This window comes from Antrihabitans stalactiti, from assembly GCF_012932915.1.
Lineage (GTDB): Bacteria > Actinomycetota > Actinomycetes > Mycobacteriales > Mycobacteriaceae > Antrihabitans > Antrihabitans stalactiti.
The window spans coordinates 171,691-229,361 of the sequence record NZ_VCQU01000004.1; the positions used below are offsets into that span (position 1 = coordinate 171,691).

The following is a 57,671-nucleotide window of genomic DNA, read 5'->3' on the forward strand; positions in this document are numbered from 1 at the left end:
ACGGTCGCAACGCCGGCTGAGCTGCGCAAAGCCCCGGGCACCGCGGGTCGGTCGCCGATCACCTGCGAGGTCGTGCTGTTCGACGACGAGGGCAAGCGTGTGACCGAGAAGAACAAGGCCGGCCGAATCTTCGTCCGCAGCGGGTCACCGTTCGAGGGCTACACCGACGGCAGGCACAAGCAGATCATCGACGGCTTCATGTCCAGCGGCGACGTCGGCCATTTCGACGACGACGGATTGCTGTTCGTCGACGGGCGCGACGACGACATGATCGTGTCCGGGGGCGAGAACGTCTTCCCGCTCGAAATCGAGAACCTGCTCGCCGAACGCGAGGATGTCAACGACGTCGCCGTGGTCGGCGTCGACGACCCAGAATTCGGAAAACGCTTGCGCGCGTTCATCGTTGCCACACCGGACGCCAAGCGGGATGTCGACGAGATCAAGCTGTACGTGCGCGACAACCTCGCCCGCTACAAGGTCCCGCGCGACGTCGTCTTCCTCGACGAACTCCCCCGCAACGCCACCGGCAAACTCCTGCGCCGGGTACTGGTCGACATGGAGGTTTAGCGCGCCGTCGGCCGCTGCTAGTCTTCGGATATTCGTTAACCGATGACAATGAGGTCACCCGTGGCTATCTCTCTGCCGTCACCTACCGATGCTGCCCGCAAGGTCGCTGACCTTGCCATGAGCGTCGAGGTCATGCGCAAACGCAAGCTCTTCAACCCGCTACGCCTCGACGAAGCCATTCGCTCGTCGATCGACGTCATGCGCTACGGACCGTTTGCCGGAGTCGTCCTGCACGCGGCGCATCGCAATCCGTCGGCGCCCGCGATCATCGACGAAATCGGCACGCTGACCTTCAAAGATCTCGACGAGCAGTCCAGCGCACTTGCGCGAGGCCTGCAGGCCGAGGGCATCACCGAGGGAACGGTCATTGCGGCGCTGTGCCGTGATCACCGCGGCCTCGTGTTGACGATGGTCGCAGCGGGCAAGATCGGCGCCCGGCTGGTCATGATGAACACCGGGTTCGCGAAGCCGCAGTTCGCCGACGTCACCGCACGCGAAGGCGTCAAGGCCGTGCTGCACGACGGCGAGTTCGTCGGCCTCCTGGACGCAATCCCGCGCTCGATCCCCCGCTTCCTCACGTGGGTCGACGAGAGCGACGGCGCCGACCCCCGAACGCCGACGATCTACGACCTGATCGGCAAGCAGTCCCGCGAGAAGGTCAGCGCGCCGGGCAAGCCGGGCGGCATGGTGATCCTGACGAGCGGAACGACGGGAACGCCGAAAGGCGCACCACGCGATCGTGTTTCGCCGATGCAGTCCGCGCAGTTCCTCGACCGCATCCCGCTACCGTCGAACGAGACGATGTTCATGGCGGCTCCGATCTTCCACGGGACCGGCCTTTCTCAGTTCACCATCGGCATCGCGCTCGGCAACACCGTCATCCTCAGGCGCAAATTCAATCCGGAGGAGACACTGCGCGGGATCGCGGAGCACCGCGCATCCACTCTGGTCGTCGTCCCGACGATGTTGCAGCGCATGATCGACCTCGGCCCCGAGATCCTCGCGAAGTACGACACCTCATCGTTGAAGGTCATCTTCGCCGCTGGCTCGTCGTTGTCGCCCGACCTCTGCAAGCGGACCGCCGACATCTTCGGTGATGTGCTGTACAACCTCTATGGCTCGACCGAGGTCGCGGTCGCGACGGTCGCGACTCCGGCCGAACTGAAGAAGGCGCCCGGCACGGTCGGGAAGCCGCCGGTCGGGTGCCGCGTCGTACTGTTCGACGACGAGGGCAAGCGCGTGACGAAGGTCGGGGCAGTCGGCCGGATCTTCGTGTCGAGCGGCCTCAGCTTCGGTGGTTACACCGACGGTCGCAACAAGGAAGTCATCGACGGGTTGATGTCCAGCGGCGACATCGGGCACTTCGACGCAGACGGATTACTGTTCGTCGACGGTCGCGACGACGACATGATCGTCTCCGGCGGCGAGAACGTCTTCCCGCTCGAGGTCGAGAACCTGCTTGCCGATCGCTCCGACGTGCACGAAGCGGCAGTCATCGGCGTCGACGATCGCGACTTCGGAAAACGCTTGCGCGCCTTCGTCGTTCCAGGTCCGGACTCGCATCGCGACCCGGAAGAGATCAAGCAGTACGTCAAGGACAATCTCGCTCGCTACAAGGTTCCCCGCGAGGTCGTGTTTCTCGACGAGCTTCCTCGCAACGCCACCGGCAAGCTGCTGCGCAAGAACCTCGCGGAAATCGCGATCGACTAGCCGACGCGGCGGGCTCCCGACGACGGCGTGGCGACGAACGTTCGCGGTGTGCGGAAGCCCGCCACGGCAAACTCGCGAGTGATGGCGTCGGCGATCGTGTCGCAGTTGGCGGCATCCGCAAGGGCGATGACGCTGCCGCCGAAGCCGCCGCCGACCATTCGTGCGCCGTACGCACCGGTGGCCAACGCGGTCTCGACGGCTCGGTTCAGCTCTTTCGTCGAGACATCGAAATCGTCCCTAAGCGAGGCATGGCTCGCGGTGAGAACCGGGCCGATGTCTCGAAGGTCGCGCCCCGACCGCAAGACGTCTACGACCGCCATTACGCGGGCGTTCTCTGTCACGACGTGCCTGGCGCGGTGCCGGAGCAGTCGGTCGTCGAGCTGCTCGACAGACGACGCGTCGCGCAACGACTTGACGCCGAGAGCTGCCGCGGCAGAACGACATTGCGCCCGCCGGTCGGCATATTCACCATCGGCGTGCGTGTGCGGAGTGTTCGTGTCGACGACCAGGACCGCCAACTCGGATGCCTCGAGGTCGAACGGCACCTGCGACCGCGTCGCCGAAGCGAAGTCGATGAAGAGCGCATGCCCGACCGCGCAGAGCAATGACGCGGATTGGTCCAAGGTTCCGGTCGGCGCTCCGACATAGTCGTTCTCCGCGGCGCTCGTGATGCGGATCAGGTCGTCGTCGGTGAGGTCCGGGCAGGCCAGGTCGCGCGCGGCGACGGCGACTGCACAGGTCACGGCGGCCGACGACGACAACCCGGCGCCGACGGGCACGTTCGAGTCGATCCGTATGTCCAGTCCGGTCGCCAGGCGGTCGCGAAGCTGGTGCACCACGCCGAGCGGATAGCGCGACCAGCCGGGGATCGGGTTGCGTGCAAGGTCTCGAAGGCGAACGGAGACAACGTCGTCGGGGTACTGCCGTGATTCGACGCGGACGACGTCGTCGCTGCGGACCGCCGCCTCGCACGTTACGACGTGCGGCAACGCGATCGGCAGCGCGTAACCGTCGTTGTAGTCGGTGTGCTCGCCGATGATGTTCAACCGGCCTGGCGCCGCCCAGGTGCCCGTCACCGCGCCGCTCGCAATTGTGCTGCGACTGCCGCAGGGTCGGTGTCGTTGATGAACGCACCCATTGCGGATTCCGACCCAGCCAGGTACTTCAACTTTCCTGGAGCTCGCCGGATCGAGAACAGCTGCATGTGCAGCCACCACGCATCGCGGTGCGTGGCCGGTGCCTGATTCCACGCGGCGATGTAGGGCATCGACTCGTCGAAGAGCGCCGCGAACCGCTGCAACATATCCAGGTAAAGGTCGGCGAAACCGTCGCGCTGGCTGTCGTCGAGGTCGGGGATGTCGGCGACTCGGCGGCGCGGAAACAGCTGGACCTCGAAAGGCCAGCGGGCTGCCACGGGCACGAACGCCAGCCACTCGTCGTTGGTCGCCACGATCCGGTTCTCGTCGTCACGCTCACGAGCAAGCACGTCCTCGAACAGGTCGCGCCCCGTTTCGCGACGGTGCCGGTCCGCGCTCACGAGAATCTTCTCCGCACGCGGCGTGATGAACGGGTAGGCATAGATCTGGCCGTGCGGATGGCTGAGCGTGACGCCGATTTCCTCGCCGTGGTTCTCGAAGCAGAAAACTTGCGCAACGCCGTCACGCGCGGTGAGGTCTGCGGTGCGATCTGCCCACACGTCGACGACCATGCGCGCCCGAGCAAGTCCGAGGGCAGCAAATGTGGTGTCGTGGGCGCTGGTGAAGCACACGACGTCGCAATGACCTGGCCCACCGGCAAACGCGGAGAACCGATTATCGAACACGACGACCTCGTAGTCGGGTTCGGGAATCTCCGTCGCGCGCCCAGAAACCGATGGGCATAGAGGACACAGGTCCGTCGACGGTAGGAAAGTGCGCGTTTGGCGGTGAGTCGCGTGAGTGATCCACTCCCCCGTCAGAGCGTCGAGCGTTGTGTGTGAACGCGATTCGACCGGCGCCAGGTCGCGCGTGTCCGTTGCCGACCGCTCGCGCAGCTCTGAATCGTAGTAGCGGATCTCGCGTCCATCCGCCAGCGCCCGAACAGTCTTCGCCCACTGCGCTGCCATGATGCGACAGTACTGTTGGCCGCCGCAGGACCCTGACCTGCCCGAAAGTTGTAACAAGACGACTGGTTGACTTGATATCGGTGCTGAACGAGCATCGACATTCACCACGTCCGCGTTGCAGCAGAGGGCCAGCGTCATTGTGATCGAACGGAGAGCTCCACTTCCCGACTCCGCGCAGGGGTATCTCACTGCGCTGCCCGCACTCATCCTGCTCGATCGGCTACCAGTTGCGACGCTTGCGGTGCGCTACGACGGCACAATCGTCTACGCCAATCCAGCATTCGAGCAGATGCTCGGCTACGAATCGGGAATTCTGACCGATCAACCGATCGACGCCGTCCTGGACGATCGACCACCTCGTGCAGCAGGCGGCGGCCTCATCTGTGGCCATTCGGGACGTTTGATCTCGCTTCGACATAGCGACGCAACGATAGTTCGGACCGTCGCAAGCGAGTCGGTCATGATGCGCAAAGACGATCCGCTGGCCTTGGTCGTGTTTCACGACATCACCGAACAGCTCTGGACGGTCGGCGAACACTGAACTGCCCCAGCAACATTGGGCTCGTGAACAAATCTCTTGCATCGTCCTTGCTGTCCACAGCAAGGGCGGTTTCGCGCGCGTGCGATCGTGCGTTAGCTGACTCCGCTCTGCATTACAACCCCTGCCGAATAGACCGGCCGGTTTGTTACACCGATAGCGTATCGGTCAGGTCACGAATATGTCACACTATTGCGGTAGGTATGGCGTTTGCCATATCTGTACGCAGGAAGTGGTAGCGGCCGAACGAACCGCTTGTCACTTCGGCCCGATGTGGGTGCTCTAGAGCGGAATGGGGTTCGGCAATGGATTCACAAACAGTGTCGCTGGTCCGGACCACCTTCAAGGCGGTTGCGGCGGTCGACGACGGCCCCGAACGCTTGACCAGGTCCTTTTACTCGATACTCTTCACCGACTACCCCGAGGCTCGGGATTTCTTCCCAGCCGCGATGGAGACGCAGCGCGACCGACTGGTCCGCGCGCTCGCCTACGTCGTCGATCGACTCGAGGACGCCGACACGCTGCTGCCCTATCTGGCTCAACTGGGTCGCGATCACCGCAAGTACGGCACCCAGGACGCCCACTACACCGCCGTTGGTAACAGTCTGATCAAGGCTCTCCGAAATTTCGCCGGCGCGGAAATGTGGACAGACGACGTCGATCGTGCATGGAACGTTGCGCTGGGCGTCGTCGCCTCGGCAATGACCGGTGCGGCTAATGCCGACACTGCGCCGGCAGTGTGGGGCGGCACCGTGATCGAGACCAAGCAGGTGCTCCGCAACCTTGCAGTTATCAAGCTGAAACTCAACGAGCCCATGCCCTACACACCCGGTCAGTACATGAGCGTGCAGATCCCGTCCCGGCCGCGCATGTGGCGCTACATGTCGCCGGCGACCCCGGCCAGCGACGACCTCACCGTCGAATTCCACGTCCGCGGCGTCACTGGCGGCTGGGTCAGCCCCTCGATGGTCAGCCACACTCAGGTGGGCGAGGAATGGCTGCTCGGCGCGCCCCTCGGATCACTGGGCGTGCCAGCCAATCCCGCCCGGGACATGCTCCTGATCGGCTGCGGTACCGGAATCGCCCCGCTGCGCGCCCAGGTGCTTGCAATGGCCGAGTGGACGACGAGCCGCCGGGTCCATATGTTCGTCGGTGGCCACCATCCGTGCGATCTCTACGACCTCGGCATGCTGTGGGACCTCTCGATGCAGAACCCGTGGCTGACGGTCACCGCCGTTACCGAGAACACCCACAATCCCTGGTGGCACGTCGCGGAGGATTACGAAGCAGTCAGTCCAGGCATGGGCACGTTGATGACCGGCCAGATCGGCCGAGTCGTCGCAAGCCTCGGCGACTGGGCCGACCGAGATATCCAGATCGCAGGCGCACCATCGATGATTCAGACCACGAAGTTCCGGCTGATGGCCGGCGGCACGCCCGTCGAGAACATTCGCCACGACCCGCTGTACTGACCTAGTCGAAGGTCACCACGTTCTGGTCCATGATCAGCTGGTCCGTGTGCTTGGTCGTGGGCCGATTCGGTAAGAGCACCAACGGAATTCCTGTCCCCTCGGCGGCGTCGAAGTCCGCGGTACTCGCGACCTGCCCGGTGACCGAGAAGCTTGCGTTCAGATAGGGCAAGCCCTGGGCGGCCAACGGCGACGGACCGTTCATGACGTGGAAATGCAGATGCGGCGCAACGGAATTGCCGGTATTGCCGACGAGACCGAGTATGTCGCCCTTCTTCACCTTGTCGCCGAGCTTCGGCTTCACGCTGCCAGGCTGCATGTGGGCGTAGTTGATGAAGAAGCCGTCGCCGATATCGAGGACGACGAAGTTGCCGTCTGCCTCGTCGATCCCGATTCCCGCGGGGAAAGTACCCGGCGTCTGCTCGGGGAGATCGTTGCGAGTTCCAACCACAGTGCCATCGGCCGAGGCGAGAACATTCTTGCCGAAGATGAAGTAGCTCTTGGGGTCAGTGGGGTTTCCGACGTAGATCCGATTCTGTTCGTCGGCCTGCTCGTAATCGATTGCATACCGCTGAGCCACGAAGGTCTGCCCGTTCACCGGCAAGATCGCGCGCGTGTGCCTGCTCGCATCACAGCATCCGTCGGCCGCGATGTAGCGCTCGCCCGCTAGCGGGGCGGCGAGCACCGGCAGCGTCCGCTTGTCCACCGTGGTCGCGCCGAGCCGCTCGGTAACCGAGTTCTTGCCGGGAGGTGCTGCTTCGGCAGTCACGGCGACCTCATGGACCAGCTTCTCCGGCACCGTCGCCGACTTGTCCAGCGTCACGTGCAAGAAAATCGTGGCCGATTGACCGGCGTCGAGATGGTCCGTGCTGTCGCGTTCGCCTGCGGGCTGTACTCGCTGATGCAGTCGAGCGGCATCGAGGTCGTCGATTGTTTTCCCCGATGCGGCGTCGAGAACCTTCAGTCCGTCGATTGTCACCTTCCCGCTGGTGAAGTTGGTGACCGAGAGCTCGTAGACGAGGTGGTTCTTGCCGTCGGACCCTTCGAACGGCACCGGCGGGAACGTCACAGAGCCGATAAGCGGTGTCAGGGCATCTTTCCCGTCGACGGTTGCCGCCGAACTGCTTGTTGTCGAGGTACTCGCCTCGTCGTCGTCGCTACCCGAACATCCGGCGGCGACAAGACATCCCACCGCCGCGAGTGCTGCCAATATGGTCGGAAGTGGGCGCCTGCGATATGTATTCGACATGCCCAATTGTCACCCCTGCACGCCCGCGCCGGACCGAAACGTGCAACTTTCGACTACCGGACTCCAGGTCGAGAGTTGTTGCCCTACTACGGCTTCAACAGGTGGTTGCGATTCGACGGCGACCGGTATTCACTGATGGTTTACGAGACATTCCTACTCGATCGAGGTGGAAAATGGCGCGCACCGAGTACCCGGCCAAAACTCCGATAATCGGAATGTTCATGGTGTTCGCTGCAATGGGGATCGTCGCGGTCACCGCATATCAGCACGCGGGATGGCTGTCGATCATCGGCTACGGCATCGCCGCGGTGATTGCGATTTTCGGCTTCACCTTCACGTTCCGAGATCTCTCCTAAACTCTTCCACTCGCCCCCGCCGACTACTACGGTCGCGTCATGGCTGCTCCTGAGAAGACGGGATACGACAATTCAGCGCTCTCGCACGAGGACGAGGGTTACCACAAAGGTCTGAAACCGCGGCAATTGCAGATGATCGCGATCGGCGGCGCGATCGGTACCGGACTGTTCCTCGGTGCAGGCGGGCGTTTGGCCGACGCCGGTCCCGGACTGTTCCTCGTCTATGCGTTCTGCGGCATCTTCGTTTTCCTCATCCTGCGGGCGCTCGGCGAACTCGTCCTCCACCGACCGTCGTCGGGTTCGTTCGTTTCCTATGCGCGCGAATTCCTCGGCGAGAAGGCAGCATTCGTCGCCGGGTGGATGTACTTCCTGAACTGGGCGATGACGGCGATCGTCGACACGACGGCCATCGCAACGTACATGCATTTCTGGGGCGCGTTCCAACCCATTCCGCAATGGGTGATCGCGCTGATCGCGTTGGTCATCGTCCTCAGCATGAACTTGATTTCGGTAAAGCTGTTCGGCGAGTTGGAATTCTGGGCCGCACTGGTGAAAGTCGTTGCGCTGCTGACCTTTTTGGTTGCGGGCACTATCTTCCTCGGCGGCCGCTACAAGATCGAGGATCAATCGACCGGCTTCAGCGTTATCGGTAATGCAGGCGGCCTGTTTCCGACCGGGCTGTTTCCGCTGGTGATCGTCACATCTGGCGTCGTATTCGCCTATGCCGCAGTCGAACTGGTGGGCACAGCGGCGGGCGAGACGGCGAATCCGGAAAAGATCATGCCCCGCGCCATCAACTCGGTGATTGCGCGTATCGCAGTGTTCTACGTCGGATCGCTGGTGCTGCTCGCGTTGCTACTCCCCTACACCGCATACAAGGCCGGCGAGAGCCCGTTCGTCACGTTCTTCTCGAAGATCGGCGTCGACGGCGCAGGCTCGATCATGAATCTCGTCGTCGTCACGGCGGCGCTGTCCAGCCTCAACGCAGGCCTGTACTCGACGGGTCGCATCCTCCGGTCGATGGCGATGAACGGGAGCGCGCCCAAGTTCACCGGCAGGATGTCGAGCAACGGTGTCCCCTACGGCGGCATCCTGCTGACCGGGCTTATCACGCTGTTCGGCGTCGGGCTCAACGCATGGGTGCCAGGCGAAGCCTTCGAGATCGTGCTCAACATGGCCGCGTTGGGCATCATCGCGTCGTGGGGAACGATCGTGATCTGTCAGATCCAGCTTTATCGCTGGTCACAGAAGGGAATTCTGGACCGGCCGAAGTTCCGCTTGTGGGGGTCGCCCTACACCGGATACGCGACGCTGGCGTTTCTGTTCGCCGTCCTGGTACTGATGGCGTTCGACCATCCGATCGGCACCTGGACCGTTGCGACCTTGGTCGTCATCATCCCGGCGCTGATCGGCGGCTGGTTCCTGGTGCGCGCCAGAGTGCTGACGGTCGCGCAGGAGCGGATCGGCTACACCGGTGAATTCCCGCTCGTCGCGAACCGCCCGCCGCCCGACGATCAGTAGGACGAGTTGACGTTGTCCATCGAGCCGTACCGGTGGGCGGCGTAGTTGCAGGCCGCTGCGATGTTGGCGACCGGGTCGTAGATGTCGAACGACGTGCCCTCGACGTGGTAGGCAGCAAAAGTCGGGTCGATGACCTGCAGTAAACCCTTGGACGGGATGCCCGCCGCAGCGTTCGAGTCGTAGAGGTTGATGGCGCGCGGGTTGCCGGTCGACTCGCGCATGACGTTGCGCATGATGCCGTCGTAACTCGCCGGGATGTTGTGCGCATGGAGGATGTCCAGCGCCTGACGGATCCAGCCGTCCAGGTTGTCCGGGTACAGCGGCACAATCGGCGCAGGCAGGGGCGCGGGCTTGGCAATCGGCGCGGGCAGCGAATGCGCCACAAGCGCGATTTCAGGGCTCTGCACGGCAGGCGCAGCGTTCGATCCAGCGGCTCCGGTAGAGGCAATGGTGGCGAAGGCGGCAAGGACGAGCCCTGCAGTACCTGCGGTCCGGGCCACGGACGCAACCGGCGTTTCACGTTTGAACAAATGGGAAATAGAACGTTTGGACATGATTTTGTCGATTCCTAACCGGGTTTCGGCCGAAATCGGCCGTCAACAGGCAGCGGCGCACCCCACGGCGAGCGCATTAGGCACTCGGCGATGCGACCTGTTAGTTATTTGACAGTGAGCAACAGGGTCGTTCGCCCTGTCGGCATGACACAACTCGCGCAACCCACCGGTTCAGCGACCGGCTCGTAGTTCGTCTTCAGCGACTACGTCGCGTTGACTGCGCCGGCAACTCCGGCGAGCCCGAGCGATGTCGATGCGGGGTAAGTCCGCATGGATATCAACTCTCCTCGATACTTGCCCGACGTTTGCCTCGTCGAATCCGGTAACAGACTGATTGCGCAACATGAACATAGGGTGAACGAAAGGTGAATGAATAGGTTGTTTTCACATTCTGCGACCATCGAGGGCAGAGAGAAACCGTGCTTCACCTGCAATTTCTTCCACACAAACCGAGTGACCCATCCCACATAAAAAACTAAGCTGCATAGTTTCAAACTCGGTCATTTACGTGATTTCGGGTCTGTTTCGCGTCAGAACGAGCGGCCCGACCGCGGCCCGGAGTCCGGCACCCCTGCGTAGTCGGGCAGCTCGACGCCGTTGACCGCGCGGTCGATCAGGTCCATGTCCCATTCTTCGGGCGCTGCGCTCGGATCCGCCTCCGGATCAGGGGCGGCCAGGCTGTGCACGTGCAGCCTGCCGATCTCCTGGTTTGCCTCGACGAACGAGCGCATCCGCTTCTCGTAGCCCGCGAACCCCGCCTCAGGTTCCCAGCCGGCGGCGGCAAGCTCGCCGGCCAGCAGGTAGGCGCCGACCAAGGCCAGCCCGGTACCCCCACCCGACATCGGGGACGAGCTGAAAGCCGCGTCACCGAGCAGCCCCACCCGTCCGCTCGACCAGCGGTCCATCACCACCTGGGCGACCTGGTCGAGATAGAAGTCCGGGGTGTCGTCCACGTGCGCGAGGATCCGCGGAGTCAACCAGCCGAAGCCGTCCATGCGCTCCCGCAACAAACGCTTTTGGGCCGCCACGTCTCGGTAGTCGACCTCGAAGTCGGCTGCAGTGAACGACAGCATGGCCATCGCCCTACTGGAATCCGGCAGGGGCCGCAGGCCCGCAGAGCGCCCGGCGTCCTGATAGTCGATCAACCAGCGATCGATCCCGAACTCGTTGGGCACGCTGTAGAAGGCCAGGACGAGCCCGAGATGGCGGATGAACTGCTCGCGCGGCCCGAAGACCATCGTTCGCAGCGCCGAGTGCAGGCCGTCCGCCCCCACCACCAGGTCGAAGCGCCGACGGACGCCCCCAGCGAAGACCACGTCGACGCCGTCCGCGTCCTGGGTGACCTCGGCGATCCGGTCACCGAAGATGTACTCGACGTCGTCTTTGGTGTCGTCGTAGAGCACCCGGGACATGTCACCGCGCAGGATCTCGATCTCCGAGATGTACCCGTCGCCGCCGTGATCGTCTGCGCGAAAGGTCTCCAGCACTTTCCCGTCCACGTCGACGGTGTACGCGCCAGCGGTGTCGGTGCACGCCGCGCGTATCGGCGCGTCCAGCCCCATCCGCCGGATCGCCTCCTTGGCCACCCCTCGTGCATCCACCGCCTGTCCACCGGGCCGCAATTCTGGGGCTCGTTCCACGACGGTCACCTCGGCACCCCGCCTGGACAGCCAGTGAGCCAGCGCCGGCCCTGCGATGCTCGCCCCTGCGACCAACACCCTTGTTCCGGTCACGATGCCCCCTGTTCACCCGTCCAGTTCACAGCCTCGATCGTACGATGCGTGCTGCGGCCTCGGCCGACGTAAAACGGACATCATTGCTGCGGATTGCCCTGGTGGAATCCGTTCACAACGGACATGAAAACGGCTCCGGAGACTTGGTCTCCGGAGCCGTTATACCTAGTAGCGGGGACAGGATTTGAACCTGCGACCTCTGGGTTATGAGCCCAGCGAGCTACCGAGCTGCTCCACCCCGCGTCGGGTAAACACAACGTTACAGGTGCACCCCCGGCAGTGCAAATCGCCTCCCAAGCAGCAGCTTTCGAGGCTGCAAGAGCCCCATCGGGAGTGATCGGGGCCACAATATTGCCGTGATCCCCCACACATAACGGGCAGATCACGAACTAATCGAATACTGCATTCATATCAATTTGACCAGCGCCTTTCCCCGATATTCCGGGCTTCAAACACCGAATCGCGGATCGATATCATTACGTCATCTAATTAGTTATTGCGTTAGCGTCCTAGTCGGCCCGGAAAACCTGTTCGAAGGGCCCAGCCCGACCCGCCGCTAACCAGCACCTTGCCCCGCGGGTTCGGGATCCCCGGAAACTTCCAGGGGGCAAGGACGCGGCATTTGCCGAGGTCGGAGCGGTAGGCACACGTTGCCTCAACGCATACGGCCCGCCACGTAGGTAGGCGCGGAGAGGACTCAAACTTTTATGTCTGCAAACCGGAAGATCAGCACCCGTGCACTCCGATTCGCAACCATCGCCGGCGCAATTGCCGCGATTCCATTCAGCCTTTCGACCGGCACCGCGGCTGCAGCTACCCACAACTGGGATGGCGTCGCAGCGTGCGAAAGCGGTGGCAACTGGAACATCAACACCGGCAACGGCTACTACGGCGGCCTGCAGTTCTCGCAGAGCACCTGGGCAGCCAACGGCGGCTCCGGTTCGGCTTCCAACGCCAGCAAGGCCGAGCAGATCCGCGTTGCCGAGAACGTTCTCGCGACCCAGGGTGTCGGCGCGTGGCCGCACTGCGGCCAGTACCTGCAGAGTGGTGACTCGACCCTCGAGGACACCGCCCCCGCCGCCCCGGCTGCTCCGGAAGAGCCGGCCAAGCCTGCAACTCCGATCGAGACCGTGAAGGACACCGTCGGTGACGCTGCCCGCGCGAACGGCCTGTACCCGCAGTACGAGCAGCTCCTGAAGGACGCGCCCGTGCTCAACCAGGTCGCCGGTCGCTGATCTAGCTTTCGACGAAAGCCGCTGCCTCCCTTGGGAGGTGGCGGCTTCGTCGTGTCATGGGTAAGCGAGCGTCGCGGCGTTCCGGGCCACGAGCATCGTGGTCATCATGCCGATCTCGTTTCCTTGCGCTTGCACCATGTCGAGCGCGAACAGCCGGACCGGTTGCGTCGTCGATTCGTTGAACGCCTTTTGCGCCATATCGACGCCACCCCGGTGGTGGCGGACCATCAACTGCAGGAAATCGATCTCCGCTTCGGACCCATGCAGAGTTCCCAACCGCGTGATCTCCTCGACGCTCGCCATCCCCGGCATCGCCGGGCCGCCACCGTGATTCATCTGATGCGGCGGCGAAAAGGGCTCCCCTACAAGGTTGAGCCAGCCGCGCATCGTCGCAATCTCAGCCGTCTGTGCAGCGATGATCTGGTCGGCCATGGACCGGATGTAGGGATCGACATCGGATGCGAGCGTGTGCGCGAGTAATACCGCCTGCTCGTGATGAACCGACATGTCCTGGGCGAACTCGATCTCGGTCGCCGTCAGCCGGACCCCACCTTCGTCGGTGTGGCGATGGAATTGGATCCACATTCCCGCGCCCACACCGACCGCGACGAGCACAACGGCAATGCCGAACCGCCACAACCAGCTTCGCTCAGGACCCAATGTAGGAATCCTGATTCGCCGGCGGTGAATACACGCTGTTGTCGAGTTGCAAGACCATGAAGCCGTTGTCGGCGCACGTCGTCCACAGTTGGTCGCCGTGCCACTCGGGTGGTGAGAGGCACCAATCGGAGGAGATGTCGCCGCCGAAGATCATGCCGGTTCTAGGTCCGACTGCCTGGGCGGGATCGACCTTTCCCTCGATGATCGACCGAGCGAGCGGCACGAAGTCGAAGAGCGGTACACCGACGATTGACGCGACCGCGTGCACCGAGTTCGTCAATTCGAGATTCCTGCCGGTCTGTGCAGGCGGGTTGTAGTAGGCGATCTCGCGGATGTTGTGCATGTCCCGCACGTCGAAGACCCGGATCCCCGATGCCAACCACGAACACGCCAGGGCCGTGGGATCGACCGGCCGATCGGCAGCGCAGTAGTGCGCATCGTAGGAGAACAACGATCCGCCGGCGGACGACCGAATGTTCGAATCGATGTTGTCGGGCAGATTTATCTCGAGCTTGATCTTCTCCACGACGGTCGCGTGCGCGTCGTCGCTGATGTCGAAGAGCTTGATCCCACCCGAACCTGCTTCGTCGGTCGTGAAAATGTACGGCTTGCCGTCGTAGGTCACGGGCACCGTGTGCTGATTGAAGAAGCCGTCGGCCCACAAGTACGTAGCAACTTGCGGCACAACGGGATACGGGTCACGACGCTGGATCGCGCTGATGTCGAGGATATTCATGCCGGCCTGTACCGACAGATACATCCGATTGCCGTCCGGGCTGATGCCGAAACCGTGCTCGGTCAGGGCCTGCAAACCCTGCCAAATGATGCGCGGATTGGCGGTGTCGGAGATGTCGATGGCCGTCAACGCGCCGGGGAACGTACTCGACGCCCAGTAGGTGTTGCCGTCCGGCGAGAATCCGCCTTCATGGGAGAAGAACCACAACGGCATGGTGAGGTCCGTGCCGGGGCCTCGATTGAGCAACCGCGGATGGGCGCAATCGGAGATGTCGTAGATCGAGAAGTACGCCGTGCCGGTCGTCGCGGGAGTCGCTGTCGCAGCGAGCAGTTTGCGGGCCTTGTTGACCTTCAAGCTTTCCCACGTGCCGCCGAGCATCGCGGGCTCGTTCAGCGAGGCCGTGCGTACGGGGTTGGCCGGGTCGGACACGTCGAGCACCGACACTCCCGGGGCAGGTGAATTCAGCAGATTGCCCGGGAAGAACGTGCTCGTGTACGAGCAGTGCTCGTAGGTGACCGAGAGAATGCCGCCGCCGCGATCCTGGAACGCGCCGACCCTCGTCATGTTGCAGCGATAGCCCTGGGTACTGCGGCCGTTGTTGCGGTCCTCGGTTGGGACATCGCCCTGCAGACCGGTTTCAGGCAGCGACCCTGGTCCGCATGCTGCGCGTGGGACCGCCACATTCCCGATGTCGGGCAGCCAGAAGGTCTCGCCCACCGCCGTCGGTGAGACCCCGACAGCGAGCGAGACCGCAAGCGCAACTGCGACCAGAAGATTCCAACGAGACATCCGACCTCCACGACCTTGTGGAACGGCCTGAGCCAGACCCCGCTCAGACTAACAACAGCTCTGGCGGGGCCGGCGCGTTATCCGGTGGCCTTCTGGTACGCGTCGATGGCTTTCTGCAACCTGTCCAGCGCTTCGTTCAAGGTGCCGAGCTGCGCGCTACGCACGTTGGTGATCGCGTCGTTCAAGTCCTTGAGCGCCTGGTCGCGGTTCGGTTGATTGGGCTGCGGCGCGGGCGTCGGAGCGGTGTTGTTGTCGGGCGTCGTGTTGCCCGGCGGCGGCACCGTCGCATTCGGATCGAACCCCGGTGTCGTCGCAGCGTTGCCGATGCCTTCACCGAAGACTTGTTCCAGCGCGCCCTTGAGCGTGTCGGCAAACCCGACCTTCGGGTTCTGTTCGCCCCGAGCGCGATAACTGATCAACACCTTCGAAAGCTGAGGGAATGTCGGTGCTCCCCCGGTCTGCGCGTTTCGCTCCGTATAGAGCGGTTCGACGTACAGAATTCCGCCCTCACCAATGGGCAACGTGAGCAAGTTCGCCTTGATCACTCGGTTGGTCAAACCGATCTGCCCTAGTGGCCCTGACACTTTCGGATCGGATGTCATGGTGCTCAGCGCCTGACCAGGACCCTGAGTTTGGGTATCGGTCGGGAGTTTTCGCACCGTGAATTTCCCGTAGTCGTCCGGATCGCTCGTCACCGTGATGTACGCAGACAGGAAGTCGCGCTGGAAGCCTCGCATCGCACTACTCAGAGTGAACGTGGGTTTTCCGTCCGGCTCACCGAGCAGCACGTAGTACGGCGGCTGGTTCGCGTCGCCTGCACTGTCGCCGGTCGGATCCTTCGGCACATCCCAGAACGAGTTGTTGGTGAAGAACTCTCGTGGATTGTCGACGTGGTACTTCGCGAGCATCTCGCGTTGCACCTTGAAGAGATCCTCCGGATAGCGGAAGTGCGCCCGCAACTCCGGACTGATCGCCGATTGTGGCTGAACGGTCCCCGGGAACACGCCGCGCCAGGCCTTCAGCACGGGATCGGTCGAGTCGACCTCGTAAAGCTTCACCGTTCCGTCGTAGGCATCGACGGTCGCCTTCACCGAGTTACGAATGTAGGAGACCTGTTTGCGAGGGACCTGACGGCCCGTCGTCTGGTCGATGCTGTCTTCGACAAGGCCCTCCAGCGAACTGCTCTGCGCGTAGGGGTAGTTGTCGAGAGTCGTGTACGCGTCGACGATCCACAGGATGCGTCCGTTCACGACGGCCGGATAAGCGTCGCCGTCGGTCGTCAACCACGGCGCCACGTGCTGCACACGTTCTTTGGGGTCGCGGTTGAAGATGATCTTCGAGTTGGTCCCGATGGCACCCGAGAACAGGATGTTTCGCTCGGTGTACTTCGCGGCAAATGCCAGCCGGTTGAACCAGTTACCGATCGGCACACCGCCCGCGCCACCATAGGTGAAGCTCTCGTTGTCGCTGTCGTATTCACGCGGCTGCGAGCCATCGGCTGCGCCGACGATCGCATAGTCGGGTTCGCCTTCGGCGATCACTTCACCGAAGTAGACGCGTGGCTGATCGACCTTGATGACCTGGTTTCCAGCCTTTTGCGACGCGAGGTCGCTGACGGTGAACAGCGGGTAGCCACTTCCGGCCGTTGCACCGCCGTCTGCGTCGCTGACCGGCTGGACCGTGTTGGCCGGTGCGGCGACGAAACCGTTGCCGTGGGTGAACACGGTGTGTTGGTTGATCCAGTTGCGCTGGTTGTCCGTGAAGTTCTTCGGCGCAAGCTCACGCGCTGCGACGACGTAATCCTGAAGTTTGCCGTCGATGTTGTACCGGTCGATGTCGAGCGTCGACGGGAATCCGAACACGTTCTGGCGCGACTCGAAGTGGGTGAACGTCCGCGACAACACATTCGGATCGAGCAGGCGGGTGTTGGCGATCGTCGTGCGGTCGGCGGCGACGTCGTCCGGATTCTTCGTACTGTCACCCGGATAGTCGACGACTTCGACCTTGTCCTTCGTTATGCCGTACGCCTGCCTCGTCGCAGCGATGTTGCGTTCGATGTAGGTACTTTCCTTGTCCGCCGCGTTCGGCCGAACCGAGAACTGCTCGACGACGAGCGGCCAGACCGCACCCACGAGGATCGACGACAGGACCAGCAACGCGGTCGCCATCGCCGGAACTCGCAAGTCACGCAGGAAGATTCCCGCGAAGAACGCCAGCGCGCAGATCACCGCGATGGACAGCAGGATCAGCTTCGCGGGTAGCACCGCGTTGATGTCGGTGTAGCTGGCACCAGTGAACGTGGGTTCCTTGCGGCCGCTGGACAGCAACGAGTACCGATCGAACCAGTACGCAATCGCCTTGAGCAGCACGAAGGTTCCCGCAAGCACGGCCAGTTGGATCCGCGCCGACCGCGTCAATGCGCCTTCTCGGCCGGCCAAACGCAAGCCACCGAACACGTAATGCGTCAACAGATTCGCGAAGAATGCAATGACGATCGAGACGAACAGCCAGTTGAGCACCATTCGGTAGAACGGCAGATCGAAGGCGTAGAAACCGACGTCGAGGCCGAACTGCGGATCCTGGACGCCGAAGTCGCCACCGTTGAGGAAGAGTTGGACGGTCACCCAGTTCGATTGCGCGACAAGTCCGGACAGCACGCCGAGCACGAGCGGAATGCCGATTCCGAACAGTTTCAGTCGCGTCATCACTGTGGTGCGGTAGCGCGCAATCGGGTCGTTCGGCCCCGCGACCGGCACGAATACCGGGCGCGTTCGGTAACCGAACAGAAGAGCCGCGAACACCACCCCGCCGACAATGACCGCGATGATCACGAAGAGCAGGATTCGAGTGAGCAGCACCTTCACATACACACTGCGATAGCCGACTTCACCGAACCACAGCCAGTTGGTGTACGTATCGATCAGCCGAGGGCCGACCAACAGTAGACCTGCGAGGATCAACGCCACGATCAACAGAACTCGGCTGCGCCTCGACAAAGAAGGTAGGCCGGTCGGAGGCCGCATGCCCACGTGCCACTCCCAGTTTCGTGCTTGAAGCGATCACGGATTCGTGACCGTTTCGCCCCACTGTACGTAACGTCGGCGACCACGTGACCTGGCGGCAGCGAACGTTTCGCTCAGAGCGGATGCGAAGATGCTGTCGTGATCGAATTCGGCCCTAACGAGGATCTTTTGGCCCGCTGTGTCCGAGACGTCGCCGACCATGTCGACTCTCGTGGCTGGGGCCAACCTCCCACGCTGTTCGCCCTGGTACCGACTGCGGATCTCGCCGAGGCCGAACCAGCCTTGATCGACCACCTGGACGAAGGTGAATTGACGCCGATCGAGCAGGAGGCAATCCCGCACGACATCGGTGGTGGTTCCCGCGCGCTCGATGAATTTCTCGCGACGACGTCATGGCCGCCCGCGGTCGTGGGTTGCGCGCTGGTGCAGGAGATCGTCGTCCTGCCCCCCGAGGCCGAAACCGACCTCGACGACGCGCTCGCTCCCCTGCTCGCCGACCGCGACGCCGCCGACGAAGCCGCACGCGCAGCTGCCGTCGCTCACCCGGAGCGTCGCGAGGCGCGCCTGTTCGCCGCAGTCCTGCGCGACGGTGGTTCGCTCTGCCTGTTGCAGCTGCGCCCCGAAGACGACGACCCCTACTCCGAGATCGAGCTCCTCGCGTACGAGAACTTGGCCCCGAACCTGGTCGACGCGCTCTACGCCACCCTCGACGCCACCCCGGACTAACGAGCTGGGCGGTCGGGCCAGCGCGGCCTGGACTGAGCCAAAGGAGCGAGGAACGAGCGACGACGCGAGGGAAGGCCGCGCGTCAAGGCCCGACCGAGCCAGCGAGTCAACAACACGAGCTGGGCGGTCGGGCCAGCGCGATCTGGACTGAGGAGCGAGCCGCGAGCGTCAGCGAGCGGAGCGACGAGGGAAGATCGCGCGTCAAGGCCCGACCGAGCCAGCGAGTCAACAAGACGGCGCGTCGCCGCCGCTCCGGATCGATTCGAGGGACTTCACGGCGCTTTCCAGCGTGTCGACCTTCACCAAACGAAGTCCGTCGGGTGTGCGTTGCTTGGCTTCGTCGCAGTTGTCGGCGGGAACGAGGAAGGTCGAGGCTCCTGCGTCGCGCGCGGCGATCATCTTGTACGGGATGCCGCCGATCGGGCCGACCTCGCCGCACGAGTTGATGGTCCCGGTGCCGGCGATGAATTCACCGCCGCTGAGTTCTCCGGTGCTGAGTTTGTCGACCACGGCCAGGCTGAACATCAGGCCGGCTGACGGTCCGCCGATGTCGGCGAGGTTGAAATCAACGGTGAACGGGATCTGCGGTTTCTCGTCCGGTGTGATCCCCAGGTAGCCCTTGTCTTCGGCGTTCGGCCGCGCGCCGAGTTTGATCGCTGTCGACGTCTCGACTCCGTCGCGTTTGAAACGCACAGTGACTTCGGTGTCCGGCTTGGCGTCGCCGACGATCTTCTGCACTCCGCATACCGTGCTCACGTCGACGTCGTTGATGCTGATCAGCTCGTCGCCTTTGCGCAGGGCGTCTTTGGCCGGGCCGTCCGCGCCGACGTCGTCGATCACCAGCGACACCGGGAAGTCGCCGAGACCCGCTTTGTCGAGGTAGTGCAGGGCGGCGAGCTCGGCGCTGTCCTCGGATTGCTTGAAGTCCGCTTCGTTGCCCTTTTCGATGTCTTCCTTGGACTTGTCCGGCGGATAGACCTCCGCGCGAGGCACCAGTCCTTGGCGGCCGCTCGCCCAGAATCCGAGGGCTTCGAAGATGGTGAGGCCGTCGCGGACCGACACAGTAGTCATGTTGAGGTTGCCGGTCGTCGGGTCAACCTGGGTGCCGTTGATTTCGACGACCGGCTTGTCGTCCACGATGCCGAGGGTGTTGAACGTCGGCCCGGGACCGAGCGCGACGTAGGGGACCGTCAAGACGCCGCCGAGCACGCCCAACGCAACCACTGGTAACAACGCCACGAGCAAGGTGACCATCCGTCGACTCACCCGGCCAGAGTAACCAGCATCGATACATCGGGCCTGGTCGCCTGGAAGTGTGTTCGCCGTCAGCGTCATCACGTGCGCGTCCAAACCGGGCATTGCCCTTGTACCGTTGACGCCATGAGTGACTACCCGTTCGGATTCTCGAACCCCGGCGACGACCCGGACCGCAAGAAAGACGGCCCCGGTCAGGGGCCCGGCAACGACCCGTTCGGATTCGGAGCAGGTGGTTTCGACCCCGCGCAACTCGGTCAGATGCTGACGCAGTTCGGTCAGATGCTGAGCAACATGGGCAGCGCGACCGCGCCCGGTGCGTCGGCGAGTCCGGTGAACTACGACGTTGCCAAGCAACTTGCCCGCCAGCAGATGGGCAACTTTTCGCCGGTCTCTGCGAGCCAGAGCAAAGCCGTGGCGGACGCGAGCCATCTCGCCGAACTGTGGCTCGACGGCGCGACGACGTTGCCTGCAGGCGCGTCGAAGACCGTCGCTTGGACGCCGAACGACTGGGTCGAAGGCACCCTCGACACCTGGCGCCGACTGTGTGATCCGGTTGCCGAGCAGATCGCGGGAATGTGGTCGCAGACGCTGCCGGAAGAAGCACAACAGCTCGCTGGTCCGATGCTCGGCATGCTCGGCCAGATGGGTGGGCTTGCGTTCGGTTCGCAGCTCGGTCAGGCGCTGGGTCAACTGTCGAAAGAGGTCCTGACCTCGACAGACATCGGCCTGCCGCTCGGGCCTACCGGTGTCGCGGCATTGCTTCCCGAGGCGATCGCCACGTTCAGCAAGGGCCTCGAACAGCCCGAGCAAGAAATTCTTGTGTTCATCGCGGCGCGTGAAGCGGCGCATCAACGACTGTTCCACCACGTGCCGTGGCTGCGTCAGCGCGTTCTCGACACCGTCGCCGATTACGCCCGCGGCATTCGAATCGACATGTCGGCCATCGAAGAGGCCGCGTCGGGCATCGATCCCGCTTCGTTGATGGACCCGTCCAAACTGCAGGAGATCCTGGGCCAAGGCGCCTTCGAGCCGCAGACCACACCGGAGCAGACGCAAGCGCTGGCACGATTGGAAACGATGCTCGCGCTGATCGAGGGCTGGGTCGAGACAGTTGTTGCGGACGCGGTCGGTGACCGACTGCCCGGTGGCAATGCGTTGAGCGAGACCTTGCGGCGCCGCCGCGCGACCGGTGGTCCGGCCGAGCAAACCTTCGCAACCTTGGTCGGCCTCGAACTGCGCCCGCGCAAGCTTCGTGAAGCCGCGGCGCTGTGGCGGCAACTGACCGACGACGCTGGCATCGACGGTCGCGACGGTGTGTGGGCGCACCCAGATCTACTGCCTGATCCGAGCGATCTCGACGACCCGACTGCATTCATCGCGCGCGTGGTGAAGGGCGACGAGAACCTCTTCGACGACCCGATTGCGCAGCTGGAGGAAACCGAGAAGCGCGAGGCCGCCGAGCGCGAGAGCAAGGCCAACGACGAGAAGACCGGCGACGAGTGATGGGCTTGCCGCTCCCTGCGCCCGATCGGACAGCTCTCGTCACCGGCGCGTCGTCGGGAATCGGCGAAGCCATTGCGCGTGAGCTCGCAAGGCGCGGTCACGGGGTAACGCTGGTGGCCCGACGTGCCGAACGACTTGCAGAATTGGCAAGCGAGATAAGGGAATTGGGAGTTCGAGCCGAAGTCGTTGCGGCCGATCTCTCCGACCGGCACGCCAGGGCCGCACTGCCAGGCCGAATCGCCGATCTCGGGCTCGACGTCGACATTCTGGTGAACAACGCGGGGCTGTCCACGCTCGGTCCGGTTGCGAAGTCGGACCCCGAAGCCGAGATGAACATGATCGAGGTCGATGTGATGGCCGTCGCAGATCTGTGCAGTCGCTTCCTCCCCGGCATGGTCGAGCGCGGCACCGGCAGCGTGCTCAATGTCGCGTCGACCGCCGCATTTCAGCCGTTGCCCGGCCAAGCCGGTTATGCCGCAGGAAAGTCGTTCGTCCTCTCCTATACGGAGAGCCTCAGCGGCGAGCTCAAAGGCTCTGGCGTCAACGCGACCGCCCTCTGCCCCGGTCCGGTCGACACCGGCTTCGGAGAGACCGCAGGCTTCGCCAAGGAAGACGCCGAAGCAGCGCTCCCCAGCTTCATGTGGGAAACCCCCGAAGCCGTTGCGAAGGCCGCCATCTACGGCCTCGACAAAGGTCACATGGTCGTCATCCCCGGCGTAATGAACCGCGCCGCTTCGGTTTTCGGCCAGATCGCCCCGCGCCGGCTCTTGGTCCCCCTCCTCGCCCGCCGCCACCCGGGGCTGAAGGCGGAGTAGGCCGCGCGCTCGGCGCACCGTCACCCGACCGTTTTCTGGATGCCTGCGAGGCCTGTGGATAATCGCCGAGACTGTGGATAACTAGGGCTTTCGAAGGGTTCGGTTGACCCCGGATATTGAATACTGCGTCCTATGTCGTCGCCTGCCAACCATCCTGTGCTCGATCCACGTGTGACCGTTCTGCTTCGGCCCAGTGGTTCGGTGCAACTCGGGTGGGATCCGGAGACAGCGCTGCTGCTGCATCCCCCGCCACATGTCGAGGCGGCGACGTTGGAGAAGGTGCTGCGGTTCGTCGACGGCAAGCATTCGCGTCCACAGATCATGTGGTGCGCAGCCGAGCACGGTATCGAACCTGCGGATATGTCGGCAATCCTCGCAGAGCTCGAATCGGTCGGGCTGCTCGACGACGTCGAGGCGCGGGCGACCCGGTCGCTGTCGATGCGCATTCATGGTCGAGGCCCGCTCGCTGACGCAATCCACGCCGGACTTGCCCGCATGGGTGTGCAATTGACCAGGTCCAGGGCTGCGGGGCACGAGGATGTCAGCGGGTGGCGAACGGATTTCGTCGTCCTCGCCGACGATCTGGTACCCGATCCGCGCGTCGTGAACGACCTGGTCAAGCTGGAGATTCCGCACCTGCAAGTGCGTATTCGGGATGGGAAAGGTGTTGTCGGTCCGCTGGTCGTACCGGGCCGGACCAGCTGTTTGCGGTGCGCCGAACTCACCCGGTGCGGGTTCGACGAGGAGTGGCCCCACGTATCGGCGCAGATGCTCGGCAGAGTTGGATATGCCAGTCCGGCAACGATTCTCGCGACCGCGGCGGTCGCACTCGGGCAGCTGGAAGCGGTGCTCAGCGGTCCGCCTCGCGCGGCGCCGGCGAGCCTGGATGCGACGCTCGAAATCGATCTCGAAACGCACAAGTCCGGCATTCGGCGCTGGCCTCGGCACAATCTGTGCGAATGCTGGCAATCAGGGACCACGTTGGCTGTTGATCATGATCATCAGCCATGATGGATGAGTGTCCGAGATTGAGCGCAAACGTTCAGCACGCACCCGCAAGTTGGCGAGGATTCCGCTAGGGATCGCCGGTCGTGCCGCGGTGGGTTACGGCAAGAAGCTCGCAGGTGGCGACAAAGGCGAGATCAACGCGCAATTGTCGGCTAAGGCCGCCGACCAGCTGTTCGCCGTACTCGGCGAACTCAAGGGCGGCGCGATGAAGTTCGGGCAAGCGTTGAGCGTCATGGAAGCGGCGATTCCCGACGAGTTCGCCGAGCCCTACCGCGACGCGCTGACGAAGCTGCAGGCGGAAGCGCCGCCGATGCCGACGAAGACCGTCCATCGGGTGCTGGACCAACAACTCGGCACCAAGTGGCGCGAGCGCTTCAAGTCCTTCGACGACACCCCGACCGCGTCGGCGAGCATCGGGCAGGTCCACCGTGCGGTGTGGTCGGATGGGCGCGACGTTGCGGTGAAGGTCCAATATCCCGGCGCGGATGAGGCGCTGAAGGCGGACCTCAAGACGTTGGGGCGTTTTGCAAACCTCATGGCGTCGGTTATGCCGGGCACAGATGTCAAACCCGTCCTCGCAGAACTCAACGCGCGCATGGAAGAAGAACTCGATTATCGGATCGAGGCCAACAACCAACGCGCATTCGCGAAGGTGCTCGATGGCGATCCGGACTTCGCGGTGCCGAAGGTTGTGGCCAGCGCGCCGAAGGTGGTTGTCACCGAGTGGATGACGGGAACCCCGCTGTCGAAGGTCATCAAGCACGGCACTGTCGAGGAACGAAACCGCGCCGGCAGGTTGTTCGCGTTGTTCGCGTTCTCGTCACCCGCGCGGGTCGGGCTGCTGCACTGCGATCCGCATCCGGGCAACTTCATGCTGCTCGATGACGGTCGGCTCGGCGTCATCGATTTCGGTGCCTGCGCGCCGATGCCGAACGGACTTCCGCCCGCGCTCGGCAGGATGGTGCGGCTGGCATCCGAGGAGCGCTTCGACGAGCTGATCGACCTCCTGCAGAACAACAACTTCGTCCTCGCAGGCAAGACGGTCACCGATCGCGAAATCGACGAATACCTACGGCCGTTCACCGATCCGATCAAGAGCGAGTCGTTTCATTTCACACGGTCGTGGCTGCAGAAGGTTGCAGGAACGGCGGCAGACTTCAACAGTTCGCAGTTCAAGACCGCGCGGTCGCTGAACTTGCCGCCTGAGTATTTGATGATTTTCCGGGTGCTGCTCGGTGGCGTCGGGATCGGCGCGCAGCTCGATGCCGAGGCCGAATACATGAAGATCCTGGCGGAATGGCTTCCGGGATTCAACGAACCGGAAGACGACGACGACGACCGTGCGCGAGTTTTACCCTAAGACGGGTAAGACTCGCGCACGGGCCGATTAGGCAACGCTCTTGCGCGGGCGGCCACGGGGCCGCTTGCGTGCGATGACGACACCCTGATCGAAGATCTCGCCACCCCACACACCCCACGGCTCTGCCCTGTCGAGAGCTGCAGTGAGGCACTGCTTACGGATCGGGCACTCGGCGCAGAGTGCCTTTGCCTGATCCAGTTGCGCCGGGCTCTCGGCGAACCACAGGTCTGGATCGGCTACCCGGCAGGGCAGCTCGTCCAGGCGCGGCGTTGCAGCTGCGACACCGATTACCGTGGAATCGCTTGTGGCGAAACGGCTTTCGATATCATCTCGGCATGTCGTCCGGATTGTCGCGGTAGACACGTCGTTCTCCTTAGCTCTCGTGCATCGGTTCTTTGTGTGCTGCTTTGGATTTGTTGCGAACCGGTGCCGGGCTGGAGACCAATGAGATGGGTCCAAAAATATGGCCACGATTCGCGATGTGCGATCCGTGGCCGAGAAATGCGCTGGAAGCTACCGAACTGGACTTCGGTGTCGACTTCCGATCACGGATGCGCGGTGTGCGTGACGAACGCGGAGTGCTCGCAATGCGAGTGCTGCCGGACGCCACTCCACCGTGGGTGCGTCTGCTGCTGCGAATACGCGCAGAGAGCTGCCCTGGGTGGCGACGAGCGACGGCTTCATTCCAGCGGGTTCAATCACGCTGTAGATGCTCTTGTTCATTTCTTCGCCACCTCCTTTTCGTGGATCGGTTTCGACATCGAGTGCACGCGGTTGATAACCCCGGGTGCTCAGACCAGGGTAAGCAAGATCAGCGAAGCACACAACTTATTTTTGACCTGCGGTTTTAGTGTTGGCTGCGAACGACATTGAGGACGTCTTCGCCGAATCGCTCGAGCTTCTTGGCGCCGATGCCAGCAATCGCGACGAGTGCGCGGGTATCCGTCGGGCGTTGTTCTGCGATAGCAACGAGGGTGTTGTCGGTGAATACAACGAACGCCGGGACACTCAGTTCGCGAGACTTGTCGAGCCGCCAGGCCTTGAGTGCAACGAGCAGATCGTCGTCGACGTTGGACGGGCACGAGTCGCAGCGACCGAGCATCGTGGCCGTCGTGCCGAGCAGCTGCTTCCCGCAGACTCGGCACCCGGGGCGCTTCTTCTTCGGGGCAGGCGGCGCGATCCGCGATGCCGGCGATTCGTCCGGGATCAGGCCGTTCAAGAATCGCGACCGCCGCCGTGACTTGCGACCGCCTTGGTTGCGCGCGAGCGCCCAGGACAGTTCGAGGTGTTCGCGCGCACGGGTCACGCCGACGTAGAGCAGCCTGCGCTCCTCTTCGACGGCCGCCTCGTCTGTAGGTACTCCACCGTCACCGAGCACATGACCGATCGGCAAGGTGCCGTCGCACAGGCCGACGATGAAAACGGCGGTCCATTCCAAGCCCTTCGCCGCATGCAGCGACGCGAGGGTGACTCCCTGCACGGACGGTGGGTGACGCGCTTCGGCCCGAACGGTCAGTTCACGGATCAAACCGGGAAGGTCCAGCTGATCGTCGTGTTCGACAAGCTCTTCGGTGAGCGAAACCAGCGCGACGAGCGAGGTCCAACGCTCGCGAGCCTGGGTGCCGGACGGCTCGGCAGCCGTCAGACCGAGCGGCGCGAGGACCGCTCGGACCAGCGAGACCAACCCCGGACCGACCGCGTCGGCAGGCAGATCGTCGCGAGAGGCAGCCTGCCGCAGCGCCTGCACGGACTGCCGGACCTCCTGGCGAGTGAAGAAGCCTTCGCCGCCGCGGACCTGAAATGGGATGTCGAGTTCGGTGAGCGCTTGCTCGTGCACCTCGGACTGCGCATTGATCCGGTACAGGATCGCGATCTCCGCAGCCGGCAGCCCCCCAGCTATCAGCTTTTTGATCGAACGCGCGACGCCTGCGGCTTCGGCAGGCTCGTCGTCGTATTCGACGAACGTCGGCTCCGGACCTGGCTGCCGCTGACCGATGAGTTGCAACCGGGTGCCCGCGATCCGTCCACGAGCGGCACCGATCACCCGGTTCGCGAGTGACACAACCTCCGGCGTCGAGCGGTAGTCGCGCTCGAGCCGAACCACGACCGCGTCGTGAAATCGACGCGAGAAGTCGAGCAGGTATTTCGGTGTGGCGCCAGTGAAGGAGTAGATGGTCTGGTTCGCGTCGCCGACGACGGTGAGGTCGTCGCGATCGCCCAACCAGCCGTCGAGAACGCGTTGCTGCAACGGCGTGACGTCCTGATACTCGTCGACCACGAAGCAGCGGTAGCGCTCACGGAACTCTTCGGCAACCCCTTGATGGTTCTCCAGGGCGCCTGCCGTCAGCACGAGCAGGTCGTCGAAGTCGAGCAGCCGGACCTCACCAGCGGCTTTCGCGCGCTCGTACGCCTCGTACACCGCTGCGACCTTCTCGGCGTCGGCAGGAGCTTCTCTGCGCCGTCGAGCGACCTCGTTCGGATAGTCCTCGGGCGCAATCAACGACGCCTTGGACCACTCGATCTCGCTTGCGAGGTCGCGGACACTGTCTGTCGAGGTCGGGAGACCCACCCGGCTCGCCGCCTGCCCAACGAGTGCGAACTTGCGATCCAGCAACTGCCACTGAGTATCGCCGACGACCTGTGGCCAGAAGTACCGCAGCTGCCGCAGCGCAGCGGCGTGGAAGGTCCGCGCTTGGACTTGAGCGGCCGCCCCGCCGATGCCGAGCGTGCGCAGCCGACTCCGCATCTCCCCCGCTGCCCTTGCCGTGAACGTCACAGCAAGCACCTGGCCTGCTGAAACATGGCCCGTGGCAACGAGATGCGCGATTCGGTGCGTGATGGTCCGAGTTTTGCCGGTGCCTGCTCCCGCCAGCACGCAGACCGGGCCACGCGGAGCGAGCACAGCCGCAGATTGTTCCGGATCGAGTCCGGTGACACTGGCTGGTGCGGGCATGCCGACCATCATTGCAGCCCGTGCCGACAAGGGCCCTTCCCGCCGTAGCTCAGCGGTCTCGGAGGCGAAGGAGTGCGGCGAGGAGAGCGCGCGTGTCGTCGAGCGGGGCGAAGAACTCCGCGTCGCATTGCTCCACCACGCCGATTGCTTTGTTGGCCAACGCGACACCGGCGGCGGTCGGCACCAATGCTTTTGCTCGCCGATCGTGCGGATGGCTGCCACGCTCGAGCAATTCCTTCTCCTCGAGAACTCGGAGCACCTGGGAGGTCATCATCGGATCAGTAGCGGCGTGATCTGCGAGGTCGCGCTGCGTGACGACGTCGAGGCGCGAAGCGAGCCAGGTCAGCGATGCGAGGAGCACGAACTGCACGTGCGTGAGACCGAGCGGCGCCAGGGCCGCGCGTTGGGCGGCCTGCCAGCGATTCGTCACCTGCCACAGCACCAGCCCGGGACTTTCGTCGGCGTCGTCGAAGTGGGTCTGCAGCACGTCAGGCATGGCTCAGCATGGCATCCGAAATCAGTTCGAAATCGTGTTCACTGAGCTCGACCAGCCCGCGTCGCAGGACAATTCCCCAGTTCGGAGTACTCGTCAGCTCCAACCTGTCGCGAAGGTCGTCGATCGGCACATCGTGCGAGTCCAACCTGTAGGACACTGCTCGGCGCCACGGCTTGAACGATCCCTCGTCGGCCTGCCACGGAGCGCGGTCGTCGATCGTGCCGATTGCGGTGAACGACTTGACGGGCGCACCATCGCGAATCCGCTCTTTCGGCGAGTAGTAGACGATTCCGTCACCCGGCGTCATCCGGTGCATGCCGGTCGGGTTGCCGTGATTCGCTTGCGCAATTCCGAGCTCGACACCACGCCGCACGTGCTCTCGGGAGACGACGTTCAGCCAATAGCGCGGCATGACGCCTCCTCCGCGGCAGCGACCAGGCCGTCGAGATCCGGTTGGGCAGTTTTGACCAGGTCGGCGCCGAGGACCTTGGTCCACAGCCAGCGCAACGGTCCGGTGATGGTGATCTCGACATCGATCGCTGTCAGTCCGCCGGCGGTGACGGCGACCCGATGATCGAACGTCATTCGCGCTCCTATGAGCTTCGACACATCGACGAATTCTCGGTCTGGAACGAGCCGCTCGAAGAACGCAGCAGGTGGGGCGGTGGATGTTGCGTGAGCTGTGGCGATCGATGTCATACATTTACTATGCGCGCTTACTATTTACCTGTCAACGCGTAGGGAACATCCCCGTCGAAAACGGCGTTACATCCCCCGTGACTGCGACCGAACCTGCCTTGACGATGTATTCGACCACCTGGTGCGGCTACTGCCGCCGGCTGAAGATTCAGCTGGACCAGGCGGGTATCTCCTATGTCGAGATCGACATCGAGGACGATCCGGCGTCGGCAGAATTCGTCGGCAGCGTCAACGGCGGCAACCACGTCGTACCGACCGTGAAGTTTGCAGACGGTCGGACAGCTACGAATCCGACGCTTGCCGCGGTCAAAGCAGCGCTCGCAGCGTCGAACTAGTCGTCTTTTGCGGCCCAGGAAACAAGAATCGTTCGCGCGATCGAGATCGATCCTGGCAATAGGAGCCTTGCTCCCTCGGGCGACGTCCAATCACCGTGCGCGAGGGCTTCGCGCACGTCACTGCGCGTGAACCAGTGTGCTTCGGCGATCTCGCCATCGCTGAAGGTCAACGGCGCATCGGGATCGCCGACAGCCGTGAAGCCGATCATCACCGAACGTGGAAAAGGCCAGGGCTGGCTGCCGAGGTAACGGACCTCGCGAACGTCGAGCCCGACCTCTTCCTTGATCTCGCGCGTAACGCAGGTCTCGAAGGACTCCCCTGCCTCGACGAATCCGGCCAGGATCGAATACATGTACGGCGGCCAAGCCTGCTGGCGTGCGAGCAGCACGCGATCGGCGCCGTCGTGGACCAGGCAGATCACCGCAGGGTCGGTGCGCGGCCACTCCTCGTTGCCGTCCGACTCGCTTATCCGCGACCAGCCACCGTTCGCCGGTTTCGTCGGACTTCCGTCGATCGCGCTGAACCGCGACTTGTTGTGCCAGTTCAGCAACGCGACGGCGGTGGTGAACATGCCCGCGCTCGTGTCGTTCAGGTGCGCACCGATGCCACGCAGGTCGACGAGATTGCCGTCGAGGTGCTTGGTGAAGACCGCCCACACATGCCTACCGTCGTCGACGCCGAGAAAGACCGCCTCGTCGACCGGCTCGGCGGCGAGGTCGGTCGCAGGGTCCAAAACGAGGCCGGCGTCGTCCACGCGGACGCGGCCTCCGCTGGTGACACGCAACAGCGACGCGTCTGCCCAGCCTTGCTTCAGCGCTTCGTGATCGTTTCTCAGATGCTCGGCGCGGTCGAGAGTCGAACGGGACAACAACGGTATTTCGGTGAGCTCGAAATGGACCACGCCCCCGAGCCTATTCGCCGTACCCGTCAGGCGTGTACCCGGCGGATGTACAGGAGCTTGTCCCCCGCTTCGACGGCGTCGACCTCAGGCTCGCCGACACGCACCAGCCGACCTTCGCGAACCACCCCCAGCACGATGTCGGTGAGATGTCGTGGCGAGCCGCCGACCTCTTGCGGCTCGACGTCGCGTTCGGCGATCGCAAAGCCCGCTTCAGGGGTCAGCAGATCTTCCATCATCTCGACGACGCTCGGTGTCGACGTCGCGATGCCGAGGAGCCTGCCCGCGGTTTCCGACGAGACGACCACCGAATCCGCCCCGGATTGCTTCACAAGGTGCGTGTTCTCGGCCTCGCGGATGGCGACGACGATCTTGGCCTTCGGAGCTATCTCGCGCGCCGTCAGCGTCACCAACACGGCGGTGTCGTCGCGGTTGGTGGCAACGATGATGGATGACGCGTGCTGCGCGCCGGTCAGACGCAACACCTCGGACTTGGTCGCCGAGCCGTGCACCGTGACGAGGCCCAGGCTCGCAGCAGATTCCAGCATTGTGGCGTCCGTGTCGACCACGACGATGTCGGAGGGCGACACACCATCGCCCAGCATGGCCTCGACCGCAGTGCGGCCCTTCGTGCCGTATCCGATGACGACGGTGTGATTGCGCACTCGGCGCCTCCATTGCTGAATCTTGAATGCCTGGCGGGACCGTTCGGTCAGCACGGCAAGGGTTGTGCCGACCAACAAGATGAGGAAGAAGATCCGCAGCGGTGTGATGACGAGGATGTTCACGAGCCGTGCCGACGGTGCCACAGGAGTGATGTCGCCGTAGCCAGTGGTCGAGAGCGACACCGTGGCGTAGTACAGGGCGTCGAGGAATGACAGGTCGTTGCCCTGCGCATCCCGATAGCCGTTGCGGTCGATGTAGACGATGCACGCGGCAAGCAGCAAGAGCGAGAAGGCGAGGAGCATGCGCCGAGTTATCGCGGTCCATGGGCTGCTCTGCGCCTCTGGGATGCGCAGAATGCCCACCAAGGCGTGGTCCGGCCGTTTGGTGAGCTCGTCCGGATCACGGAATCGGAACCTACTCGCCATCGCACACCCCCTCGGCAATCATTGACATCGGCTGGGAGCCTAGTCGCTTTGTCTGGGGGCGGGGGTAGTGCTCGCGGATTAGACCCGGCAATGTGTAGGTATGACCGAATCCGCCGGAAGTCCAAGCCAGGCAGCCGCTACCCGTCTTGCGGCACTGCTGCTCGGCTCGGGTGTACTGCATTTCGTGGTACCGAAGCCCTACGACGGCATCGTCCCCAAGGCATTGCCAGGAAATGCACGCACGTACACATACGCGTCGGGCGTCGCCGAACTGGGCGTCGGCGCCGGCTTGCTGATCCCCCGGTACCGACGACTCTCTGCAGGCCTTGCTGCGTTGATCTTCATTGCAGTGTTCCCGGCCAACATCCAGATGGCGGTCGATTGGTGGCGAAGCGAGAAGATCCCGTTGCCACTGAAGATCGGCGCGATTCTGCGGCTGCCACTGCAGATTCCGATGGTGACGGAGTCGCTGAAGGCGCGGCGCAACGCCGCCTGACCGTCGGCTCACACCGCTGGCAGGTGACCTGCGGCATCGACCAACCGACTCAGTGCCGCGATGTCTGGCAGCTCGTCCGGTGACACCGTGCGCCCGGACCGCACGTAGTGGAACGCGGCACTGACCCGGTCGAGCACGTCGGCTTCCGGTTCGCCCGTTTGCGACGAAATCAAGCGCGCCCACGCAATTCGGTACACCGCAAGCTGAACAACGACGGCGTCCACCTCGCTCGCAGACGGCTCCGCACCTGTCTTCCAGTCGACGACGGTCCAGCCGCCACCCGGTTCGGCGAAAACTGCGTCGATGCGACCGCGCACGACCGTCGACGCGACCGACGTTTCGAACGGCACCTCGACCTCGATCGGACTCCGTTCCGCCCACACCGATTCCAGGAACCGGTCCTGAAGCTGGACGAGATCGGTATCGGCGCTCGCTCCGGTGTCTGCCGCACCGGGTAGCTCGTCGAGATCGAGCAGACGGGTTGCCCTGAACCGACGTTCCACCCACGCGTGGAACGCGGTTCCTCGCCGCGCCAACGGATTCGGCGGATATGGAAGCGGCCGCCGCAAGCGTGCAGCGAGTTCGTCCGGGTCGGCTTTGAGGTCGACCAACTGTGTCACCGACAGCTGGCTCGGCAGTACGACATCGGCCCGGTGGTCGAGCGCGGCGGCGCGTTCGGCGAGCAATGCATCTACATCTGCCGCCCAGCCTTCGGGATCGGCGTCGTCGGCCTCGACACCCTCGACCAGACGCGCGATCTCCCGACGGACCGCGTGTTCGCCCGCCTCGACCGCGGTACGTCGACTACCGAGCGGATCCCGCGGCCACACCGCCGAAACAGGGCTTTCAGTCATAGGATTCGTCGCACCCGGTTCGGGAGCTGGATCCTTTCGGATTCGACTCTCCGGCACCACCTGCAGCAACTCGTCCAGAAACTCCGACGGACCTTTCGGCTCCGCCCCGGACTGACCCCAGTGATGGGCCGAAACATAGAGTGCGCGCTCAGTTCTCGTGACAGCGACGTAGAACAGCCTGCGCTCCTCCTCCATCCGTCGCCTGCCGAGTGCAGCCTTGTGCCGCTTGATTGCGTCGTCGAGGGCGGCGCGGTCGTTGAGGTCGTCCAACTGCAGCACCGGAACACCCTCTGCTGCTTCGCCTTCGATCGCACGGTCGCCGCGCAACGAGGGTGGCAGTTCGGCGAGAGCCCCCAACCACGTGCCCGAGGCCGTCGCCGACGGGAACACACCCCGCACGACGTGCGGGACCGCGACCACCTCCCATTCGAGGCCTTTCGCGGAGTGGACGGTGAGAATCTGCACGCGATCGGGTGCGACTTCCACTTCGCCTGGCTCCAACCCATTCTCGACCTCGTCGGCCGCACTCAGAAACGCCAGCAGGCCGCCGATCGTCGCAGCCGAATCGTTCGCGTAACCCGAGACGACATCGGCGAATGCATCGAGATGCTCGCGGCCGACGCCGAAACCGACCCCGCTGCGCCGTGCTTGCGCCTCGACGCCGATGCCGGTCACGCGCTCGACCTCGGCGACCAACTCGGTCAACGGCTGGCCGATCCGTTCCCGCAGCGACGCGAGTTCCTTTGCCAGCGCGGTGATTCTGGCGAAGCCGCGCGCTGAGTACCGCTCATGGCCGCCGGGGTCGGCGATGGCATCGGCGAGACCCGCGTCTTCGGACTGTTCGCCTGGCAGTTGGTCGTCCAGGGCATCGTGCAACGCGGCCGGACCGTCGAGCGTCGCCCCTGCAGCGGCATGCCGGATGGACAGCTCGTTGGCCCTGCGGGACAAGGCGCGCAGGTCGGCAATGCCGATCTGCCACCGCGCGCCGGTCAGCACACGGACAGCGGCACTGCCTGCACCCGGTTCGGCAATGAGGCGCAGCATCGCCACGACGTCGCCGACCTCCGGTGTGGCGAGCAGTCCGCCGAGCCCGACAATCTCGACTGGAAGCCCTTTGGCTCGTAGCGCCTCCGCAATCGGCGCGGTATCGGCATTGCGCCGCACCAGCACTGCCGACGTCGGTGGGGCCTCGCCCGCGGCCTTCGACGACGCGTACTCCCGGGCGATCTGCTCCGCGATCCAATGCCGTTCCGAATCCACGGTGTCGGTCACCGCGAGACGGATGTCGCCGGCGATCGCGTTGGGCCGAGCGACGAGCTCGTCGACGGGAACTCCCTTGTACCGCAATGGTTCTGCCACGAGATTCGCGAGTTCGAGTGCCTCGGGCGGATTGCGCCAGCTCGTCGAGAGCTGCAGGGTGGGTGCGGGTTTGCCTGGTGCACAAGGAAAGTCGGTGGCGAAGCGCGGCAAGTTGGCCGCCGATGCACCGCGCCAGCCATAGATCGACTGCATCGGGTCGCCGACCGCCGTGACCGCGAGACGCCGGTCCTCGCCGCCGCCGAACAACGCTGACAACAACACGCGTTGGGCGTGACCGGTGTCCTGATATTCGTCGAGCAGGACCAACCTGAAGCGTTGCCGCTCAGCGCGGCCGACGTCGGTGTGCTCGGACGCCAGCCGGGCAGCCATCGACATCTGACGGCCGAAATCGAGCGCGCCGCGCCGGGCGAGCGCTTCGTCGAGTCGATCGACCAGTGGCAGCAGTTCAATCCGCGCACGCTGAGTCTCGAGGATTCGCAACAGCTCTTGGGTCGGACCGCCGCGTTGCCTCGGCCCGGCAGGGAGCGTGTGGACGAGCTTCTCCAGCTCGGTGTGGGCCTCGCGGAGATCGTCGGCATCCACGAGGTGCTCGGCGAGCTGGCCCGCCAACGCGATGACCGCCTCCGTCACGGTGGACGGTAGGCGCTCGGTGTCCAGTTCGCCGTCCCAAGCGCAGACTTCCTGAAATGCGAGCTGCCAGTACTGCGTTGGGGTGAGCAACGTTGCCGACGGCTCCATCGGGAGCAGAAGGCCGTGTTCGGCGAGCAGCCGGCCCGCGTAGGAATGATAGGTACCGACTTCGGGATCCGCGTCCGCAATGGTCGTGCGAAGTTGACCTGTCGGATCCAGTTCGCGAACGAGCGGAGACCCGGCAAGCCGCGCAAGCCGGGTACGGATACGAGTCGTCAGCTGTTGTGCGGCTTTTCTCGTAAACGTAAGGCCGAGTACCTGATCCGGCTCGACCAGCTGGTTAGCCACCATCCACACGACCCGCGCCGCCATCGTCTCCGTCTTGCCCGCACCTGCCCCGGCGACGACGAGCGTCGGGCCAGGCGGTGCGGCAATCACTGCGGCCTGCTCGGGAGTCGGCGAGGGCATTCCGAGCGCCTGGGCAATTGTCTCCGGCGATACCAACGACTTCATCGGTCCGTCACCGCCCGGCCGGCGTCTTGCGCAGGGCAACTCGTCGACACCGGACAATGCCTGCAGCCGTCGTTGACGACGGCGAGGAACTGCGGCCCGCGCGTCGCCGCAGCCACCTCATGAATGGTGTTGCGCCACTGCTCGATACCGGCCTCGTCGAGCGCCGACTGCATCCGCTGAGTCGCACCGTCTTTGTTGTGTGCCTTCGCAACGAACACAAGGCGGCCACCGCCCGGCGCACCTGGCGGCTCCCCCTGAATTCCGCCGACCGCCCCGGCAACTTGGTAGGTCGCGAGCTGCGCATGATTCTGCGCATCCTGCTTGCTCGTCGGCGACTTACCGGTCTTCACGTCGATGATCACCGGGCGACCGTCAGGGTCGTGCTCCAACCGGTCGATGCGACCGCGAAGCCGGACCGCAGGCTCGCCCTCTTCGCGCGCGGGCAGCACACAATCGACCTCGACCTCGAGCCCCGCTTCGGTCAACTCGGTGCGCGAGTTCTGCAACCATGCCGTGAAGTTGTCCAACATCTCGCCAGTGCGCTCCAGTTCGTTGCGCGAATACCAGTCCGAGCCCAGATCCAGTGACTCCCAAGCCTTGTCGAGCGCGTCTCGGACTTCGTCGACAGGAATTCGACCGGCCACGGCCTGTACGAGGGTGTGCACTAGTGTGCCCGTGATCGCGCGCGTGTGCTGGCCGTCGGTGCCACCGTTTCGCTCCAGCCCCCACCTGAGTGGACAGCGAGTCAGCATGTCGACGTTCGAGGGCGACAGCGGAACGGGCCCGTCCTCGAATCCCCACAGCGGTTCGTCGGTGCTCGCGCCGGCCAATCCGTACCAGTGGTCGGGATGCGCGAATTTCACACCCGCATCGGCCAACCGGGCGAGTTGTACCGCGGCTCTGCGGTGTCGTTCCGGGTCATTCGCAGCGACCTCTGCATCGCACACGACCCCGCGGAGTTCCGCGACCAGCGCCGTCATTGCGAGCAATCTGTTGTTCGCATCCCGCGAGCGACCGATCGATTCGTCGGTCTCAGCGCTGCCGGCAGTGCCGAGGAGTTCGTCGATGAACCGCGACGGCGTCAAATCTCTATCGCCGGAAGCCGATTCGACCGCAGTGACTAGCAGCATGCGACGGGCACGGCTACACGCCACGAGCAGCAGCCGACGTTCGTCGGCCAACAAAGGTGCGGTCCGGGAGACGCGCTCACCTGCAACGGTCCGTACGCCGGACGTCATGTCGACCAGCGCGTCCGTGCCAAGCAGACTCCCTCGCGTCCGCAAACTGGGCCACAGCCCTTCCTGCACAGCAGCAACGGCGACGACGTCCCACTCGCGCCCAGCGGCGGAGTGCGCACTGAGAATGGTGACCGCCTCACCGGCAACCGCCTGCGCCCGCGACTCGACGGGTATTTCTTGGCGCACAAGGTAATCCACGAAGCCCTCTAGGGTGGCCCTCGGCAGCCGGTCGACGTAGTTCGCAGCAGCGTCGAACAGCGCGACAACTGCGTCGAGATCGCGATCTGCCTGCGCACCGACCGTCCCTCCTCGACTCGACGCGGTGGCCCATTTTCGCTCCAACCCGCTGGACTGCCATGCCGCCCACAACACGTCTTCGACACCGCCACCGTTGTCGACGACTTTGCGCGCCCGGGCCAGGGTCTTGAGCACGCGCCGGATCGCGGCTGCCTCGACGTCGGTGAGCTGACCGAGCAACTCGTCGTCCGACGACGACACCAGCAACAACCGGGCCAGTTCGGTCGACTCGCGATCGCCACCCGCAGCCAATTCGGCTCTGCGCAGGCCGCGGCGCATGCGGCGCAGGCTCACCGGATCCGCACCGCCCAGCGGACCGGCCAGCAGCGCGAGCGCCTCTTCGCCCGAGAAATCGTCGGCGTGCAGCGCCCGCAGGACGAGCAACAGCCACGCGGCACCCCGTTGGCGTGACAAGGGCAACTCCGACGACGCGGTGGTGACCGGAACACCCGCGGCGGCCAGAGCGCGACGCAGCGGCGCGACCGACAGCGGCACGGACCGGACGATCACGGCCATCTGCGACCAAGGCACTCCATCGGCGAGATGCGCGCGCCGCAAGGTGTCTGCAATGAGCACTGCTTCCTTCGCCACAGTGCGCAGTACGTGTACCAGCGCGGCACCGCGCGGCGCCTCGTCTATTGCGACCGCACCTCTGTGCGGCGGCACGCCTGGCAACCGCCCGGCAAGGCGGCCGACCAACTCCGTGATCTCGGGAGCCGCACGACGATTGGCGCCCAAGATGATTCGACGCTCGGACTCGGAGTCGGCCAACCCGGACAGAAACGCTGGATCCGCACCGCGGAACGTGAAGACTGCCTGGTCGGGATCACCCGCGACCGCGGTGACCGCCGTCGCCGTACCGATCAGCCGGACCAACTGTGCGGCTTGTGGATCGAGATGTTGGGCGTCGTCGACCAGCAGGTATCGGATGCGCGCACGTTCACGCGCGAGCAACTCGGGGTCGAGAAAGAAGGCAGACAGCGCCGCGCCGACCAACTCGGCTGCGTCGAGAGCCGGTGCCGTCGCTTCGGGGGCCTCGACACCGACCGACCAGCGCAGCAGCGTCGACTGCTCGTAGCGTGTGGCGAACTTGCCTGCCGCCACCCACTCCGGGCGAGAATGTTTGCGGCCGAGCCGCACGAGATCCTCTGGACCGAGCCCACGTTCGGCCGCGCGCAGCATCAAATCCCGAAGTTCTGTCGCGAACCCCGCCATGCCGAGCGCCGGGCGCAACTTCTCCGGCCACATCTCGCCGCCGTCTTCCAGATCGCCTGCCAGCATCTCCCGCAGCACAGCGTCTTGCTCAGCGCTCGTCAGCAACCGAGGCGGCGGATTTCCATGCGCGGCCGCCTGCAGGCGAAGGACCGCGAATGCGTACGAGTGCACGGTGCGGACCAGCGGTTGGCGCGTTGCGCTTGCGGCGATATTCGCATCGCTCGCCAACAGACCCGATGTGATCGCCTCCCGCACCGCGGCGGCTGCGCGACGCGAATGCGTCAGCACCAGAACGGACTCCGGATCGCAACCCGCCGAAATCCGGTCGATCGCGACATCGACAAGGAGCGAGGTTTTCCCCGTACCCGGGCCGCCGAGCACCTGCCACGGATGCCAACCGACATCCGTGCCATCGGCGCGAAACAACCGACTCTCGTCCTCGCTCCACACCCGCGCGGCCACGGGCGCAGGCGTACGCGGAATCAGCCGCGTCGATCGCTCCGTGTCAACCATGGGACGTAGTCCACCATGCCGGTCCGACACATTCCCCGTCGCTGCGCTCGCCGCGTCCACTAAAAATGGGCCACCGTATTCGTCGCCCACGCAGCGCCACCAACCGGTCGATAGACCACGACGTTGCCGTCGTTCTGAACCACCAAGCGACTGCCCGGGTTTCGGTCCGTCCGCGAACTCCACAACGGCGTGTTCCATTTGTCATAGGCGACCAAGTTGCCGTCGTGCTGCATCGCGAGCCTCCCGGGTTCGTGTCGGTCCGTGCGCGAGGACCACAGCGCGCGTCCGCCTCGGTATACGACGACATTGCCGTCGACCTGGAAGGTGAGCATCGTTCGACCGTCCTGGGAGACGAGTTCATGGCCGGGATACAACGCCTCGTCGGAACCGATCGTGTCGCCCGACGCCGGCCGTGCGTTCGTGTACGACGCCCATGCCGCACCACCGCCGGGTCGATAGATCACCACGTTTCCGTCGTCCTGAACGGCGAGATGGCTACCCGGATTGCCGTCCGTGCGCGCGCTCCACACGGGGTGGTTCCCGGCGTTGTAGACGACGAGATTGCCGTCGGGCTGCATCGCGACGCGCCCTGGCGACTGATGGCCGGTTCCCGAGAACCACACAGCGACGTTGTCGCGGTAGAACCACAGATTGCCGTCGTTCTGGTACGCCAGCGCACACCGACCGTTCGGGGAATACAGCGCTTGCATCGGCGCGAGCGCCTCGCCAGCTCGGAGGGTGTCTCTGACCGCGGCTGGGGCGAAATTCGAGTCCGAATGCACGCATCCACTGTAAGGAACTAATGCCAAAGCAGCCCGCATGCCGATCGATCTACAGTGGTCTGCGTGCAGATCTACGAGTTCGGGCCGGCGGACGGTCCTGCAGTATTGGCGTTGCACGGTGTCTCGGGGCACGGCAAGCGCTGGGAGTCGTTCGCCAACGAACATCTTCCCGAGGCTCATGTCATTGCGCCGGATCTGCGTGGTCACGGGCGGTCGCCGTGGGAACCGCCGTGGAACTTCGAAACCCTTGTCGACGATGCCGTCGAGGTGATCGGCGATCGTGGTCCGGTGCTGCTGGTCGGCCATTCGTTCGGCGGCGCAATAGGCCTGCATCTCGCTGCCCGGCATCCTGAGCTCGTTCGCGGACTTGTACTGCTCGATCCGGCGATCGCGTTGCCAGGTCCGGAATTGCTCGAAGTCGCCACGGCAACTGTCGAATCACCGGACTACACCGATCTCGCCGAGGCGCGGTCGGAGAAGGTGCACGGTTCGTGGGGCGATGTCGACGAGCGGCTGATCGACGCAGAACTTGCCGAGCATCTGATTCCCACCCGCAACGGTCGAGTCGGGTGGCGGATGAGCGTGCCTGCGATCGTCGCCTTCTACGGCGAACTCGCCCGCGAATTCGTTCTTCCCGCACCAGATCTGCCGACCGTTCTGGTCCAGGCGATGAAGGTGCAGCCGTCGTACGTGACTCCGCCGTTTCTGGCCGCCTTGCGCGAGCGGCTCGGCGACAACCTGACGGTCCACCATTTCGACTGCGACCACATGGTTGCGTTCGCTAAACCTAGCGAGACAGCCGCCGTGATCCGCAAGCTCTTGTAATGGCTACGACCGAGGCGGAGGTGGAGCGCGTCCGCGAGTTGGTCGCGTCCATCCCCCGCGGTGCGGTCGTGACCTACGGTGACATTGCCGCTGCCGCAGGACTTTCCACGCCCCGAACCGTCGGGTGGATCATGCGGACCGACTCCGCCGACCTACCGTGGCATCGCGTCATCGGGGCTAGTGGGCGGCCTGCGGCGCATCTGGCAAGCAAGCAACTCGCGCGACTGGCGGAAGAAGGCGTGCGCATCCACGACGGGCGCGTCGACTTACGTTCGGCACGCCACGATCTCATGCACTCCGACGCCGTGCCCCCGGACCGATAATCGCAACCGTGTCGCGCGCCGAGAGCGCCACGCCGGAGCCGACAGGCCGGACTACCGCCTCGACCGACTCACCTGTCGAGCGCTCCCGAACCACCAGCGCCGGACCGTCGTCGTCGGCACAGTGCCGATCGCCCCACTGCAGCAACGAGATCAGGATCGGAAAGAGGTCCATACCCTTTTCCGTCAACCGATACTCGTTGCGAGTTCGGCTGCCGGCCTCGCGATACGGCTCGGTCCGAAGTACGCCTGCCGCAACGAGTTTGCGCAATCGATCGGCGAGAATCGGTTCCGAGACCCCCATGTGACGGCGCATGTCGTCGAAGCGGCGCACCCCGTTGAACGCCTCACGCAGTACGAGCAGTGTCCACTTCTCCCCGATCACATCGAGGGTTCGTTGGATCGCGCAGTTGTCGGTGCTGGTCTCCAACCATTCCATGCGCACAGTCTAGCTAACTTCTGACTTCTAAGTTAGCATCTAGCTATGCAACTTTCCGAGCTCTCCCAGTTCAGCGCCTTCGCCACCGCCTCCGGATTCATCGTCGACGAAGCCAGCGGCGCCCGCGTCGTCGGGCATATCGACCTCAGCGAAGACCACCACACGCCGTGGGGCGTCGTCCACGGCGGCGTCTACACGACCGCGGTAGAGTCCGCCGCGAGCGTGGGCGCCAGCCTGGCAGTGGAGGACAAAGGCCAGTTCGCGGTCGGCGTCCACAACGCCACCGACTTCATGCGGTCGATGAAAGCCGGCCGGGTCGACGTGGTCGCCGAACCGCTGCAGCAGGGCCGGGTCCAGCAGTTATGGCTGGTGACCATCACCTCCACCGACACCGGCAAGACCGTCGCGCGCGGTCAGGTCAGGCTGCAGAACGTGCCCAAAGGCTGACTTCTCCCACGTTTTGCCGACCTCGCGATCCCTATAGGCAACGCGAAGTCAGCAAAACCGCCGCGACGTCGCGAGAATCGACGAGAACCGACTGGCGCATACCTGCTTCCTGTGAGGTCCGCGTGCCATGGGAGTCTGGACCGACGACTGGACAACACCGTTTGCGGGCCCGCGCGGTCTGGACTGAGGAGCGAGCCGTGAGCGCTAGCGAGCGGAGCGACGAGGGAAGACCGCGCGTCGTAGGCCCGCAAACACGCCCGAGCGAAGCGAGGGCAGACAGCATCGTCCTCGCCGGGGGGCGTGGCAGCCGCATGGGCGGGGTGGACAAGCCGGCGATCGAGATCGGCGGGGTATCGATGCTCGCGACGGCGCTGGCCGCGGTTGCCGGGTGCGAGCGGCGCGTCGTCGTCGGACCGCACCGCCCGGACCTGCCTGCCGAGGTAGTGCAGACGCAAGAGGATCCGCGCGGCAGCGGGCCGGTCTCAGCGATCGCGGCGGGTCTGCGCGAACTCCGAACCGACGCCCCCCTGGTCGTTATACTGGCCGCTGACATGCCGTTTCTTCGACGCGACGCCATAGAAGCTTTGGTTACGCGCAGCGCAGAGTCGGGCGCAGACGCGGTGCATGCGATCGACGACGAGGGCCGGCCGCAGTATCTGGTCGGGGTGTGGCGCAAGAAATTTCTGTTAGACCGGCTGGCCGCAATCGGTTCACCGGTCAACCTTCCGATGAAGTCTCTCGTGCCGGATCACTCCGAAACTGTTCGGCTGGAAGGCATTTCGGACTGCGATACCGACGAGGACGTAGCCCGGGCCGTCGCCTCGCTCGGTCCGCCCCCTGCGCTCGATCTCGACGGTACACGCTCGACCATCCGTAACGGCCTGTCCCGCTTGCCTGTTCGGCGTTTACCACTGCACGACGCACTCGGCGCAGTGCTGGCGGCACCGGTCCATGCCACGCAACCGCTTCCGCGATTCGATGTGTCCGCGATGGACGGTTACGCGGTCGCAGGCGACGGACCGTGGGTCCTGCGCGCGGCGGTCGGCTACGCGGGCGGGACGCGTCCGGCTCGGCTGGAAATCGGTGAGGCTGTTCGTATCGCCACCGGTGCACATCTGCCCGAGGGAAGTTCGTCGGTCCTGCGGGACGAGTTCGCCACGGTCGATGGCGACCGGCTGTCACGGCTCCCGGACACTCCTGTTCGCGCGGATGTTCGCCGAGTCGGCGAGGAATGGCAACCCGGTCACGTTCTCGCGCAGGCGGGTTCGACGGTGACGCCGATGACCGTGTCCGCTGCTGCGAGCGGCGAGGTGACCGAGGCCGACGTTCGCGGACCGGTCCGCGCGCATGTCGTCGTCACCGGCGACGAAATTCGACGCGACGGGCCCCTTCGCGAGGGGCAGACCCGCGACTCGGTTGGTCCGGTGCTCCCACTCTTCTTGGCCTGGTGCGGAATTCGTGTCGCCAGCGACGCCCACCTTCGTGACACCGCCAACGCATTCGACGACCTCCTCGCCGCCGCGCCGGACGCAGAGCTCATCGTGATCGTCGGAGCAACCGGCCGGGGCGCGGCCGATCAGCTACGGACCGCTCTGGCACGAGCAAACGCGCGCTTGCTCGTCGAACGGGCCCGCTGCCGTCCGGGTGGTTCACAGATCACGGCGGAACTTCCCGACGGCCGGGTGGTGCTCGGCCTTCCCGGCAACCCGTTCGCCGCGATTTCCACGTTGCTGATCTCGGCGCCTGCAATCTTGGACGGCCTGACCGACCGGGCGCCGCGCGAGCCGTTCGTCGGCCCGGTGATCAACGCCGACGAGCTGAGCGGTCCGGTCACTCGCATCGTGCCAGTGCGCCGTATCGAGGGCGGAAAATGGGAAGGCGATTCGTCGACCCGGACGGCTCATCTCGCCGGACTCGTCGGCCGGGACGCGCTCGCACTCGTGCCGCCGAATGCCCGAGCACTCGATCTCGTCGAATTGATTTTGCTGCCGAATCAAATGTAAACGGCACGAAAAATCGGCGATTCCAGCACGTCACAAAAAGCCCACATTGCGCCCGAAACTGTGCGGTAGGCGCGAGCTTCGGCAACCTTCGCCCAGGTCAGCCCACACAAGTGACCTGAGCAACACCACCCCCACATAACCACGGTGTTACGACGTCCGCACACCCCAATTCGACGGAAAGTGCGACGGATTCGCTCGGTTTGGAGCGCCTAGAGGCCGGCCCTACAGTCGAGAAACCAGCCCATGGTGAAGCGAATAATTGTTCGAAAGTTGGCGCTCACGTGAACGACAATTCCACCAAAACGATCGACTTCGGCGACTCGTTGCTGCGCGTCGGAAAATACTTCAACAAAGGCGAGCAGTCCGCCGACAACCGAACGCTGCACCAAATCGGTGGGCGCTCGGCCGACGACTTCTACCGCGACCGCTGGGCGCACGACAAGGTGGTCCGGTCGACGCACGGCGTCAACTGCACCGGATCGTGCTCGTGGAAGATCTACGTCAAGGACGGCGTGATCACCTGGGAGTCGCAGCAAACGGACTACCCGTCCGTCGGCTCCGACAAGCCCGAATACGAGCCGCGTGGCTGCCCCCGCGGCGCATCGTTCTCCTGGTACACCTACTCCCCCGCCCGTGTGCGCTACCCGTACATCCGTGGCGTGCTGGTCGAAATGTACCGCGAGGCAAAAGAGCGTCTCAAGGATCCGGTGCTGGCATGGGCCGACATCGTCGATGATCCGGAAAAGTCCAAGCGGTACAAGTCTTCTCGCGGCAAGGGTGGATTCGTCCGTGCCGAGTGGTGGGAAGCTGCCGAAATCGCCGCGGCAGCCCACGTTCATACGATCAAGAAGTACGGCCCGGACCGTGTCGCAGGCTTCTCCCCGATTCCCGCCATGTCGATGGTGAGCCATGCCGTTGGCGCACGGTTCATTTCGCTCATCGGCGGCTCGATGCTGTCGTTCTACGACTGGTACGCGGACCTTCCGGTCGCCTCGCCTCAGGTGTTCGGCGACCAGACCGACGTTCCCGAATCCGCGGACTGGTTCGACGCCGGCTACCTCATCATGTGGGGCAGCAACGTCCCGGTCACGCGGACCCCCGACGCGCACTACATGACCGAGGCCCGTTACCGCGGCCAGAAGGTCGTCGTCGTCTCCCCGGACTACGCCGACAACACGAAGTTCGCCGACGAATGGCTGCCCGCTCACCCGGGAACCGATGGTGCACTGGCCATGTCGATGGGCCACGTCATTCTCAAGGAATTCTTCGTCGACCGCGAGACACCGCAGTTCCTCTCCTACGTCAAGCAGTACACCGACCTGCCCTTCCTCGTCACCCTCGACGAACACGGCGACACCTTCGTTCCCGGAAAGTTCCTCACCGCAGCAGATCTCGGAGATACGTCGGAGGCAGCGGAATCGCGCACTGTCCTGCTCGACGGCGACGGAAACCCGTACGTTCCTGGCGGCTCGCTCGGTCACCGCTTCGCGAAGTCCGGCATGGGCAAATGGAATCTCGACCTGGAGGGTGTCGATCCGCAGCTGACGCTGTATGGCAGCGACGACGCGGCAGCAATCTCGTTGCCGCGCTTCGACACCGATCAGCCCACCATCGTCACTCGCGGGGTGCCGACCAAAATAGTTGCCGGTAAACGAGTTACGACGGTCTTCGACCTGATGCTCGCCCAATACTCGGTCGGTCGCGACGGCCTACCTGGTGACTGGCCCACCGGATTCGACGACGCGTCGCAGCCGAACACGCCCGCGTGGCAGGAAGCGATCACGGGCGTCCCTGCCAAGCAGGCTGCACGCATCGCACACGAATTCGCCGAGAACGCGGAGAAGTCCGGCGGCCGGTCGATGATCCTGATGGGCGCAGGTACCAATCACTGGTTCCACAGCGATCAGATCTACCGCTCGTTCTTCACCCTCACGCTGCTCACCGGCTGTCAAGGCGTGAACGGAGGCGGCTGGGCGCACTACGTCGGACAGGAGAAGTGCCGCCCCGTAACCGGCTGGGCCACTTTGGCATTCGCAGCGGACTGGCAACGGCCCGCACGGCAGATGCAGGGCACCATCTACTGGTACCTCGCGACCGACCAATGGCGCTACGACCCATTTACATCCGAGGTGATGGCGTCGCCCCTGGCCGGAGGCAAGTTTGCCGGCCGCACTGCGGCGGACAATATCGCGCTGGCCAGCCGATTGGGTTGGATGCCAACGTATCCGACGTTCAATCGCAACCCACTCGACCTGGCCGACGAGGCGGAGCGGCTGGGCAAGTCCGGCGTCGACCACGTCGTCGACGGACTGAAAACCGGGCACTTGCGCTTCGCTTGCGAGGATCCCGATGCGCCCGAGAACTTCCCGCGAGTGCTCACCGTGTGGCGCGCGAACCTGCTCGGTTCGTCCGCCAAGGGCAACGAGTACTTCCTGCGCCATCTGCTCGGCACCGACTCGAACGTGGCCGCCGACGACAAGTACGGGATTCGCCCGCAGGACGTGACGTGGCGCGAAGAGGCGCCGGTCGGCAAGCTGGACCTGTTGTTGTCGTTGGACTTCCGCATGACGAGCACGACGCTGTTCTCCGACATCGTGCTGCCAGCGGCGACCTGGTACGAGAAACACGACCTGTCCAGCACCGACATGCACCCGTTCGTGCACGCCTTCTCCCCCGCGATCTCGCCGCCGTGGGAGACCAAGACCGACTTCGAGGCGTTCCACCGCATCGCCCGTGGGTTCAGCTGGCTCGCCGAGAAGCACTTGGGTGTGCGAAAAGACATCATCGCGATGCCGCTCATTCACGACACCAACGACGCGACCGCGCAACCCGGCGGTCGAGTGCTGGACTGGAAAGCCGGTGAATGCGAACCGATTCCAGGAAAGACGATGCCGCGGCTCGTCGTCGTCGAGCGGGACTATCCGGCGGTGGCCGAGAAGATGGCCGCGCTCGGACCGATGGTCGAAGCCGTCGGCCTCACGACCAAGGGCGTGACCACCCATCCCGACGCTGAGGTCGAGTATCTGCGTGGTGTGAACGGCGTTGTCGCGAGCGGCGTTGCGGCGGGTCGGCCGTCGCTGGCGAAGGACACGCACGCGGCGGAAGCGATTCTGTCGCTGTCAGGCACCACTAACGGCCGGCTTGCGGTGGAGGGTTTCGAGGCGCTCGAACGGCGCACCGGAACCAAGCTTGCGGACCTCGCCGCCGAGCACGAGGGCAAGCGAATCACGTTCGCCGACACTCAGGCTCGTCCGGTGCCGGTCATCACGTCACCCGAGTGGTCGGGCAGCGAGACCGGCGGGCGACGGTACTCACCGTTCACCATCAACGTCGAGCGGCTGAAGCCGTGGCACACGTTGACCGGCAGACAGCATTTCTATCTCGACCACGACTGGATGGTCGAACTCGGCGAGCAGCTGCCGATCTTCCGTCCACCGCTGGACATGACGGCGTTGTTCAACGAGCCGAATGTCGGCGATGTCGGAAAGGATGGCGTCACCGTGCGATTCCTGACGCCGCACTCGAAGTGGTCGATTCACTCCGCGTACCAGGACAACCTGTACATGCTCACGCTTTCTCGTGGTGGACAGGCGATCTGGATGTCGGACGTCGACGCGGCGAAGATCGGCGTCAAGGACAACGACTGGATCGAGTGCATCAACCGCAACGGCGTCGTCAACGCCCGCGCGATCGTCAGCCACCGGATGCCGGAAGGCACCGTGTTCATGTACCACGCCCAGGACCGCGCGATCGACGTCCCCCGGACGGAGAAGACCGGTAAACGCGGCGGCATTCACAACGCGTTGACCCGCTTGATGATCAAACCGTCGCACCTCATCGGCGGTTACGCGCAGCAGTCGTTCGCCCTGAACTACCACGGCCCCACCGGAAACCAGCGCGACGAGGTCACCACGATCCGACGTCGCTCGCAGGAGGTTGAGTACTGATGAGAGTCATGGCCCAGATGGCGATGGTGATGAACCTCGACAAATGTATCGGCTGCCATACCTGCAGCGTGACGTGCAAGCAGGCGTGGACCAACCGGACCGGCGTCGAGTACGTCTGGTTCAACAACGTGGAAACCCGTCCCGGGCAGGGCTATCCGCGCCAGTACCAGGACCAGGACAAGTGGAAGGGTGGCTGGACCCTCACCAAGCGCGGAAAGCTCACGCTCCGAACGGGTTCCCGCCTGCAGCGCCTGCTGAAGATCTTCGCCAACCCCGATTTGCCCACGGTCTCGGACTATTACGACCCATGGACCTACGACTACTCGAACCTGCTCGGCTCGCCGCCATCGGATACCACTCCCGTCGCTCGTCCGAAGTCCCTGATCACCGGTGACAACACGAAGGTGACCTGGGGCGCCAACTGGGACGACGACCTCGGCTCCGGACCGGAGCAGGTCGGCAAAGACCCTTTGCTGGAAAGGCTTTCAGAGAAGGTCAAGCTCGAGTTCGAAGAGACCTTCATGTTCTACCTGCCCCGCATCTGCGAGCACTGCCTCAACCCATCGTGCGCGGCGTCGTGCCCGTCCGGCGCGATCTACAAGCGCTCCGAAGACGGCATCGTCCTAGTCGACCAGGACAAGTGCCGCGGCTGGCGGCAATGCGTCACCGGGTGCCCGTACAAGAAGATCTACTTCAACCACAAGACCGGCAAAGCCGAGAAATGTACGTTCTGCTACCCACGCGTCGAGGTCGGCATACCGACGGTGTGTTCGGAAACGTGCGTCGGGCGGCTGCGCTACATCGGCGTGATGCTCTACGACGCGGACAAGGTGCTCGAAGCCGCGAGCGTCGAAGACCCCAAGGACCTGTACCCGTCGCAGCTCGGTGTGTTTCTCAACCCGCACGACCCACGGGTGATCGCCGAGGCCGAGCGCGCCGGCATCCGGCCGGAATGGATTCAGGCCGCCCAGGATTCGCCGATCTACAAGCTGATCGTCGACTACCAGTTGGCCCTGCCGTTGCATCCGGAATACCGGACGATGCCGATGGTGTGGTACGTCCCGCCGCTGTCGCCGATGGTCGACGCGCTGACCGAGACCGGGCACGACGGCGAGAACGCGGGCAACCTGTTCGGCGCTATCGACGCGCTGCGCATTCCGACGGAATATCTCGCCGAACTGTTCACGGCAGGTGAGATCGGTCCGGTCCGGGCGTCGCTGCAGCGACTGGCAGCCATGCGCTCGCACATGCGGTCGGTGAATCTCGGCGAAGAACCCGATCCGGAGATCGCGAAGTCGGTCCGTCTGAAGAAGGGCGAGATCGAGGCGATGTACCGACTGCTCGCGATCGCGAAATACGAAGACCGCTACGTCATTCCGAACGGCGCAGGGAGCGACGCCCATCGTCTCGACGCCCTCGCCACCGGTTGCAGCCTCGACAACGACGGCGGTCCGGGCATGTCGGCATTCGATGCAATGAACGAGAAGTTCAACCTCACCGCGCAGCCACTGGACACCAACGGCGCTGCCCCGGAAGAGAAGTCCGGCCGCGTGAACCTGCTCAACTGGGACGGCAAGTCGACCAATGGCGTTGTGCCGAAGAAGGAGGCTGTCGGATGAGTCTCCTGCGAACGAGACGAAAACCTGAGGCGCCGGAAATCCTCGCGGACAACGATCGACGAATCGTCTGGCGCATCGCCGCATTCCTGCTCGACTACCCGACCGAGCAGACGATGGGAATGCTTGACCAACTCGGTTCTGCTGCAGCGGAACTGCCCGAGCCTGCAGCATCGTCGTTGACCTCGTTCGTCGAGCATGCACGGACGACGCCGCAGATCACGCTCGCCAAGCGCTACGTCGAGACGTTCGACATGAAACGCCGCAGCTGTTTGCACCTGACCTACTACGCGTACGGCGACACCCGCAAACGCGGAATGGCGTTGCTGCGCTTCAAACATGCGTACAAGACCGCAGGTGTCGGCATCGGCGACGGCAATATGCCCGGCGGTGAGCTGCCGGACCACCTCGCTGTGGTCCTCGAGTTCGCCGCGACGATCGATTCGGTGGCCGGTGCGCGGTTGCTCGGCGAGCACGTTCCGGTGATCGAGCTGCTCCGGCTTTCCTTGCACGACAGCGACTCTGCGTACGCCCACCTTCTCGACGCCGTTTGCGCGACCCTGCCACCGATCACTACTGCCGACCGCCGTCGCATCGAAGAACTTGCGGCACAAGGCCCGCCCGACGAGGAGGTCGGCTTGGAGCCGTTCTCGATGGATCCGTCCTTGCACACCCCCGACATGGGAGCCCGGCGATGAACCAACTGCTGTGGATGACGGTCCCCTACATCGCTTTCACATCGTTCGCGCTCGGTCACGTGTGGCGCTACCGCAACGACCAGTTCGGCTGGACGACGCGGTCGTCGCAGGTGTTCGAAAGCAAATTGCTGCAGCTCGGCAGTCCGCTGTTCCACTTCGGCATGCTCGCCGTCATCGGCGGTCATGCGATGGGTCTGCTGATCCCCGAAAGCTGGACCGCGTTCTTCGGCATCTCCGAGCACATGTACCACCTGGTGTCGGTCACCGGCGGCACCCTGTCGGGGATTGCGGTCGTCGCCGGGATCTCGATCTTGCTGTACCGGCGGACCACCGTGAAGGCAGTCCGCAAGGCGACAAGCCGCGGCGACGTCGTCATGTACGTGTTGCTCGCTGCGGCGTTGGTCACCGGTATGTGGAACACGGTGGGCAACAACCTGATCGGCGGTCCGTACAACTACCGCGAGACCGTCTCGCCCTGGTTCCGTAGCTTGTTCAGCCTCCACCCGCAGCCCGACCTGATGGCGAATACGCCGCTCAGCTTCCAGGTCCACAACCTCATCGTCCTCACGCTGATCGGGATCTGGCCCTACACCCGCCTGGTCCATATGTTCAGCGCGCCGATCGGCTACCTGGTCCGGCCGTACGTCGTCTACCGGAGCAAAGATCCCGGTGGTTCGAAACGCAAGTACGCCAAGGCATGGGAGACGCCGGTCGCTCCGCCGCCGCGCAGATGGTGACCCTTGTGACGCCGCGCTGGTGGGAGCACAGTTAGTAGCAACCGGTAGCGCCACCGGGGCGCTACCGCCGATCAGGAAGAGGTCGGTCGTGTACGCGCGTTCAACCACAGTTCAAGCCCATCCGGATTTGATCAACGCCGGCATCAAGCACATTCGCGACGAAGTCATGCTGAACCTGCTGAGCATGCGGGGCTGCATCGGCCTATCGATGCTCGTGGATCGGCAGTCTCGTCGCTGCATCGTCACTAGCGCGTGGGATTCGCTGGACGCCATGGCTGCCAGCGAGGCCGAGCTCGACCCAATCCGTAACCACGCAGCCGAGTCGCTCGGCGGGAGGCCGCAGGTCGATCAGTGGGAGATCAGCGTCGTCCATCGCGATCACACGAGCCACCCGGGTGCCCGGGTCCGTGGGACGTGGTTCCGCGTCGACCCCAGTGGATTCGAGCACGCCGTCGACGTCTATCGGATGGCCGTGCTGCCGTCGCTGGCCGAGCTACCGGGATTCTGTAGCGCAACGCTATTGACCGACCAGGAAACCGGACTCTGCGTGTCCTCGGTGACATTCGACGACGCCGCTTCGATCGAAGCGACCCGCGACCCGGTTGCCGGCATCCGCCGCGCCTTCACCAGGGATACCGGCGCGGAAATCCTCGACGTAGGCGAGTTCGAGTTGGCGCTCGCACACCTCCGGGTTCCCGAGCTGGTTTAACCCCCACATGGCACCATCGGATAGGTGACCAGTAGTTCGGCCGAACAGCGCCTCGGCGACCTTGCGCGGCTTCGTCGCGTCCGCGACCGGATCGACCGCGAATACGCACAACCGTTGGACGTAGAGGCGCTCGCGCGCGACGCACACATGTCCGCCGGGCACCTCAGTCGTCAGTTCAAGCTCGCCTACGGCGAAGCGCCGTACTCCTATCTGATGACCCGCCGGATCGAGCGGGCAATGGCGTTGCTGCGCCGCGGCGATCTCAGCGTCACCGACGTCTGCTTCGCTGTCGGCTGCTCGTCACTCGGCACGTTCAGCACACGCTTCACCGAATTGGTCGGCGTGCCACCGAGCACGTACAAGCGCGAGGCCGAACTGTCGACCATGGGGATGCCGGCATGTGTCGCCAAACAAGTCACAAGACCGATCAGGAATCGAGAAGCGACGGCCCCCTAGTCGGAATTAGCCTGATCAGCATGACAATCAACATTGCATCGAGCTTCCTTCCGCAGAACGACCCGGACGCCGCGGTGGCCTTCTACCGCGACACCCTCGGCTTCGAGGTCCGCATGGACGTCGGATACAACGGGATGCGCTGGATCACCGTCGGCCCCGCCGACCAGCCCGGCACGTCGATCGTCCTGTACCCACCTGCCGCAACGCCCGGCCTCACCGACGACGAACGCCGGACCATCGAAGACATGATGGCCAAAGGCACCTACGGCAGCATCCTGCTGGCCGCCAAAGACGTCGACAGCGAGTTCGAACGACTCCAGGCGAGCGACGCCGAGGTCGTTCAAGAGCCCACCGACCAGCCGTACGGCGTCCGCGACTGCGCCTTCCGCGATCCCGCGGGAAACATGGTCCGCATTCAGCAAGTCCCCTGATCCAACCCACCACCCGACTGACGCCGTCCGCTGCGACAGGGACGGCTAGTCAGTGCTGCCCGCCAACGTCTACTCGAACTACTCACTCAGGAGCTGTCATGACCGCCATCGAAACCGTCATTCTCGAAGTGTCCGACTCTGTCGCCGCAAAAGAGTTCTACTCCGCTGCGTTCGATCTTGGCGACACACTCACTTTCCGCGAGTCCGACGCCTCGACCTCGGGGTTCCGCGGCTTCGTGATGTCGCTCGTCGTCTCGCAACCGAGCACCGTCGACAGCCTGGTTGAATCCGCCCTCGCTGCTGGCGCCACGACGCTGAAACCGGTGGCAAAGAGCTTCTGGGGCTACGGCGGCGTCGTCCAGGCGCCGGACGGCACGATCTGGAAGGTCGCGTCCTCGTCGAAGAAGGAAGTCGGTCCGGCGACCCGCAAGGTCGACGACGTGGTGCTGCTACTCGGCGTCGACAACGTCAAGGCGACCAAGAAGTTCTACGTCGACCGCGGCCTTGGCGTCGCAAAGAGCTTCGGCAGCAAGTACGTCGAATTCGACACTGCGGGTTCGCCCGTCAAGCTCGCGCTCTACGGACGCAAGGCGGCAGCCAAGGACGCCGGCGTGGACCCAGCGGGGACCGGCTCCCACCGCGTGGTGATCGGTGGCGACGCCGGACCGTTCACCGACCCCGACGAATTCGTCTGGGAAGCGGCTAGCTAGCTGCGCAGCTGGGCGCCGGCGCATCTTCCGACAACGGTTTGCCTGCAGGCAGCGTGTAGACGACGTCCAAGATCACGGGTGTCGTTCCCAGATTGAACCCGGCGTGGACTTTGTCCGCGCCGGGCGGCTCGTTGATGATCTGGCCGGCGTTGTAAATCGCGGGGACGCACTTCTCGTCCGGATGAGTCAGCGTGCCCGCGCGCACGTAGGCGTAGATCGGGCCGTCGTGATAGTGCCAGCCGGTGGTGCCGCCAGGCGCGATGGTGATCTCGCGAACCACGACATCTGCGGCACCCGCGATCATCGGCACCAAGCCAGCGGGAATTTGTGCTTGCGTCAGGATCACGCCGGTCACCCCGGAACTCGGCGTGGCCTGCGCAGCACCCGGATACAGGGCACCTGCGACAAGTGGAGTGACAACGAGGGCGATCTGAAGGCTACGACGCATGGCATGAGGGTATTCCGTGGCGGTCGTCACACGTGCCGATCGGGGGAACATCACCCGCGCGTCGTGGGTTGTGTGCACTGTGTCGCTTTCACCAACACCGCTCGAGCCCCTGTTCACACCGTTCGCCGCGTCGTCGCTGCACCTACGGAACCGGTTCGCGATGGCGCCCATGACGCGCGCCAAATCGCCTGGCGGGTTTCCAAACGCCGAAAACGTCGACCACTACCGCGCCCGAGCCGCAGGTGGCGTCGGACTGATCATCACCGAAGGCACCTACGTCAAGGCACCGGCCGCGGGACCGCGCAGCGACGTTCCCCGCTTCTACGGCAAGCGAGCCACGTTGGGCTGGAGCGCGATCGTCGACGCGGTCCACGCCGAGGGGTCCGCCATCATTCCCCAGCTGTGGCACACGGGTGTCACCCGCGGCACGGATCCGGACTTCGAGGCCGAGATTCCGTCGATCAGCCCGTCGGGGATCGACCTGTCCGGCAACCCGCTGGGCCACGAAGTGACGACCGACGCACTAGAAGACGTCGTCGCGGGCTTCGCCCACTCTGCGCGGCTGGCACAGAGTCTCGGCTTCGACGGTGTCGAACTCCATGGCGCACACGGCTATCTGCTCGACGAATTCTTCTGGGACCGCACCAACCGGCGCACCGACCGTTACGGCGGCAGCATCGCACGCCGCGCAACGTTTCCCGCGGAAGTTGTTGCCGCAGTTCGCGATGCGGTCGGACCGGATTTCGCGATCGTGTACCGCTATTCCCAGTGGAAGGCGGGAAACTTCGACGCGCACATTGCGTCCAACCCGCACGAGTTGGAGGAGCTGCTGACTCCTCTGGTCAACGCAGGCGTCGACGTTTTTCACACGTCGACGCGCAGGCACTGGGTGCCCGGTTTCGAATCCTCGACCGATCCCACGGGCCTCGCAGGCTGGACCAAGAAGGTCACCGGGCTGCCGGTCATCACAGTCGGGTCGGTCGGCGTCGAGACCGTATTTCACTCCAAAGGCGCGCCACCCGCAGAATCGAGCTGGCAGCGGCTCGACTACCTCACCGAACAGTTCGAACGCGGCGAGTTCGACGTTGTAGCCATGGGTCGTGCCTTGCTGGCCGACCCGGCGTGGGTGGAGAAGGTCAGGTCCGGGCGGCGGGACGACATCGTCGCGTTCGACCGGCCGCGCGCTTCCTGACACACTCGCCATGTGAATCGTCGTCAGTTCCTCGGCCTCGGGGCGTGCACGGTCGTGGGTGCCGCGGCGGCCGCCGGGGCGGGGTTGTTCTTGCTCGACGAGCCCACTGGGACCGGTCACGTGTCGAGCGCCACGTCGACGCCGACGACCCCTAGCGCGGCGCCGACGACCACAACGACGACGACCGCACCTGTCACTCCGGCGTCGACCACGAGCGGGTCGTTCCGGTCCGCCGCGCGCAACGGCATCGAGACTGCGTGGATGTTGCATCGACCGGCGTCGACCACGCCGTTGCGCCCGGTGATCGCCCTGCACGGCAAGGGCGGCAATCATTCGATGGTCTTCGACCTCGGAGTGGAAGCCCTACTGGCACAGGCGATCCAGAATGGCACGCCACCCTTCGCCGTCGTCGGCATCGATGGCGGCGACGGATACTTCCATCGCCGCGCAACCGGCGAAGACTCGGGCAAGATGGTCGTCGACGAGATCATCCCACTACTCGCGACCATGGGCCTCGACACTTCCCGCGTCGGCTTTCTCGGCTGGTCGATGGGCGGCTACGGATCCCTTTTGCTCGGCGGGCAACTCGGTCCGCAACGGACTGCCGCGATCGCCGCGGTCAGCCCCGCATTGTGGACGTCGGCGGGAGCAACTGCACCCGGGGCCTTCGACGGCGCCTCGGATTACAACGCCAACGACGTCTTCGGCCGGACCGCCGCATTGGCCGACATCCCGGTTCGCATCGACTGCGGCACCAGCGACCCGTTCTACAGCGCGGCGCAGAAGTTCGTCTCGGAGTTGACCACACCCCCGTCGGGCAGCTTCTCCCCCGGCGGCCACGACGGCAACTACTGGCACGGTCAGCTCATCGGCGAACTGGAGTTCCTCGGCTCGAACCTGGCGAAGTAATTCGGTCGAGCTGTCGAAATCAGGTCCGCAGGTTCGACGCATTGGTAGAAGCCGCCAAGCGAAGGGAACCTGATGTCTGCCGATCACCTCACCCAGATCGATGCGTCGATCGAATCGCTCATCGACGTCGTCGCTGGTGACAGCCGGTTGTGTGAACTGCGCAGGACCTCGAAGTACGTGACCCTGCGGCTGCGCAACGGACGCCGCATCGACGATCCGTCAGGACGGCTACAGCCCGGCGCGCGCGGCTCCGCAAGCATCAAGCTGCGGACGATTGCCGACGTCGACCCGGAGCTATTTGCGGACTGGCTGGTCCAGGCCGCGGCCCTCGGACCGTGAGTGAATTTCACCCCTGCAGGGGTCAGACGCGCGCACGGGCGAGCTCGCGAGCACCGGCGCGATAACGCTCTGCCACCAGGTCGACGACGTCGGGATGCACGCCCAACGGTTCACCGACGCCGTCAGCGCCCGCTTGGTGGAGCCGCCCCTGAAAGAGCCCGTGCGCCAACAAGTACGACGCGACGAAGACACGACGTTGCCCGGATTCACGTAACTTCTCTACGACGTCGGCGACGCGGGGTTCGCCCGTCGCGACGTAGCCGATGTGTACGCGGCTACCGACGCGATCGGCGAGCATCGAAGCCGCGCGTCGAACGTCGGCCAAGGCCCGCTTGTCCGACGACCCCGCTGCGGCAAGGACGACGGCGTCGCCGGGGCGCCAGCCTGCCTCGCGCAACCGTCGATGCTGCACACGCGCAAGCACAGGATCGGGTCCCATGGCACGAGTGACGGCGACATCGAAGCCCTCGACTTCACGCTGGACGTCGGTATGCACGTGATAGCCGGATGCCAGGAATGCCGGCACGACGACGGCGGCCTCGCCGCCGAGGTCTCGCAGCGTTTCCGACGGCGACGGACCGAGTACGTCGACGAAGGACACGTGAACACGCGGAACCTTCGCCGACAGCGCCTCCGCAAGCGCAGCAATCATTTCCACGCCGCGTGCACTTCGAGTTCCGTGCGCGACGAGCACCAGTGGTGGGGTCATGAGCGGTCCGAACTGTTGTCGACACACTCCGCCGGATCGAGGGCCAGCCGGTAGCCGCGTTTGACGACCGTCTGAATCGCCTTCGGCGTACCGAGCGCGGCACGCAACCGAGCGATCGCCGTCTCGACCGCGTGCGTGTCTTCACCGCACCCGGGCAGAGCGGCCAGCAGGTTCTCGCGAGACACCACGCGACCAGGCTGCCTGGCGAGCGTGCGCATCAACGCCATCGACGCAGGCGGTAGCTGCCTGACCTCGCCATCGACGACGACACAGCCTCCTCGGACGCTCAGCACATGACCGTCGGCCTGAATCCTGTTGGCACGCCTTGGAAGTTCGTCGGCGATATGGCGAGCCAACGCACCGAGGCGCGCACGGCCGGGCATCGACGTGGCAACGCTGAGTTCCTCGAGCGGCGCTGCCGTGATCGGTCCGACGCAGGCCGCGAGCACGCGACCGCGCAGCGAATACAGCAGCGGTTCGATGAGACCTGTTTCCTTGGCACGCATCAACATCGACGCAACAGCAGGCGCGCTCGTGAAGCTCAAGCAATCGAGACCGGACGAGACAGTCAGCTCGATCATGCGGTCCATGGGCGACTGGTCGTCGGGCGGCGTCCACCGGTAGACAGGGACGGCAATCACCTCGGCGCCCGCGCAGCGCAGCACCTCACAGAAGTCCGGGATTGGCTCCCATTCGGTTGTCGCACCGTGCAATTGGACCGCGATGCGGACACCTTCGACGCCCTCGGCCAACAGGTGATCGAGCACCTCCGCGGACGATTCCGACGCCGGTGACCACTCTTCGCGCAGATCGGCGGCGCGAATGGCACCCTTCGCCTTCGGTCCGCGTGCGAGGAGTCGGGTGCTGCCGAGCGCTTTCGTCAATTCCTCGGCGACACCCCAGCCTTCTGCGGCTTCCATCCAGCCGCGAAAGCCGATTCCCGTTGTCGCGACTGCAATTTCGGGTGGGTTGGCCACGATGTCACGGGTGACGCGTTCCAATTCCGTGTCGTCGGACAGCGGGATGATCCGAATCGCGGGCGCGTGGATGACCGACGCACCACGACGGGTCAGCAACGTGGCGAATTCTTCGGACCGGCGAGCGGCTGTGACACCGATGGTAAATCCGGCCAGCGGCGTTGGGTTTTCGTCGTCGATCATGTGCTTGTCGACGTTTCGCGTTTGAGGTTGCTGTGGACCTGAACGACACCGGCCCAGACCCGCACTTCATAGACGGGCAGACGTACGGACTCGTCGTCCAGGCAGCGACCGTCGACCAACGAAAAAACCTGCTTCAGCAGAGGCGACGCGACGGTCGGCTCGCCTTTTCGGTCACCGACGATCCCACGAGACATCACGGCGGCGCGACCGAACGGATCGATGTTGCCGACCGCGTACAGTCCGCCATCTTCGAGCAGGAACAAAGCGACCTGCTCGCCTCCGCGAAGGAGCACAGCAACTCCGCGGCCGGGGATCAAATGTCGCAACGGGCA

General features: G+C 64.4%; 54 protein-coding genes and 1 tRNA gene (2 of these 55 only partly in view). 29 read left to right on the forward strand and 26 right to left on the reverse strand.

Features of this window, described 5'->3' with window-relative positions:
* Together FGL95_RS13120 and FGL95_RS13125 are read left to right on the forward strand one after the other, a co-directional pair.
* Window positions 1–567, forward strand: the 3' end of a protein-coding gene (locus tag FGL95_RS13120) for an acyl-CoA synthetase (protein ID WP_169587416.1). Its footprint begins 1,080 nt before the window's first position; the window shows 567 of its 1,647 coding nt (coding positions 1,081–1,647); its start codon lies off the left edge, out of view; its stop codon occupies window positions 565–567.
* 48 nt (window positions 568–615) lie between these two features.
* Window positions 616–2,277 (forward strand): acyl-CoA synthetase, encoded by a 1,662-nt coding sequence (locus FGL95_RS13125; RefSeq protein ID WP_169587418.1) that lies wholly within the window; start codon window positions 616–618, stop codon window positions 2,275–2,277.
* Here FGL95_RS13125 and galK read toward each other — a convergent pair.
* Both galK and galT read right to left on the reverse strand, forming a co-directional pair.
* The gene (gene galK, locus FGL95_RS13130; RefSeq protein ID WP_169587420.1) at window positions 2,274–3,353 is read right to left on the reverse strand and encodes a galactokinase; all 1,080 of its coding nucleotides are present in this window, start codon (window positions 3,351–3,353) and stop codon (window positions 2,274–2,276) included. The genes FGL95_RS13125 and galK overlap by 4 nt on opposite strands.
* Window positions 3,350–4,348: a galactose-1-phosphate uridylyltransferase gene (gene galT / locus FGL95_RS13135; RefSeq protein WP_169588164.1), complete on the reverse strand. Its 999-nt coding sequence runs from the start codon at window positions 4,346–4,348 to the stop codon at window positions 3,350–3,352. The genes galK and galT overlap by 4 nt, the downstream gene beginning before the upstream one ends.
* A 172-nt stretch (window positions 4,349–4,520) precedes the next feature.
* On the opposite strand from galT, the gene FGL95_RS13140 reads away from it, so the two are divergent.
* A complete protein-coding gene (locus FGL95_RS13140; RefSeq protein ID WP_206071828.1) occupies window positions 4,521–4,922 on the forward strand; it encodes a PAS domain-containing protein in 402 nt (133 codons plus the stop codon).
* A 302-nt stretch (window positions 4,923–5,224) separates the two neighbouring features.
* Window positions 5,225–6,391, forward strand: a complete 1,167-nt coding sequence (locus FGL95_RS13145; protein ID WP_169587422.1) for a globin domain-containing protein — start codon at window positions 5,225–5,227, stop codon at window positions 6,389–6,391.
* Window position 6,392: 1 nt separating this feature from the next.
* Here FGL95_RS13145 and FGL95_RS13150 read toward each other — a convergent pair whose 3' ends face one another.
* Complete coding sequence (locus FGL95_RS13150) at window positions 6,393–7,637, reverse strand: M23 family metallopeptidase (RefSeq protein WP_169587424.1); 1,245 nt, start codon at window positions 7,635–7,637, stop codon at window positions 6,393–6,395.
* Window positions 7,638–7,810: 173 nt separating this feature from the next.
* Here FGL95_RS13150 and FGL95_RS13155 point away from each other — a divergent pair, with 173 nt between their 5' ends.
* Together FGL95_RS13155 and FGL95_RS13160 are read left to right on the forward strand one after the other, a co-directional pair.
* Window positions 7,811–7,993: a hypothetical protein gene (locus tag FGL95_RS13155; RefSeq protein ID WP_169587426.1), complete on the forward strand. Its 183-nt coding sequence runs from the start codon at window positions 7,811–7,813 to the stop codon at window positions 7,991–7,993.
* Window positions 7,994–8,032: 39 nt separating this feature from the next.
* Window positions 8,033–9,514 carry an amino acid permease gene (locus tag FGL95_RS13160; protein ID WP_169587428.1) on the forward strand — a complete coding sequence of 494 codons (1,482 nt, stop codon included), beginning with the start codon at window positions 8,033–8,035 and terminating at the stop codon, window positions 9,512–9,514.
* Here FGL95_RS13160 and FGL95_RS13165 read toward each other — a convergent pair.
* The 3 genes from FGL95_RS13165 to FGL95_RS13175 all read right to left on the reverse strand — a co-directional run bounded on the left by FGL95_RS13165 (window position 9,508) and on the right by FGL95_RS13175 (window position 12,044).
* The gene (locus FGL95_RS13165) at window positions 9,508–10,068 is read right to left on the reverse strand and encodes a transglycosylase SLT domain-containing protein (RefSeq protein WP_169587430.1); all 561 of its coding nucleotides are present in this window, start codon (window positions 10,066–10,068) and stop codon (window positions 9,508–9,510) included. The genes FGL95_RS13160 and FGL95_RS13165 overlap by 7 nt on opposite strands.
* A gap of 530 nt (window positions 10,069–10,598) precedes the next feature.
* Window positions 10,599–11,801, reverse strand: coding sequence for an FAD-dependent monooxygenase (locus FGL95_RS13170; protein WP_338079843.1), 1,203 nt, complete (start codon window positions 11,799–11,801; stop codon window positions 10,599–10,601).
* A gap of 169 nt (window positions 11,802–11,970) precedes the next feature.
* Window positions 11,971–12,044 (reverse strand) — tRNA-Met (locus FGL95_RS13175).
* 464 nt (window positions 12,045–12,508) lie between these two features.
* On the opposite strand from FGL95_RS13175, the gene FGL95_RS13180 reads away from it, so the two are divergent.
* Window positions 12,509–13,036 (forward strand): transglycosylase family protein, encoded by a 528-nt coding sequence (locus tag FGL95_RS13180; RefSeq protein WP_169587432.1) that lies wholly within the window; start codon window positions 12,509–12,511, stop codon window positions 13,034–13,036.
* A 54-nt stretch (window positions 13,037–13,090) separates the two neighbouring features.
* Here the strand turns inward: FGL95_RS13180 and FGL95_RS13185 are convergent, their stop codons facing one another.
* From FGL95_RS13185 to FGL95_RS13195, 3 genes are all read right to left on the reverse strand, one after another.
* On the reverse strand, window positions 13,091–13,696 hold the full coding sequence (locus FGL95_RS13185; protein ID WP_420838041.1) for a DUF305 domain-containing protein: 606 nt from the start codon (window positions 13,694–13,696) through the stop codon (window positions 13,091–13,093).
* The gene (locus tag FGL95_RS13190) at window positions 13,686–15,221 is read right to left on the reverse strand and encodes an LVIVD repeat-containing protein (protein ID WP_169587434.1); all 1,536 of its coding nucleotides are present in this window, start codon (window positions 15,219–15,221) and stop codon (window positions 13,686–13,688) included. Before FGL95_RS13190 ends, FGL95_RS13185 begins: the two co-directional genes overlap by 11 nt.
* 77 nt (window positions 15,222–15,298) lie before the next feature.
* The gene (locus FGL95_RS13195) at window positions 15,299–18,250 is read right to left on the reverse strand and encodes a UPF0182 family protein (RefSeq protein WP_338079845.1); all 2,952 of its coding nucleotides are present in this window, start codon (window positions 18,248–18,250) and stop codon (window positions 15,299–15,301) included.
* Between the two features lie 132 nt (window positions 18,251–18,382).
* On the opposite strand from FGL95_RS13195, the gene FGL95_RS13200 reads away from it, so the two are divergent.
* Complete coding sequence (locus FGL95_RS13200; RefSeq protein WP_169587436.1) at window positions 18,383–18,970, forward strand: PPA1309 family protein; 588 nt, start codon at window positions 18,383–18,385, stop codon at window positions 18,968–18,970.
* Between the two features lie 225 nt (window positions 18,971–19,195).
* Here FGL95_RS13200 and FGL95_RS13205 read toward each other — a convergent pair whose 3' ends face one another.
* Complete coding sequence (locus tag FGL95_RS13205) at window positions 19,196–20,236, reverse strand: PDZ domain-containing protein (protein ID WP_169587438.1); 1,041 nt, start codon at window positions 20,234–20,236, stop codon at window positions 19,196–19,198.
* Between the two features lie 114 nt (window positions 20,237–20,350).
* Here FGL95_RS13205 and FGL95_RS13210 point away from each other — a divergent pair, with 114 nt between their 5' ends.
* From FGL95_RS13210 to FGL95_RS13225, 4 genes are all read left to right on the forward strand, one after another.
* Entirely contained in the window at window positions 20,351–21,730 is a 1,380-nt protein-coding gene (locus FGL95_RS13210) for a zinc-dependent metalloprotease (protein WP_169587440.1), read from the forward strand.
* The gene (locus FGL95_RS13215) at window positions 21,730–22,545 is read left to right on the forward strand and encodes an SDR family NAD(P)-dependent oxidoreductase (protein WP_169587442.1); all 816 of its coding nucleotides are present in this window, start codon (window positions 21,730–21,732) and stop codon (window positions 22,543–22,545) included. Before FGL95_RS13210 ends, FGL95_RS13215 begins: the two co-directional genes overlap by 1 nt.
* 132 nt (window positions 22,546–22,677) lie before the next feature.
* Window positions 22,678–23,556, forward strand: coding sequence for a hypothetical protein (locus FGL95_RS13220; RefSeq protein WP_206071829.1), 879 nt, complete (start codon window positions 22,678–22,680; stop codon window positions 23,554–23,556).
* 7 nt (window positions 23,557–23,563) lie between these two features.
* Window positions 23,564–24,913: an AarF/UbiB family protein gene (locus FGL95_RS13225; RefSeq protein ID WP_169587444.1), complete on the forward strand. Its 1,350-nt coding sequence runs from the start codon at window positions 23,564–23,566 to the stop codon at window positions 24,911–24,913.
* Between the two features lie 27 nt (window positions 24,914–24,940).
* Here FGL95_RS13225 and FGL95_RS13230 read toward each other — a convergent pair whose 3' ends face one another.
* The 6 genes from FGL95_RS13230 to FGL95_RS13255 all read right to left on the reverse strand — a co-directional run bounded on the left by FGL95_RS13230 (window position 24,941) and on the right by FGL95_RS13255 (window position 29,061).
* Entirely contained in the window at window positions 24,941–25,201 is a 261-nt protein-coding gene (locus tag FGL95_RS13230) for a WhiB family transcriptional regulator (protein WP_338079866.1), read from the reverse strand.
* A 225-nt stretch (window positions 25,202–25,426) separates the two neighbouring features.
* A complete protein-coding gene (locus FGL95_RS13235) occupies window positions 25,427–25,636 on the reverse strand; it encodes a hypothetical protein (protein WP_169587446.1) in 210 nt (69 codons plus the stop codon).
* 124 nt (window positions 25,637–25,760) lie between these two features.
* Window positions 25,761–27,878 (reverse strand): ATP-dependent DNA helicase UvrD2, encoded by a 2,118-nt coding sequence (locus tag FGL95_RS13240; RefSeq protein ID WP_169588176.1) that lies wholly within the window; start codon window positions 27,876–27,878, stop codon window positions 25,761–25,763.
* Between the two features lie 37 nt (window positions 27,879–27,915).
* Window positions 27,916–28,362, reverse strand: a complete 447-nt coding sequence (locus FGL95_RS13245; protein ID WP_169587448.1) for a MarR family winged helix-turn-helix transcriptional regulator — start codon at window positions 28,360–28,362, stop codon at window positions 27,916–27,918.
* On the reverse strand, window positions 28,355–28,774 hold the full coding sequence (locus FGL95_RS13250) for an EVE domain-containing protein (protein ID WP_169587450.1): 420 nt from the start codon (window positions 28,772–28,774) through the stop codon (window positions 28,355–28,357). Before FGL95_RS13250 ends, FGL95_RS13245 begins: the two co-directional genes overlap by 8 nt.
* On the reverse strand, window positions 28,756–29,061 hold the full coding sequence (locus tag FGL95_RS13255) for a hypothetical protein (RefSeq protein WP_169587453.1): 306 nt from the start codon (window positions 29,059–29,061) through the stop codon (window positions 28,756–28,758). The genes FGL95_RS13250 and FGL95_RS13255 overlap by 19 nt, the downstream gene beginning before the upstream one ends.
* A 77-nt stretch (window positions 29,062–29,138) precedes the next feature.
* On the opposite strand from FGL95_RS13255, the gene FGL95_RS13260 reads away from it, so the two are divergent.
* A complete protein-coding gene (locus FGL95_RS13260) occupies window positions 29,139–29,396 on the forward strand; it encodes a mycoredoxin (RefSeq protein ID WP_169587455.1) in 258 nt (85 codons plus the stop codon).
* Here the strand turns inward: FGL95_RS13260 and nudC are convergent.
* Together nudC and FGL95_RS13270 are read right to left on the reverse strand one after the other, a co-directional pair.
* Complete coding sequence (nudC, locus tag FGL95_RS13265) at window positions 29,393–30,298, reverse strand: NAD(+) diphosphatase (RefSeq protein WP_169587457.1); 906 nt, start codon at window positions 30,296–30,298, stop codon at window positions 29,393–29,395. The genes FGL95_RS13260 and nudC overlap by 4 nt on opposite strands.
* Window positions 30,299–30,324: 26 nt before the next feature.
* Window positions 30,325–31,386: a potassium channel family protein gene (locus FGL95_RS13270; protein WP_169587459.1), complete on the reverse strand. Its 1,062-nt coding sequence runs from the start codon at window positions 31,384–31,386 to the stop codon at window positions 30,325–30,327.
* Between the two features lie 100 nt (window positions 31,387–31,486).
* Between FGL95_RS13270 and FGL95_RS13275 the strand changes: the two genes are divergently transcribed.
* The gene (locus FGL95_RS13275) at window positions 31,487–31,882 is read left to right on the forward strand and encodes a DoxX family protein (RefSeq protein WP_169587461.1); all 396 of its coding nucleotides are present in this window, start codon (window positions 31,487–31,489) and stop codon (window positions 31,880–31,882) included.
* An 8-nt stretch (window positions 31,883–31,890) separates the two neighbouring features.
* Here FGL95_RS13275 and FGL95_RS13280 read toward each other — a convergent pair whose 3' ends face one another.
* Genes FGL95_RS13280 through FGL95_RS13290 form a run of 3 tightly spaced genes read right to left on the reverse strand, consistent with a single transcriptional unit; the run spans window position 31,891 to window position 39,244 of the window.
* A complete protein-coding gene (locus FGL95_RS13280; protein ID WP_169587463.1) occupies window positions 31,891–35,199 on the reverse strand; it encodes an ATP-dependent helicase in 3,309 nt (1,102 codons plus the stop codon).
* Window positions 35,196–38,462: an ATP-dependent helicase gene (locus FGL95_RS13285; RefSeq protein ID WP_169587465.1), complete on the reverse strand. Its 3,267-nt coding sequence runs from the start codon at window positions 38,460–38,462 to the stop codon at window positions 35,196–35,198. The genes FGL95_RS13280 and FGL95_RS13285 overlap by 4 nt, the downstream gene beginning before the upstream one ends.
* 59 nt (window positions 38,463–38,521) lie before the next feature.
* Complete coding sequence (locus FGL95_RS13290; RefSeq protein WP_169587467.1) at window positions 38,522–39,244, reverse strand: curculin domain-containing protein; 723 nt, start codon at window positions 39,242–39,244, stop codon at window positions 38,522–38,524.
* Between the two features lie 54 nt (window positions 39,245–39,298).
* Here FGL95_RS13290 and FGL95_RS13295 point away from each other — a divergent pair, with 54 nt between their 5' ends.
* The gene (locus tag FGL95_RS13295; RefSeq protein WP_338079847.1) at window positions 39,299–40,069 is read left to right on the forward strand and encodes an alpha/beta fold hydrolase; all 771 of its coding nucleotides are present in this window, start codon (window positions 39,299–39,301) and stop codon (window positions 40,067–40,069) included.
* A complete protein-coding gene (locus FGL95_RS13300; protein ID WP_169587469.1) occupies window positions 40,069–40,392 on the forward strand; it encodes an MGMT family protein in 324 nt (107 codons plus the stop codon). The genes FGL95_RS13295 and FGL95_RS13300 overlap by 1 nt, the downstream gene beginning before the upstream one ends.
* Here FGL95_RS13300 and FGL95_RS13305 read toward each other — a convergent pair.
* A complete protein-coding gene (locus tag FGL95_RS13305; protein WP_169587471.1) occupies window positions 40,358–40,828 on the reverse strand; it encodes a winged helix-turn-helix transcriptional regulator in 471 nt (156 codons plus the stop codon). The two genes, FGL95_RS13300 and FGL95_RS13305, sit on opposite strands and share 35 nt — an antisense overlap.
* A gap of 45 nt (window positions 40,829–40,873) precedes the next feature.
* Here FGL95_RS13305 and FGL95_RS13310 point away from each other — a divergent pair, with 45 nt between their 5' ends.
* The 10 genes from FGL95_RS13310 to FGL95_RS13355 all read left to right on the forward strand — a co-directional run bounded on the left by FGL95_RS13310 (window position 40,874) and on the right by FGL95_RS13355 (window position 52,582).
* Complete coding sequence (locus tag FGL95_RS13310) at window positions 40,874–41,275, forward strand: PaaI family thioesterase (RefSeq protein ID WP_169587473.1); 402 nt, start codon at window positions 40,874–40,876, stop codon at window positions 41,273–41,275.
* Window positions 41,276–41,472: 197 nt separating this feature from the next.
* Entirely contained in the window at window positions 41,473–43,278 is a 1,806-nt protein-coding gene (locus FGL95_RS13315) for an NTP transferase domain-containing protein (protein ID WP_338079848.1), read from the forward strand.
* Window positions 43,279–43,559: 281 nt separating this feature from the next.
* Complete coding sequence (locus FGL95_RS13320; RefSeq protein ID WP_338079849.1) at window positions 43,560–47,225, forward strand: nitrate reductase subunit alpha; 3,666 nt, start codon at window positions 43,560–43,562, stop codon at window positions 47,223–47,225.
* Window positions 47,225–48,844, forward strand: a complete 1,620-nt coding sequence (gene narH / locus FGL95_RS13325; protein ID WP_169587478.1) for a nitrate reductase subunit beta — start codon at window positions 47,225–47,227, stop codon at window positions 48,842–48,844. Before FGL95_RS13320 ends, narH begins: the two co-directional genes overlap by 1 nt.
* Window positions 48,841–49,539 (forward strand): nitrate reductase molybdenum cofactor assembly chaperone, encoded by a 699-nt coding sequence (narJ, locus tag FGL95_RS13330; RefSeq protein WP_169587480.1) that lies wholly within the window; start codon window positions 48,841–48,843, stop codon window positions 49,537–49,539. Before narH ends, narJ begins: the two co-directional genes overlap by 4 nt.
* A complete protein-coding gene (gene narI / locus FGL95_RS13335) occupies window positions 49,536–50,276 on the forward strand; it encodes a respiratory nitrate reductase subunit gamma (protein WP_169587482.1) in 741 nt (246 codons plus the stop codon). The genes narJ and narI overlap by 4 nt, the downstream gene beginning before the upstream one ends.
* Before the next feature lie 88 nt (window positions 50,277–50,364).
* Complete coding sequence (locus tag FGL95_RS13340) at window positions 50,365–50,985, forward strand: hypothetical protein (RefSeq protein ID WP_169587484.1); 621 nt, start codon at window positions 50,365–50,367, stop codon at window positions 50,983–50,985.
* Between the two features lie 24 nt (window positions 50,986–51,009).
* Window positions 51,010–51,441 carry a helix-turn-helix domain-containing protein gene (locus FGL95_RS13345; RefSeq protein ID WP_169587486.1) on the forward strand — a complete coding sequence of 144 codons (432 nt, stop codon included), beginning with the start codon at window positions 51,010–51,012 and terminating at the stop codon, window positions 51,439–51,441.
* 20 nt (window positions 51,442–51,461) lie between these two features.
* Entirely contained in the window at window positions 51,462–51,872 is a 411-nt protein-coding gene (locus tag FGL95_RS13350) for a VOC family protein (RefSeq protein WP_169587488.1), read from the forward strand.
* 98 nt (window positions 51,873–51,970) lie between these two features.
* Entirely contained in the window at window positions 51,971–52,582 is a 612-nt protein-coding gene (locus tag FGL95_RS13355; RefSeq protein ID WP_169587490.1) for a VOC family protein, read from the forward strand.
* On the opposite strand, the gene FGL95_RS13360 is transcribed toward FGL95_RS13355, so the two are convergent.
* A complete protein-coding gene (locus FGL95_RS13360) occupies window positions 52,575–53,030 on the reverse strand; it encodes a cupin domain-containing protein (RefSeq protein WP_169587492.1) in 456 nt (151 codons plus the stop codon). The genes FGL95_RS13355 and FGL95_RS13360 overlap by 8 nt on opposite strands.
* Before the next feature lie 79 nt (window positions 53,031–53,109).
* Here FGL95_RS13360 and FGL95_RS13365 point away from each other — a divergent pair, with 79 nt between their 5' ends.
* The 3 genes from FGL95_RS13365 to FGL95_RS13375 all read left to right on the forward strand — a co-directional run bounded on the left by FGL95_RS13365 (window position 53,110) and on the right by FGL95_RS13375 (window position 55,470).
* Window positions 53,110–54,222: an oxidoreductase gene (locus tag FGL95_RS13365; protein ID WP_169588182.1), complete on the forward strand. Its 1,113-nt coding sequence runs from the start codon at window positions 53,110–53,112 to the stop codon at window positions 54,220–54,222.
* A gap of 12 nt (window positions 54,223–54,234) precedes the next feature.
* Entirely contained in the window at window positions 54,235–55,131 is an 897-nt protein-coding gene (locus tag FGL95_RS13370) for an alpha/beta hydrolase-fold protein (RefSeq protein ID WP_169587494.1), read from the forward strand.
* A gap of 72 nt (window positions 55,132–55,203) precedes the next feature.
* Window positions 55,204–55,470: a hypothetical protein gene (locus FGL95_RS13375; protein WP_169587496.1), complete on the forward strand. Its 267-nt coding sequence runs from the start codon at window positions 55,204–55,206 to the stop codon at window positions 55,468–55,470.
* 22 nt (window positions 55,471–55,492) lie between these two features.
* On the opposite strand, the gene FGL95_RS13380 is transcribed toward FGL95_RS13375, so the two are convergent.
* The 3 genes in view from FGL95_RS13380 to nirD are tightly spaced (each overlapping or abutting the next) and all read right to left on the reverse strand, a layout consistent with a single transcriptional unit that may run on beyond the window.
* Complete coding sequence (locus FGL95_RS13380) at window positions 55,493–56,179, reverse strand: sirohydrochlorin chelatase (RefSeq protein WP_169587499.1); 687 nt, start codon at window positions 56,177–56,179, stop codon at window positions 55,493–55,495.
* Window positions 56,176–57,339, reverse strand: a complete 1,164-nt coding sequence (locus tag FGL95_RS13385) for a uroporphyrinogen-III synthase (protein ID WP_169587501.1) — start codon at window positions 57,337–57,339, stop codon at window positions 56,176–56,178. Before FGL95_RS13385 ends, FGL95_RS13380 begins: the two co-directional genes overlap by 4 nt.
* Window positions 57,336–57,671, reverse strand: the 3' portion of a protein-coding gene (gene nirD / locus FGL95_RS13390) for a nitrite reductase small subunit NirD (RefSeq protein WP_169587503.1). Its footprint extends 87 nt past the window's final position; 336 of the gene's 423 nt are visible here — the last part of the coding sequence; its start codon lies beyond the right edge, outside the window; its stop codon occupies window positions 57,336–57,338. Before nirD ends, FGL95_RS13385 begins: the two co-directional genes overlap by 4 nt.

Coding starts and splice junctions, on each gene's coding strand:
- FGL95_RS13190 (WP_169587434.1), bottom strand. CDS start 15,221: ATGTCTCGTTGGAATCTTCTGGTCGCAGTTGCGCTTGCGGTCTCGCTC.
- FGL95_RS13245 (WP_169587448.1), bottom strand. CDS start 28,362: ATGCCTGACGTGCTGCAGACCCACTTCGACGACGCCGACGAAAGTCCC.
- FGL95_RS13270 (WP_169587459.1), bottom strand. CDS start 31,386: ATGGCGAGTAGGTTCCGATTCCGTGATCCGGACGAGCTCACCAAACGG.
- FGL95_RS13150 (WP_169587424.1), bottom strand. CDS start 7,637: ATGTCGAATACATATCGCAGGCGCCCACTTCCGACCATATTGGCAGCA.
- FGL95_RS13280 (WP_169587463.1), bottom strand. CDS start 35,199: ATGAAGTCGTTGGTATCGCCGGAGACAATTGCCCAGGCGCTCGGAATG.
- FGL95_RS13220 (WP_206071829.1), top strand. CDS start 22,678: ATGTCGTCGCCTGCCAACCATCCTGTGCTCGATCCACGTGTGACCGTT.
- FGL95_RS13240 (WP_169588176.1), bottom strand. CDS start 27,878: ATGATGGTCGGCATGCCCGCACCAGCCAGTGTCACCGGACTCGATCCG.
- FGL95_RS13300 (WP_169587469.1), top strand. CDS start 40,069: ATGGCTACGACCGAGGCGGAGGTGGAGCGCGTCCGCGAGTTGGTCGCG.
- FGL95_RS13160 (WP_169587428.1), top strand. CDS start 8,033: ATGGCTGCTCCTGAGAAGACGGGATACGACAATTCAGCGCTCTCGCAC.
- narH (WP_169587478.1), top strand. CDS start 47,225: ATGAGAGTCATGGCCCAGATGGCGATGGTGATGAACCTCGACAAATGT.
- FGL95_RS13145 (WP_169587422.1), top strand. CDS start 5,225: ATGGATTCACAAACAGTGTCGCTGGTCCGGACCACCTTCAAGGCGGTT.
- FGL95_RS13375 (WP_169587496.1), top strand. CDS start 55,204: ATGTCTGCCGATCACCTCACCCAGATCGATGCGTCGATCGAATCGCTC.
- narI (WP_169587482.1), top strand. CDS start 49,536: ATGAACCAACTGCTGTGGATGACGGTCCCCTACATCGCTTTCACATCG.
- FGL95_RS13285 (WP_169587465.1), bottom strand. CDS start 38,462: ATGGTTGACACGGAGCGATCGACGCGGCTGATTCCGCGTACGCCTGCG.
- FGL95_RS13385 (WP_169587501.1), bottom strand. CDS start 57,339: ATGATCGACGACGAAAACCCAACGCCGCTGGCCGGATTTACCATCGGT.
- FGL95_RS13350 (WP_169587488.1), top strand. CDS start 51,462: ATGACAATCAACATTGCATCGAGCTTCCTTCCGCAGAACGACCCGGAC.
- FGL95_RS13380 (WP_169587499.1), bottom strand. CDS start 56,179: ATGACCCCACCACTGGTGCTCGTCGCGCACGGAACTCGAAGTGCACGC.
- FGL95_RS13255 (WP_169587453.1), bottom strand. CDS start 29,061: ATGACATCGATCGCCACAGCTCACGCAACATCCACCGCCCCACCTGCT.
- FGL95_RS13125 (WP_169587418.1), top strand. CDS start 616: ATGAGGTCACCCGTGGCTATCTCTCTGCCGTCACCTACCGATGCTGCC.
- FGL95_RS13215 (WP_169587442.1), top strand. CDS start 21,730: ATGGGCTTGCCGCTCCCTGCGCCCGATCGGACAGCTCTCGTCACCGGC.
- FGL95_RS13305 (WP_169587471.1), bottom strand. CDS start 40,828: ATGGAATGGTTGGAGACCAGCACCGACAACTGCGCGATCCAACGAACC.
- FGL95_RS13310 (WP_169587473.1), top strand. CDS start 40,874: ATGCAACTTTCCGAGCTCTCCCAGTTCAGCGCCTTCGCCACCGCCTCC.
- FGL95_RS13360 (WP_169587492.1), bottom strand. CDS start 53,030: ATGCGTCGTAGCCTTCAGATCGCCCTCGTTGTCACTCCACTTGTCGCA.
- FGL95_RS13155 (WP_169587426.1), top strand. CDS start 7,811: ATGGCGCGCACCGAGTACCCGGCCAAAACTCCGATAATCGGAATGTTC.
- FGL95_RS13355 (WP_169587490.1), top strand. CDS start 51,971: ATGACCGCCATCGAAACCGTCATTCTCGAAGTGTCCGACTCTGTCGCC.
- narJ (WP_169587480.1), top strand. CDS start 48,841: ATGAGTCTCCTGCGAACGAGACGAAAACCTGAGGCGCCGGAAATCCTC.
- FGL95_RS13235 (WP_169587446.1), bottom strand. CDS start 25,636: ATGAACAAGAGCATCTACAGCGTGATTGAACCCGCTGGAATGAAGCCG.
- FGL95_RS13180 (WP_169587432.1), top strand. CDS start 12,509: ATGTCTGCAAACCGGAAGATCAGCACCCGTGCACTCCGATTCGCAACC.
- FGL95_RS13165 (WP_169587430.1), bottom strand. CDS start 10,068: ATGTCCAAACGTTCTATTTCCCATTTGTTCAAACGTGAAACGCCGGTT.
- FGL95_RS13210 (WP_169587440.1), top strand. CDS start 20,351: ATGAGTGACTACCCGTTCGGATTCTCGAACCCCGGCGACGACCCGGAC.
- FGL95_RS13250 (WP_169587450.1), bottom strand. CDS start 28,774: ATGCCGCGCTATTGGCTGAACGTCGTCTCCCGAGAGCACGTGCGGCGT.
- FGL95_RS13275 (WP_169587461.1), top strand. CDS start 31,487: ATGACCGAATCCGCCGGAAGTCCAAGCCAGGCAGCCGCTACCCGTCTT.